Here is a 57671-nt window from a genome sequence, read left to right as displayed (position 1 = left end):
GCCCCCGGCGCCGGTGGCGGGGCGGCGGCCCCGGACGGTGTCGGGCCGCCCCCCGTGTTCCGCCGCGACCGGCGGCACAAGGTGCTCGCCGGGGTGTGTGCCGGGCTGGGGCGGCAGTGGGACATGGACCCGGTGATCTTCCGGATCACGCTGGCCGTGCTCTCCGCGACCGGCGGCCTCGGCCTGATCTTCTACGGTTTCGCCTGGCTGTTCGTCGCGGCCGACGACGAGGACGAGAACGAGGTGCGCAAGCTGCTCACCGGCCGCGTCGACGGGCAGGCGCTGGCGGCCGTGCTCTTCGCCCTGGTCGGCTGCGGGGTCTTCCTCACCCTGATGAACAACGGCGACGTGCTGACCTTCGCCGTCGTCCTCTCCCTGCTGCTCGCGGGCGCGGCGTACTGGTCGCGCCGGCGCGGCGCGGCCGATCCCGACCCCCTCGCCGCCCAGGCGGCGGCGGACGCGCCGCCGGAGGCGCAGGCACCGCCGGCGGCGCACGGCCACCCCTCCTGGTGGCGCGACCCGATCGTCAAGGACGGCTCCCACGTCGGCGGCACGGGATACCTGTGGGGACCGCGCGACTCCCCCGACCGGGGCCTCGCGGCGGGCGCCGCCGCCGACCGGGGCACCCGCACGAGCACGGGCGCGGGCGCGGGCCGCCGCCCCGGGACACCACCTCCGCGCGGCCCCCGCCGGATCGGCGGCCTGGTCTTCCTGCTCGCGCTCGTCGCCGGTGTCCTCGGCACCCGCCTGACCTGGGACCACCACCCGCTGGGCGGCAGCCTGCAGACCGGTCTGTCCTGCGCGCTCGCGGTCTTCGGACTCGGCATCGCGCTCAGCGCCTTCCACGGGCGTACGGGTGCCGGTTCGGTCTTCCTGGCGGTCCTCACGGCCGCGCTGCTGGCCGGCGCCGCGGCCCTGCCCGAGGACGTCGGCACCGACTGGGTACGCACCACCTGGCAGCCCGCCGCGGCGGACCGGGTGGCGAAGCGGTACGAGGTCGGCACCGGCGTCGGCACCCTGGACCTGTCCCGCGTGGCCGTGGGCGCGGGCCGTACGGTCACCACCGAGGCCGAGGCGGGCATCGGCCGGCTCAAGGTCGTCGTCCCGCGCGACGTCACCGTACGGCTGGACATCGAGGTCGGCGTGGGTGACATCCGGCTGCCCGGCGACGACGACAAGGACGTGGACGTGGCACCGGACAGGCACGAGCGGGTGACGCTGCCCCCGGCCGACCGCGGCGGCAGCGGCGGGGTGCTCGACCTCGGCCTGGAGGTCGGCGCGGGACAGGTGGAGGTGGCCCGTGCCACGTCATGAGTTCCAGCCGGGACGGCTCGTCGCCGGCGCCTTCCTGCTCGCGGCGGGCGTCGTCTACGCGGGTGACGCGGACGGCCGGTGGCAGGCCCCCTGGTTCGGGCTGATCCCGCTCGTGGTGGGCGGCCTGTGCCTGGCGGGCGCGGTCGCCACCGTCGCCGGGGCCGCCCGGCGCCGGCGCCGGGCGTCCTCCCCGGGGAACGGCGGCGGCTACCGGTAGCCGCCGGCCCCGCCGCCCCGCCGCCGTCGCCGGGCCCGCAGCCACGCGTCCGCCGACAGCAGTGGGGCCCCGGCCAGCACGAGCGGCAGCCAGGCCATCAGGTAGGGCAGGTCATTGCCGTAGTAGTACGGGTCGGAGGCCCAGCTCACCGTCAGCCACAGGCTGAGCGAGATCAGCGCGCCGCCGAGTGCCGCGAGCCGCGCCAGGAGGCCGATCAGGGTGCCGAGGCCCACGGCCAGTTCCCCGAGGGCGATGGCGTAACCGAAGCCGGTCGGGCTCTTCAGCGCCAGGTCGACCAGGGCGGGCAGGGCCGAGGAGTCCCGGACGGTCCGCATCATGTCCCCGACGGAACCGGCGCCCGAGTCCTTCAGGAAGGCGCTGTCGGTGAGCTTGTCCAGACCGGCGTAGACGAAGGTGACGCCGAGGAAGATCCGCAGCGGGAGGAGTGCGTACCGGGCGACGGCGTCCCGCCGGTCCCGGCCGCCGTCCGGATGGATGGTGTCCGATCGCATGCCATGAGTCATCGCTGTCGCCAGCCGCCTCTCGCCCGCGCGTGCCCAGACCCCCGACAGACCATACGTACGACGGGACGGGCCCGCTCAATCCTCGCCGGACCGTTTTTCTCCCGCCCGCGCGCCGCGCCGCCCGTCACCCCGTCGCCCGTCACCCGGTCGTCCCGTCACTCCGTCACTCCGTCACGTCACTCCGTCACTCCGTCACGTCGACCGCGTATCCGTTCGTCTCCACGCCCGCCGCCGTGACCACCTGGACCTGCACCCGGCCCGGCTCCACGTCCGCCGGCACGGGGACGGTCAGCAGGGAGTCGGTGGGGTTGCTGAAGCCGCCCGCGACCGGCACCAGCGGCACCTGGACGTTGACCGCGCCGATCCTGACCACCATCCGCGACAGCCGGTCCGCGCCCTGCGCGCCAGGCGGCACGAACCCGGCACCCCGGATCTCGATGTCGTCGCCGGTCCGGATCGGCCCGTCCAGGTCGCCGGCCTCCCGTGAGCGGACCACGGAAAGGATCACCGGACGGCCGCCCTCCGCGTACTTGCCGGCCACATAGGTGGCCGCCGACACCAGCACCACCACCGCCAGCCCCCACGGCAGGTCGGGGAGGTGCTCCGGGCGGCGGGCCAGCCGGACCGCCGCGAAGACCAGGGCGACCGCGCCGATCACGACGTACTGGATGTCGGCGAAGGTGCCCCGCCCGGCGTCGTCGGTCAGCAGGTCCGCCGCGCGCGGCCGGTCCGCCCGGACCTTCTGCAGCCGCTGCCCCAGCACCCGCACCCCGATCACCCGGCGTACCAGCACCGCGATCACGCAGACCACCGCGAGGACGGTCACCGTGCCGGCGCCCCGGCGCAGTGCGAGGCCGGAGATGAGGGCGTCGCGCTCGGCGTGGACGGAGGCCAGCGCCAGTTGCCCCACCAGCACCAGGACGGCGTACGCCACGAACAGCACCCAGGCCGCCGCCACCGCGCGGGAGGTGGAGAGCCGGTTGTCCTCGCCGATGACCGGCGCGAGCACCCCGCCGCGCGCCCGGTGGAACCAGGAGGCGGCCGTGAGCGCCCCGGCCACCACCAGTGCCGCCGCGAGACCGGCGGTGCGGGCGGGTGTCCAGGCGGCGCCCACCGCGGTGAGCGCCTGCCCGAGCAGCAGCAGGACGACCGCCGCCCAGACCGCGCCGGCCGTACGGCCCCACAGCCCGGCGAGCCACGCCCCGCCCTCGGCCCGGCCGCGCGCGGCGACCTGCCCGGCGGACTGGGTCAGTTCCTCGGAGACCCACTGCCGGGTGGCCGACGCCGAGCGGGCCACCGCGGCCGGCAGGCCCCGCCCCGCGGCGAACTCGTCCCTCCTGAGCAGGAATTCGGCGACCGCGCGCCGATGCCCCTCACGCGCGCCGTGCGGGCAGTCCCCGCACGTGCACCCGCCTCCGTGCGCACCCGCGCCACCGTGTCCCGCCCCCTGCACCGCCACGCCCGACCGTCCGCCTTCCCGCACCTCTGCGCCGACACCGCAACTCCCGTGCGATGACTGCGAATTGTGCCCTATACGACCGGGTCCGCGCCGGGCGCCCCCGGCCCTCGGTGGCCAGTGCGAGTGAGGTGCGGGCCGCCGCGTTGACCCGGCCGGCCGCGTGCACGGCCGCCGGCGGGTCGGACTCGGTCCGGCGGGTCGGGATCAGTCCAGCAGGTCGGGCTCAGTCCAGCAGGTCGGGCTCGGCGCGGCTGACCTCCCGCCACAGCGGCTGGTAGTTGATCCAGGCCATCAGGTCCCCGCCGAGCTGCTCGCGCGTCGCCACCGCCTGCCGGTGGGCGATCAGCACCGGTCGGCCCGCCGCCCGCGCGGTGAGCTGCACCTGACAGGACCGTTCCATCGACAGGAACCACCAGGCCGCCGCGTCCACCGAGTCGCCGACGGTCAGCAGTCCGTGGTTGCGCAGGACCAGCGCCTTGTGCGAGTCGAGGGTGTCCGCGATGCGCCGCCCCTCCTCGGCGTCCACGGCGACGCCGCTGTAGGAGTCGTAGAGGACGTGGTCCTCGTAGAAGGCGCAGCTCTCCTGGGTGAGGGGGTCCAGCAGCTCACCGAGGGCGGCGAGCGCCCGGCCGTGCACCGAGTGGCAGTGGGCGACGGCGACGACGTCCGGGCGGGCGGCGTGCACCTGGGAGTGGACGGTGAACGCGGCCTGGTTGACGTGGTAGCGGCCCTCGATGACCTGCCCGTCGGAGTTGGCCAGCACCAGATCGCCCACCGTGACGTGCCGGAACGGCAGGCCGAACGGGTTGACCCAGAAGCAGTCGGTGAACTCCGGGTCGCGGGCGGTGATGTGCCCGGAGACGCCGTCCTCCAGCCCGGCCCGCCCGAAGATCCGCAGGGCGCCCGCGAGGCGTTCCTTACGGTGCCGGCGCTCGTCCCCGACCGACTCGTGCATCGGCGGCATCGCGAACTGGAGTCGGTCGAGGGGCTGCGGCGGGGGCGGCGCGGTCCCGGGTGTCCCGTACGTGTGTTCTCCGGCACTGGGTTGATTCACGGGGCGGAAGTTACCGTCGGTGAGGCCGGGAAGACAGTTCTGTGCCGTAAAGATGCGGACGCGGTACGGCGGTGGCCGGCCGGTGGCCGCGGCACGGGAGGCGGGACGGGAGCGGCGGCGGAACGGGAGCGGGCGGCGGGACGGCGGCGGCGGTTTCGCCTCTCTCCGTCCCGCCGCTCCCTCAGGGGCGCGGCGGCCCTACTCCCACTCGATGGTGCCCGGGGGCTTCGAGGTCACGTCGAGGACCACGCGGTTGACGTCCTTGACCTCGTTGGTGATGCGGGTGGAGATCCGGGAGAGGACGTCGTACGGCAGGCGGGACCAGTCGGCCGTCATCGCGTCCTCGGAGGAGACGGGGCGCAGCACGATCGGGTGACCGTAGGTGCGGCCGTCGCCCTGGACGCCGACCGAGCGGACGTCGGCGAGCAGGACCACCGGGCACTGCCAGATCTCGCGGTCGAGGCCGGCCGCGGTCAGCTCCTCGCGGGCGATGGCGTCGGCCTGGCGCAGCAGGTCCAGGCGCTCCTTGGTGACGTCGCCGACGATGCGGATGCCGAGGCCGGGGCCGGGGAAGGGCTGGCGCTGGACGATCTCCTCCGGCAGGCCCAGCTCCTGGCCGACCATCCGGACCTCGTCCTTGAACAGCTTGCGCAGCGGCTCGACGAGCTGGAACTCCAGGTCCTCGGGGAGTCCGCCGACGTTGTGGTGGGACTTGATGTTGGCGGCGCCGGTGCCGCCGCCGGACTCGACCACGTCCGGGTAGAGGGTGCCCTGGACGAGGAACTCGACCGCGGGGCCCTCGTCGGCGATGATCTCGGCCTGCGCCTGCTCGAAGACCCGGATGAACTCGCGGCCGATGATCTTCCGCTTCTCCTCGGGGTCCGAGACCCCGGCGAGCGCCTTCAGGAACCGCTCCTCGGCGTCGACGACCTTGAGGTTGACCCCGGTCGAGGCGACGAAGTCCTTCTCGACCTGCTCGGTCTCGCCCTGGCGCATCAGGCCGTGGTCGACGTAGACACAGGTGAGCTGGGAGCCGATGGCCTTCTGGACCAGGGCCGCGGCGACCGCGGAGTCCACGCCGCCGGACAGGCCGCAGATGGCACGCTTGTCGCCGACCTGCGCGCGGATGGCGGCGACCTGCTCCTCGATCACGTTGCCGGTGGTCCAGTCCGGGGTGAGACCCGCGCCCCGGTACAGGAAGTGCTCCAGGACCTGCTGGCCGTGGGTGGTGTGCATCACCTCGGGGTGGTACTGCACGCCGTAGAGCTTCTTGTCGTCGTTCTCGAAGGCGGCGACCGGGACGACGTCCGTGGAGGCGGTGACGGTGAAGCCCTCGGGTGCGGCGGAGCAGGCGTCGCCGTGCGACATCCAGACCGCCTGCGTGTCCGGGGTGCCCTCGAAGAGCGTGGAGGAGGACCGGGAGACGGCGAGGTCGGTACGGCCGTACTCGCGGGCGCCGGTGTTGTCCACGGTGCCGCCGAGGGTCTGCGCCATGAGCTGGAAGCCGTAGCACATGCCGAAGACGGGGACACCGGCCTCGAACAGGGCGCGGTCGAGGGTCGGCGCGCCCTCCTCGTACACCGACGAGGGGCCGCCGGAGAGGATGATCGCCGAGGGGTTCTTGGCGAGCATCTCCGCCACCGGCGTGGAGCTGGGCACGATCTCGCTGTAGACCCGCGCCTCGCGGACACGGCGGGCGATGAGCTGGGCGTACTGCGCGCCGAAGTCGACGACCAGGACGGTGTCGGGGGCGGCGGCAGCGGGAGTCGCTGATGACACGGGGTGCCTTCCGGCGGTCGGGCGGGGGTCTTGTGCTCCCGATTCTACCGAGGCGGCCGGGTGACACGTCCCGCCGGGCCGCCGGGCGTCCCCCGGGACCGCGCCGCTCAGAGCCTTGCGGTCGCACTTCAGTTCGGGTCCTTCCTCACCCGTACGGCGCGTGACCGTCGCACCCGGGCGTCGTTGGTCCCGGTGTCCGCGCCAGCCAGGGGCGGCCCGAGAGAACCACGCGTGGCTCGGCTGGAGCGATGAGACGTACGGATCACGCCGTGCGTCGTGGGACCTCGCTCCAGGGAAGTGACCGGACGGCAGGGGACAGCAGCCCGGTCACCCAAGAGAACGGCCGGCTCCGGGGACGCCCGGGGCCGGCCGACGGACCCGTCCCCGGTCCCCGACCGGTGAAGAGCCCCGCGGCCGAAGCTCGCGGGGCTTTTCGCCGTGCGCGCGAAGTGTGACGCATGACACACAGGAATTCCCTGAGGTACGGGACAACCATTCGCCGGTGCCGTCGATCCAACGTGCAACCCCCCGGCAACACAAGACGGGAAGGACCTGCGCTCGGAGGGGGGCGCAGGTCCTTCTTCTGTGTGCGGCCCAGCGGGTCGGTGTGCGGCCCCGCGGGGTGGCGGCCGGTGCGGGTTACTTCTTCGGCGGCACCGCGGGTATGCCGAGCAGTGGCAGCCGCAGCGCGCCGAAGGCGTCCGCCGGGACCGCCGGCGCCTTGGGCTCGACCGCGCCGAGCCGCTCGTACGCCGCCCCCTGGGCGGGCCGCGGGTCGGCGTCCCCCTTGTTGGGCCAGTACGACATGGCCCGTTCGGCCTGGGCCGTGATGGTCAGGGACGGGTTGACGCCCAGGTTGGCGGAGACCGCGGCGCCGTCGACGACCGAGATGCCCGGATGGCCGTAGAGCCGGTGGTACGGGTCTATGACGCCGTCCTCGCGGGAGGCGCCGATCGGGCAGCCGCCGAGGAAGTGGGCGGTGAGCGGCGTCCCCATCAGCTCGCCGACGTTGGACCCGGCGAAGCCGTTGATCTCCGCGGCGAGGGCCGAGGCGCCCTCGGTCGCCGCCTTGATCTGCTTGGGGTTGGGCGCGCCGTGGCCCTGGCGGGCGGTGAGCAGGCCCTTGCCGACGCCGCCCGGCTTGAGGTGGGTGGTCAGGGAGTTGTCCACCGACTGCATGACCAGGCCGATGATGGTCCGCTCCGACCATTTGCGGTTGGACAGCGAGCGCAGGACCAGCATCGGGTGCCTGGCCGCGTGGGCCAGGAAGCCCAGCACGCGGGTGGTGCCGGAACCGGTCCGGCCCGCGTACGGCACCTGGAGGATCGACAGGCTGCCCATCGAGTTGGAGCCCTTGCCGTAGCGGACCGGTTCGATGTGGGTGCTGGCGTCGGGGTGGATCGAGGAGGTGATGGCGACGCCGCGGGTGAAGTCGGCCCGCGGTTCGCCGGTGGCCTTCGCGTAGCGCCGGTCGTCGGTCTGGGCGCCGACCAGCGCCTCGGAGTTGGTGCGGGTGAGCGCGCCGAGCCGGTCGGACAGGTGCGGGAGCCGGCCGCCCGCCTTCATGCGGTGCAGCAGGGTCTGGGTGCCGTAGGTGCCGGCGGCGAGGACCACCCGGCGGGCGGTGAAGGTGCGGCCCTTCCCCTTCTTCTGCCGGTCGGTGGGGAGCGTGGCCAGCGCGTAGCCGCCCCGGGAGTCGTCGGTGACCGAGACGACCGTGGTCATCGGGTGGACGACCGCGCCCGCCTTCTCGGCGAGGTACAGGTAGTTCTCGTTCAGGGTGTTCTTCGCGCCGTGGCGGCAGCCGGTCATGCACTCGCCGCACTCCGCGCAGGCGCGGCGTTCGGGGCCCGCGCCGCCGAAGTAGGGGTCCGGCACCCGCTGGCCCGGCCCGGCCTGCGCCGATCCGTCGGCGTCCGCGCCGTCGCCGAAGAAGACGCCGACCGGCGCCATGTGGAAGGTGTCGCCGCAGCCCATGCGCTCCGCGGCGGCCTTCAGGTGCACGTCGGAGGGGGTGGTGGTCGGGTTGAGGCGGACGCCGAGCATGCGCCGGGCCTGGTCGTAGTAGGGCGCCAGCTCCGCCTGCCAGTCGGTGATGCCGCTCCACTGGGGGTCGTCGAAGAACGGCTGGGGCGGCACGTAGAGGGTGTTGGCGTAGTTGAGGGAGCCGCCGCCGACCCCGGCGCCCGCCAGGACCATGACGTTCCCGAGCAGATGGATGCGCTGGAGCCCGTACATGCCGAGCCTGGGGGCCCAGAGGTAGTTCCTCAGGTCCCAGGAGTTCTTCGGCAGCGTCTCCCGGGTGAAGCGGCGGCCCGCCTCCAGGACGCCCACGCGGTAGCCCTTCTCGGTGAGGCGGAGCGCGGAGACCGAGCCGCCGAAACCGGACCCCACGACAAGGACGTCGTAGTCGTACCCGTGTTCGTCCCGGGTCTGGACAGACTTCTCCTGCGACACGTGCTCTCCTCGTCGAGAACGGATGGGGCCTGCGGGGGGGGGTGGCCGGGGGGCTAGCGGAAGCGGAACGCCTTCATCAGGCGCAGGCTGCGGCTCATGAACGCCGCGTACCTCTCGTCGTCCATGCCGAGCACCGGGGCCATCGGCAGCAGCCGCTGCTGGGCGACGGTCTGGGCCTCGGTGTACTTGAGGATGCCGTCGGCGCCGTGCCGGCGGCCGAGGCCGGACTCCTTCATGCCGCCCATCGGCGCCTGGACGCTGCCGTACGCCGAGGCGTACCCCTCGTTGACGTTGACGGTGCCGGTCCGCAGCCTGGCGGCGACCGCGCGGGCGCGGCGGGCGTCCTTGGTCCACACCGAGGAGTTGAGGCCGTACGGCGTGGCGTTGGCGCGTTCGACGGCCTCGTCGTCGGTCCGGAAGCGGTACACGGAGACGACCGGGCCGAAGGTCTCCTCGTCGCACACGCTCATGGCGTCCGTGACGCCGTCGAGGATGGTCGGCTCGTAGAAGTAGGGGCCGATGTCGGGGCGGGCGGTCCCGCCGGCGACGATCCGCGCGCCGTGCGCGACGGCGTCCTCGACGTGCCGCCGCACGGCCTCCAGTTGCTGCCGGCCGGCCAGCGAGCCCATGTCGGCGCCGTAGGCGAGGGCGCTGCCCAGCCGCATCGCCCGGGTGCGGGCCGCGAACCGCTCCAGGAAGGCGTCGGCGACCGACTCGTGCACGAGCAGCCGCTCGATGGAGACGCAGAGCTGGCCGGCCGAGGAGAAGCAGGCGCGGACCGCGCCGGCGGCGGCCTTCTCGACGTCCGCGTCCTCCAGCACCAGCATGGCGTTCTTGCCGCCGAGTTCGAGGGAGACGCCGACCAGGCGGCCGGCGGCGCTCCGGGCGACCTCGCGGCCGGTGCGGGTGGAGCCGGTGAAGGAGACGTAGTCGCCGTGCCCGACCACCTCGGGTCCGACGACGGGTCCGGGCCCGATCACGGCCTGGAGGACGTCGGCGGGCAGCCCGGCCTCGATCAGCAGGTCCCGGGCCCACAGCGCGGTCAGACAGGACTCGGTGTCGGGCTTCATCACCACCGCGTTGCCCGCGACCAGGGCGGGCAGCGCGTCGCCGGCCGACAGCTCCAGGGGATAGTTCCAGGGCACTATCTGGCCTATGACGCCCCTGGGGTGGCGCAGCTCGGTGACCTTCGTCAGCCCCGGTACGGCGCCGGCGTGCCGCCTCGGCCCGAGGTAGGCGGCGGCGCGGTGGCCGTAGTGGCGGGCGGCGACGGCGACGGCCTGGACCTCCTCGTGGGCGTGCAGGCGGGCCTTGCCGGTCTCCAGTTGGATGAGGTCGAGGACCTCGGCCTGGCGTTCGAGGAGCAGGTCGTGGAAGCGCAGCAGGACGGCCGCGCGCCGCCGGACCGGGGTCCGCGCCCACACCCGCTGGGCGGCGCGGGCCAGCGTGAACGCCTCGGCCACGTCCGCGGGCGTGGACTCGGGCAGGTCGGCCAGCTTCTCGCCGGTGAACGGCGTGTGGTTGACCGTCCGCCCGGAGCCGACGACACCCTTGGTGAGCTGGGCGATCAGCTCGGGGGTGACCACGTCGGCGGCGGTGCGGGCGCCCCCGGGCGCGGGGGCGAGGGGGTTGGTGCCGGTCTGGTCCGTGCCGGTGATTTCCGGTGCCTGCGCGTCCGTCATGGGCGGCAGCGTATGACGCGGGCGGCCGCTTTGTGTACCCGTCGGTAACGGGGTTTCACGGAGTGCTCACACAGTGCCAGTGATCGCTGGCAACGAATGCCCTGATCAGGGCGGTTGCGCACGGCCGGGCGGGCGGTGCGGTCCGCTCGGTTCTTTTCCGCTCACAGCGCGTCGAGGTCCAGGTTGTCGATGGCCGTCCTCGCCACCTCGCGGCCGCGGGCGGTGAAGTCCCCCTTGCCGGGATAGCCGGCGGTCAGCTCGTACAGGTCTCCGCCCGCGGTCCTGAAGTAGAAGATCCGCACCTCGCGCGGCAACGGGTTCTGCGTGTCGGTGGTGGTGTAGACGAGCGTGTTCTCGGCCGCCTTCCGCCCCCGGTACTCGGTCTGCTCCGGGTCGGTCCGTACCGTCTCGGGCATGGAGAGGTCGTAGTCGCCGCTCGTCTTGAACTCGCCGTCGTCGTCGTACATCTCGGCGGCGGCGGAGCCCGCGATGTGGTGCAGTTCGTCCTCGGCCTTCCTGGACAGGGCCAGGCGGAGCCAGACGGCGCCGCTGGGGTCGGCGTACCCGACCCAGTGCTCGTCGGCCTCGGTGGAGACGGTCCGCTGGTAACCCGGCGGTGCCGCGACGGTGGCGGCGAGGTTCTTCTCGCGGTGCTTCTCCCACCCCTGCGGCAGCGGCCCCGCGAACGGATCGGCGAGCACCAGGTACGCCGCCACCGCCGCGGCGGCGACCGCCGCGGCGAGGGCCGCCCGGGCCGCGCGGCCGAACCGGACCCGGCGGCCGGCCGGGCCCGCGTCCCCGACGGAGTCCCCGACGGCGGCCCAAGCGGGCGGCGTCGGCGCGGGCGGTTCGGCGGCGGCGTCCAGCAGGGCGCGTACCCGCGCGGCGTCCGGACGGTGTGCCGGGTCCTTGTGCAGCAGACCGGTGATGGCCTCGCCCAGCGGTCCCCCGGCGGCGGGCGGCGCGGGCGTGGAGTTGAGGACGGACTGGAGGGTGGCGGCGGTGTTGCCGCGGCGGAACGGCGAGACGCCCTCCGTCGCCGCGTACAGCACCACACCCAGCGACCACAGGTCGCTCTCCGGGCCGGGACGCCGGCCCAGCACCCGTTCCGGGGCGATGAACTCCGGCGAACCGACGAAGCCGCCGGTGTCGGTCAGATCGGTCTCGCCCTCGATCCGGGCGATGCCGAAGTCGGTGAGGACCACCCGGTCGTACCGGCCGAGCAGCACGTTGTCCGGTTTCACGTCCCGGTGCAGGACACCTGCGGCGTGCGCGGCCTCCAGCGCGCCGAGCACCTCCCGGCCGATCCGGGCCGCCTCGCGCACGCCCAGCGTGCCCTCCTGCAGCGCGTCGCCCAGCGAGCGGCCGCGCACCAGCTCCATCACGATCCACGGCCGGCCGTCCACCACCGCGACGTCGTACACGTCGACCACCGCCGGGTGGTCGAGGCGGGCCGCGGCGCGCGCCTCGCGGCGCATCCGCTCGAAGACGGTGTCCCGTTCACGTTCGGGCAGATGGTCCGGGAGCCGCGGTTCCTTGACCGCGACCTCGCGGTCCACCGTCTCGTCCCGGGCGCGCCACACCGTGCCCATGCCGCCGTGCCCCAGCTTGGCGATCAGCCGGTACCGGCCGGCCACCAGCCGTCCGGCGCCCTGCTCGACGGCCGGGGAGGGCTCCGGCACCACCTGGGCGGGTGTCGCGTACGGGTTGCCGGGATACGGCACGGCGGCGCGCGGGCTGGGCGGTCGCAGACCAAAACTCGTCGGCTCGTCGGCCCGCCGTGGGGCTCCCCCGTTGCTGCTCATGGGTCCATCCCTATCGCGCCCGGCACACCCGTATCCAGCGCCCGGGCGGCGCGGTCACAGACCCGTGACGCGCACCGCCGCCCATCTCCGCTCATCTGTGCTCATCTGTCCTCATATCCGCTTCGGATACGGGAGGCGGGGGTGAGCAGGACCGGCCCGGACGTGCGTTCACGGGAACGGCGTGGGCGAGGGCCGCACGGTCGGGGAGGCGGGCGGGGACGTGGGGGCGCGGGTCACGGTGACCGTCTCGACGGGGAGGCGGGGCGTGGTCGTCGCCGGCCCCGGGGCCGGGCTCGCGGGCGTACCGGACGCGCTGGACGTGCCGGACGTGCCGGACGTGCCGGACGCAGTCGGGGCAGGGGGCGCGGGGGGCGGGCTCGGCGTACTCGTGGGTGCCCCGCCCCCGTCGCCGCCGTGGTCGATGAGGAGCGCGACCGCGGAGACGCCCGCGCCCGCCGTCGCCGCGGCCAGCAGCGCCGCCGTCAGGACGCTCCGCTTGGCGCGGCGGCCACCGGCCGGGCCCGCGCCGCCCGGCGCCCCGGGGGTGCGGCCGGTGGCCAGAAAGGCGCGGAGCATCCGCTCCGCCTCGGCCGCGTCCAGCCGCCGCAGCGGATCGCGCTCCAGCAGGCCCGCCACGACCGGAAGGATCGGCCCGGCCTGTGCGGGCGGCCTGATCTCGGCGGAGACGACGGCGTGCAGGATGCCGCCCAGCGAGTCCCGGCGGAACGGGGACCTGCCGCTGAGCACGGCGCACAGCAGCGCGCCCAGCGACCACAGGTCGGACTCCGGCCCGGTCCCCTCACCGGACATCCGCTCCGGGGCGGTGTACTCCGGCGACCCGACGAAGGAATGGGAGTCGGTCAGCGTGGTGGCACCGGCGACCTGGGCGACGCCGAAGTCGGTGAGCACGACCCGGCCGTCCCCGGCGACCAGGACGTTGGACGGCTTCACGTCCCGGTGCAGGACCCCGGCCTCGTGGGCGGTGCGCAACGCGCCGAGCAGGGCGACGCCGATCCGGGCGGCCGCGGCGGCGTCGACGGGACCGTGCCGGGCGACGTGGTCGGCGAGCGAGCCGCCGTCCACCAGCTCCATGACCATGTAGGGCCGTTCGTCGTGCTCGACCACGTCGTGCACGACGATGATGTTCGGGTGGCTGAGCCCGGCCACCGCGCGGGCCTCGCGCAGGATGCGTTCGCGCCGACGCCGGGCCTCGGCGGCGGAGAGGCTGTAGTCCAGGGGGAGTTCCTTGACGGCGACCTCCCGGCCGAGCAGTTCGTCGGCGGCGCGCCACACGACGCCCATGCCCCCGCGCCCGAGCCGCGAGAGGAGCAGGTACCGGCCCGCGATGACACGCCCGCCCGCCCCCTCGGTCACCATGCGCCCCATCATGCCGCAACGGACGCGCTCACTCCGGGGGCGCGCGACCGCAGGTGGCCGACAACCGACGTGCGCCGGGCGCCCGAGGGGGCGCGGATCAGCCGGACTTCTCCTGCCAGCTCCGCAGCACCGCCTTGAACCGCTCGTCCGTGACGGCCCAGTCCTCGGCGGCGGCGGACATGTAGAGGGCGTACTCGGTGCCGTCCCGGGACATGTACGTCTCCTCGACGGCCCGGCGCGGCCCGGGGAAGGACGTGTCCTTCGCCAGGGCCGTCCAGGTGTACTCCCAACGAGCGCTGGGGCGGTCCCGGTAGACGTTGCGCTCCAGCTTCACGCGCTGGTAGGCGACCAGCCGCTGGAGCTGCGCCTCCAGGTCGAGCTGGTGCGCGTACGGGTCGCTGTAGTCGGGCGAGGTGTCGACGGCGATACGGATGAAGTGGTCGCCGTCGTCGGGTGAGTAGTCGACCTGCCTGAGGTCGCCGTCCACGCCGAACTCCTTGCGCTCCCAGTCCTCGGGCAGGTAGAGGCTGAAACCGAACGGGTCGTCCCGGCGCACCCAGTCGGCCGGGACGGAACCGCCGGGGTCCGCGTCCGCCGAACCCGACGGCGAACCGGAGGCGGAGGCCGAGGCCGAGGAGGTGGGGCCGGGGCTGGACAGGTCGGCGCTCTGCTCCGTCCGCCCGCCGTCGTCGGTCTGCTGGAGCAGTACGGCGGTGCCCGTCCCGACCACGGCGGCGACCACGACGACCAGCGCGAGGGTGAGCAGACGGCGGCGCCGGCGGGGGTCGGGAGCGGTGGCGGTGGCGGTGGCGGCGGCGAGGGTGTGACCGGTGGGGCCGTAGGAGTGGGTCTGACCGCTGGGGTAGCTGGGGCCGGAGGTATAGCTGGGGCCGGAGGGATAGCTGAGGCCGGAGGGATAGCTGAGGCCGGAGGGATGGGCGGGGCCGGAGGGGTGGGCGGGGCCAGAAGGGTGGGCGGGGCCGGAGGGCGTGCCCGTCGTCGTCGGTCCGGTCACCGGCGCGTATCCGCCCGCGCCCGGGTGGGCGCCCGGACCGCCGTCCGCCCCGGCACCCTCGGACCGCGTCGGCACGTACGCCTGCGCCGAGTCGGGCCGGCGGCCCTCCGCCGCCTCCGCGAGCATCTGCTCGGCCGCGGCGGCGGTGGGCCGGGCGGCCGGATCCTTGCGCAGCAGGGCGCTGATCACGGGGGCGAGCGGACCGGCGTACCGCGGCTCCGCGGCCTCCTCCTCGACGACCGCCTGCATCGTGGAGAGCGGCGAGGTGCGGCGGAACGGCGAGACGCCCTCGACCGCCGTGTACAGCGTCGCGCCGAGCGCCCACAGGTCGGAGGAGGCACCGGGGTCGTGCCCGCGCACCCGCTCGGGCGCCAGGTAGTCGACCGAGCCGACGACCTCACCGGTCCGCGTGATGGTGGAGTCGCCCTCGATCTGGGCGATGCCGAAGTCGGTGAGCAGGACCCGCCCGTCCCGGGCGAGGAGGACGTTGCCGGGTTTGACGTCGCGGTGCAGCACACCGGCGCCGTGCGCGGCACCCAGGGCGCGCAGCACCCACAGGCCGATCCGCGCCGCCTCCCGGGGCTCGACGCGTTCGTCCTCCTTGACCGCGTCGGCCAGCGAGCGGCCCTCGACCAGCTCCATCACGATCCAGGGCCGGCCGTCGTGCTCCAGCACGTCGTGCACGGTGACGACGGCGGAGTGGTTGATCCGCGCGGCCGCGCGCGCCTCGCCCCGGGTCCGCGCCAGCAGTACGGAACGGTCGGCCTCGGAGACGTAGAGCGCGGCGGTCAGTTCCTTGATGGCGACGGACCGGTGCAGCACCTCGTCATGGGCGCGCCACACCCGGCCCATGCCACCGCTGCCGATGGCGTCGCCGAGCCGGTAGCGGCCCGCGAGGAGCTGGCCCTGCATCTGATTCACGTTGCCCCGCAATGCTCTTGACAGGGTCAGCGTAGGGACCGGGACGCCTCCAGGGAACCGGTGGGGGGCCGACGAGACCGCTCTGTGAGGGTTGTCGCTTTCTCGTCCGCGGGACAACCAACGGGCCCCGCCGGGCGTCCCGTCGAGCACGCCGGGACCGTCGCCCCGGCGGGCCGTTCAGCCCGTGTACCGGTAGGTCGCCGACGCCTGCTCGTAGAGCCGCGTCACCTCGTCCCGCTCCGCCTCCGGGCCGCGGACCTGTACGACGTGATAGCGCCCGTCGAGCAGGATCGCGAGGTTGCGTACGTACAGCTCACCGCCGTCGTCGCCGGTCCAGGTGAACTGGCCCTCCGCCATCGAACGGCCGCCGACCTCTATGGACTTCAGCCCGGCCGAGGTGGCCCAACTGGAGTCGCGGTACGGCTGCAGCTCGGGTTCCTTGTCCCGCTGGTACGTCATCGGGTCGCCGCCGAAGTCGCCGGTGGCGTCCCGGCCGGGCACGACGAGCAGTTCGAAGTCGCCCTTGGCGTAGACGACCTGGCCGCGGCCGTTGAGGGCGGTGCGGTTCCAGCCCTCGGCGACCGCTATCCGGAAGCCCTCCGCGTCCTTGTGCAGGGTGAAGCCGTCGGCGGCGCCGGGCTCGGTGGTCTGCGGCTCGGTGGAGCCCGCCGACCGCGAGGGGCTCGCCCCCTGCTCCGGCGCGGACCCGTCGGGGCGGGGGTCGTCGCCGGAGTTCCCGGGGTCCTGCGAACGGGCCGGCGGCGCCTGGCTCGCGTCGCCGACCGCGCCCGTCCGGTCGGGGGTGTCGGCGCCGCTGGTCTCGTCGGCCTTGGGCATGAAGAACATGGCGTACGCGATCAGCCCGGCCATGCCCAGCAGTATCAGCAGGACCAGATTGCGCCCGAGCCGGCGCGGCGAACCCCCCTCGCGCTTGGCCCGCTTGTGCCGCCCGTGGTGCGCGGGCAGCCCGCGCCGCCTGCGCACCAGCTCGCCCCGGCGGCGCACCACCGGTAGCTGACCCGACTCGACGGGCGGTACGGCGATCACGTGCAGTCCCGCGTCCGGCTCGGGCGCCGAGCGCACCAGGGAGCGCAGCCAGCCGCGCAGGTCCTCGAAGTCGAGCCGATCGATGGGGTCCTGCCGCAGCAGCGACTCCACGACCGGCCGGAGCGGTCCGCACTCCTCGGCGAAGGCCGGCGGCTCCGCGCAGACCATCTGCACCAGCTCGGCGGTGGACTCCTCCGGATACGGCGCATGGCCCTGGACGGCACGGAAGAGCAGGGCGCCCAGTGCCCACAGGTCGGTGGCGGGCCCGATGGGCGGCGCGAGCTGCCAGTTCTCGTGCACCGGACCGGCCTGTTCCGGGGCCCAGCGCTCGGTCACCGGCCCGACCACCGCCATCCTCGCCTGCCGCGCCCGCTCGGCGGCCAGCGCGGTGGACGGCCCCCGGCGCACGGGGGCGCCGGCGACCAGGTCGTCCCAGCGACTCGCAGCCGGTACGCCGTTGCCGGCGGGCGCGGGCCCGCTGCGCGCGGGGGACAGCGCGGGGCCGCCGGACGGGCCGGCCGGTTCGCCTGTGGTGGGGCGGGGTGCCGCGGTGTGCCAGGAGGTCGTACGCACGCCGTAGGGGTCGGCGATCTGACCGGGCGGGGTGCCGCCGGGGGCCACCGGCGCGCCGGGCCCGCCCGGGTACGGCGGCTGCGTCGAACCGCCCGCGGGCGGCAGGGCGTTGTCGTCCGCGGCGGAACGGGCGCCGGGCAGCGCCGCCCGGCCGGTCTGCGCCTCCTGTATGCGGGCGGCGGCGCGGGCACCGGCCTGGTAGGCGGCGATCGCCCCGGCCCGGGCCGCCCGGATGTCACCGCCGCCCTCTATCGCGCGCGGGCCGGCTCCGGTGGACGGCTCGCCGCCCCTCTCGCCGCCCGGCACCGGCAGCGGCCCGGCCGCCCGCGCCTGGATGGCGGCCCGCCGGGCGGCCTCGGGATCGACCGGCCCGCCGAGTCCACCGGCACCGCCACCGCCACCGGCTCCGGCACCGGCAGTGCCACCGCCGCCGGGCCGCGCGGTCTTCTCCAGCGAGGCGGGACCGGAGGCGTGACCAGGAGCCTGCTCGGGGAGGTGACCACGGGTGTGACCAGGGTCGTGGCCGGGGGTGTGGTCCGGGGTGTCACCAGGGGTGTGGCCGGGCCCTATGGCGTGCCGGGTCCCGGAGCCGCCGCTCCGCCGGCCCGCGGCCCCGCCGTCCTCCTCGTCGGGCGGCGGCACGGGGTCGTACCCGCACAGCGCCTCCTCCGCCGCGCCGACCGCCAGCCCGGTCAGCATCACCCGGCCGTCGTCGCAGACGAGCACCGTGCGCGCGGTGATGTTCCGGTGCACCCAGCCGTGGGCGTGCAGCACCCGCAGGGCCATCAGGACGTCGGAGGCGATCTCGGCCGCCCGGTACGGGGAGAGCGGCTGTTCGGCCAGGAGCGCCGCCAGTGGCCGGGAGGGCACGAGTTCGCTGACGACCCAGAGCGAACCGTCCTCGGCGAACACGTCGAAGACCTGGTCCAGCCGGGGGTGGTCGGGGATGCTCGCCGCGGCCTGGGCCGCCTCGACGGCCCGCCGCACCGCCGGATCGGCCGGCCGCCGGGTGGTCGCGCGGGCCTGCGCGGACCGCTGGACGGGCCGGCGCGGGGCGCCGTCACGCGCCGTGAACCCGTCGGGCAGACCCTCCGCGTCGAGCACCTCCGCCTCGACGACCTCCGGCAACGGCACCTGCCGGACCAGTACTTCCTGCCCGCTGTAGGTGTCGAAGGCCCTGGTCTCGGTCAGTTCGTACTCGTCGGACGGCGGCAGCGGCAGGCGGTAGCGGTCGGCGAGTACCCGCCCCGCGTAGTCGTCCACGTCGCCACCCCCGGCCGCCCGGTCTGTCAATTCCGTTCGCCTCGCGTCCCGTTCCGCTCACGGTCCGCGAGCACTCACGATACGTGCCGGAGGCAACCCGCAAAGAGGTGTCGCCAGATATCGGCACCGCCAAACCCGCACGGGCCGGACGGCGACCGGATCTACGGCTCCGGCTCGAAGCTCTTCGTCAGCGTCTGCCAGGTCTCCCGGCGCTGGTCACTGCCCCAGTCCGCGGCCTTGGCGGTGTACATCAGGGCGTAACCCTGATCCTCGTCGACGACGAATCCTCGGTCGATCGTGCGGTATTTGGTACCGCCGTCCACGTAGGTGAATTCCCAGTCGGCCGCGTTCCAGCCCCGGTAGCCGACCTTCTCTATGCGGATCTTCTGGTACTGGGAGCGGACCATGTACCGCTCCTGGTTCTTCCAGTCCGCCACCGGGTCGCCCTTGGGCGTGGAGGTCCAGGCGATGAGCAGTTTCTGCCCGTCGGGACCGGTGAACCGGTCCCCCGCGGCGCCCGTGGACTGGTACTTCCAGCCCGCGGGCAGTCCTATGTCGTACCCCTGGTCGCCTTCGTGCGTCGAGGCCGCCCCGGCCTTCCCGGAACCCCCCTCGTCCTCCGACTCGTCCTCTTCCCCGGACCCCTCGGAGTCGTCGGCGGAACCGCCCGCGCCGGCCCCGGCGGAGGCGCTCGCGCCGGACGACGGCGTGCCACTGGCGGAGGCGGAGGCCGAGGCGGACCCGTCCGGACGGGTCCCGCTGCTCTCCTCCTGCTTCGCCGTGTCGCTCGCGGTGGCGGTGGCCGCGGCCCCGCCGCCGTTCGCGTCCTTCGTGCCGTCGTCGCCGCCGAGCACGAGGGCCAGCACGGTGCCGAGCACGGCGAGCACCACGACCACGGCGATGATCACCAGCGTGCGCCGCGGCACCACGTCGGTGAGCGAGGCGCGCGGCGCGGACCTGGCCGGCAGGTCCGGCGGCGGCACCACGGGCCAGCCGGAACGCCCGGCTCCCGAGGAGGCGTTGCCGCTCCCCGAGGCGTGCGCCGCCACCCCGGCACCGGCCTCGCGGGAACCGGCCCGGCCGGAACCGGAGGACGCCGACGCGGTCCGCGCGGACCCGGCCGCCGCCGTACCGTCGCCGGAGTCCGCCCGGGACCCGGCGGCGGCACCGGCCGCGGCGCCCGGGGCGGCGGCCTTGCGCACGGAGCGCAGCGCGCCGCGCAGCCGGTCCCCGGCGTCCTCGCCGCGTCTGCCCCCGGAGCCCGCCGCCCCGCCCCGGCCCGCTCGCTTCTCCGGCTGGGCGGGCAGCGGTACGACCTTGGTGGCGTCCATCGGCTCGGGCTGGGCCGCCGTGCCCTCGGGCGCGCGGACGATGCGGAGGAGCATCGCGCGGGCGGCCGCGTTGTCGAGCCTCTTGTCGGGGTCCTTGTCGAGCAGGCCGTGGATGACGTCCCGCAGCGGTCCGGCGTTCTTCGGCTCCTCCAGCGGCTCGGTCATCACCGCCGTGAGGGTGGCGATCGCCGAACCCCGGTCGTAGGGCGGGGTCCCCTCGACCGCCGCGTACAGCAGTCCGCCCAGCGACCAGAGGTCGGCCGCCGGTCCCGGCTTGTGGCCGCGGGCCCGCTCGGGGGAGATGTAGGAGGGCGCGCCGACCAGCATGCCGGTGGAGGTGACGGACGGGTCGCCCTCGATCTGGGCGATGCCGAAGTCCGTTAGCACGACCCGGCCGTCCTCGGAGATCAGTACGTTCGACGGCTTCACGTCACGGTGCAGGATGCCCTCGCGGTGCGCGGAGCGCAGCACGTCCAGCACGGCGAGACCGACCTCGGCCGCCCGCCGGGGCTTCAGCAGACCGTCCTCGCGGATCACCTCGGCGAGCGACTTGCCCTCGACGAGTTCCATCACGATCCACGGCCGGTCGTCCTCCTCGACGACGTCGTAGACCGTCACGGCGCTGTTGTCGCGGATCCGCGCGATGGCCTTGGCCTCACGCAGCGTGCGCGTGATCAGGCGCCGCTTCTCCTCCTCGTCGATGTTGGTGGGGAACCGCAGCTCCTTGACGGCGACCGTGCGTCCCAGGGTCTCGTCCTCGGCGCGCCACACCGTCCCCATGCCACCGCGGCCGAGCACATCTCCCAGCCGGTAACGCCCGGCGAGGAGACGTGCGCTCTTGTCCTGACGGGATGTCCCCGCCCGCTCCGCCTCCGACATGCGTCCCCTCATGCAACCCGCCCTGACAGAGCCTTCATTGTCCCTCACCCGACAAGTGCTCGACGCCCAGGGTGCGTCCGACGGCACCCCCCGGGGGTGTCCGCGCACCCGCGGGCCCGGTGAACCGGCCGCTGGGGAACCAGGGATGATGGGGCGACCGACGAGGAGCCGTGATTGCCGACGCTTCGGACCCCACCTGTCCTCGCCCTGATCCTGATCCTCCTCGCGCTGCCTCCGGCCGCCGCGGCCGTCCCGGCCCACCGCGCCCTGGACGCCGCCCTGTCGCGGCTGGTCACCGAGGGCGGGGCGCCCGCCGCGGCACTGCTCCTCCAGGAGGAGAGCGGCACCCGCTACGCCGCCGCCGGCGAGGGCATCGACCGCTCCGACCACTTCCGGGCCGGCAGCGTCACGAAGACCTTCGTCGCGACCGTGGTCCTGCAACTGGCGGCCGAACACCGTCTGTCGCCGGAGGACACCGTGGAGGAGCATCTGCCCGGCCTGGTGCGCGGGGCGGGCAACGACGGGCGGGCACTCACCCTGCGTTCCCTGCTCACCCACACCAGTGGCCTGTACGACTTCTCCGCCGACACCTCGGGCACCGTGCCCGTGACGCCTCTTCAAGCCCTGCGCATCGCGCTCACCCACCCTCCGGCCGACCGCGGCCGCTTCTCCTACTCCAGCACCAACTACGTACTGCTCGGCATGGTCGTCGAGCGGACGACCGGTCACTCCTACGCCACCGAGGCCGAGCGGCGGCTGATCGCCCCGCTCCACCTGTCCGGCACCTCCTTCCCGGGTGCCCGCAAAACGCTGCCCTCACCGCACGGCCGTGCCTACGGCGCCGACGGCACCGATGTCACCGCGCTCGACCCGCGGGTGGCCGGCGCCGCGGGCGAGCTGGTGACCACGCTCGCCGACCTGAACCGCTTCTACGCGGCCCTGCTCGGCGGCGAACTGCTGCCCCCGCACTGGCTGCGCGAGATGCTGGACACCCGTGCCGCACACGGCGCGTACGGCATGGGCGTGTTCCCCCTGGTGCTGCCCTGCGGCGTCCCGGTGTGGGGACACAACGGACGCATCCCCGGCAGCAGGGTGCGCACCGCCGCCTCCGTGGACGGCCGACGGGTGCTCACTTTCCGGATGAACACGGACGCGATCGCTTCCCCCGGCGCCGAGTCGGCCCTGCTCGCCGCCGGGTTCTGTCCTCGCACCTCTTAGAACGCCCGGGCCTCGCACGGAGATCCCGCCCCGGCACACCCGTTCGAGTGACGGTGTCTTCGGGAACGTTGACCGACCGGAGCCGTCACCGAGACCGAGACACGAACCCGGCGCCCTCGCGGGAACCCGCACCGCGACATGATGTCCGGCGCCCTCACAGCGGCACGATGTCCGGTGCTCCCAGCCGAGCCGCGTCCGCCGTCAGGTCGTCGGGCTGGCGCTGCGACTCCCGCTCGGCCTCGACCCGCTTCTGGTAGTGCTCGACCTCGCGGGCGATCTGGTCCTCGTCCCAGCCCAGCACCGGCGCCATCAGCTCGGCGGCCTCGCGGGCGGCCCGGGTGCCCCGGTCGAAGGTCTCGATCGAGATGCGGGTGCGCCGGGTCAGCACGTCGTCCAGGTGCCGCGCCCCTTCGTGCGAGGCGGCGTACACGATCTCGGCGCGCAGGTAGTCGTCGGCGGTGGGCAGCGGGTCGCCCAGCGAGGGGTCGGCGGCGATCAGGTCGAGGACCTCCTCGGCCATGGCGCCGTAACGGTTCAGCAGGTGCTCCACGCGGACCACGTGCAGGCCGGTGCGGGCGGCGATCCGGCCCCGCCCGTTCCACAGCGCGCGGAAGCCCTCGGCGCCGATCAGCGGCACGTCCTCGGTGACGCATTCGGCGACCCGCAGGTCCAGCCCGTGCACGGCCTCGTCCACCGCGTCCTTGGCCATCACCCGGTACGTCGTGTACTTCCCGCCCGCCACCACGACCAGCCCCGGTACCGGATGGGCGACGGTGTGCTCGCGCGACAGCTTGCTGGTGGCGTCCGACTCCCCGGCCAGCAGCGGCCGCAGCCCCGCGTACACCCCCTCGACGTCGTCCCTGGTCAGCGGCGTCGCGAGGACGGAGTTCACATGTTCGAGCAGGTAGTCGATGTCCGCGCTGGACGCGGCCGGGTGCGCCTTGTCCAGGTCCCAGTCGGTGTCGGTGGTGCCGACGATCCAGTGCCGGCCCCAGGGGATGACGAAGAGCACGGACTTCTCGGTGCGCAGGATGAGCCCGGTGGTGGACTTGATGCGGTCCTTGGGGACGACGAGGTGGATGCCCTTGGAGGCGCGGACGTGGAACTGGCCCCGCTCCCCCACCATGGACTGCGTGTCGTCGGTCCACACCCCGGTGGCGTTGACGATCTGTTTGGCGCGGATCTCGTACTCCCCGCCGCCCTCGACGTCCCGCACCCGGGCGCCGACCACCCGCTCGCCCTCGCGGAGGAAGCCGGTCACCCGCGCGCGGTTGGCGACCGGCGCGCCGTACGCCGCCGCCGTGCGGACGAGGGTGGCCACGAAGCGGGCGTCGTCCATCTGGGCGTCGTAGTACTGCAACGCCCCGACCAGGGCGTCCTTCTTCAGTGCGGGGGCGACCCGCAGGGCGTGACGGCGGGTGAGGTGCCGGTGGGTCGGCAGGCCCCGGCCGTGGCCGCGGGCCATCGACATGGCGTCGTAGAGCGCGACGCCCGAACCGGCGTACAGCCGCTCCCAGCCCTTGTGCCGCAGCGGGTAGAGGAACGGCACCGGCTTCACCAGGTGCGGGGCGAGCCGCTCCAGCAGCAGACCGCGTTCCTTCAGCGCCTCCCGCACCAGCGCGAAGTCGAGCATCTCCAGATAGCGCAGGCCGCCGTGGATGAGTTTGCTGGAGCGGCTGGAGGTACCGGACGCCCAGTCGCGCGCCTCGACCAGGCCGGTGGACAGGCCGCGGGTCACGGCGTCCAGGACGGTGCCCGCGCCCACCACGCCCGCGCCGACGACCAGTACGTCCAGTTCTCGCTCGGCCATGGCCGCGAGCGACTCGGCACGCTGCGCCGGGTCCAGTGTCGCTGTCTTCACCGCTGCCTCCCGCTGATCCGTTCACCGGACCGTCCCTCGGACGGTCGCGTCGGTCGCGTCGGCCACACCCGTCGGGCGAAGCCAGGTCGTTCCTGGTACCCCCCATGACCAGATTGTGACCGCCTTGCCCGGATTCAGCCACCACGAGCCCCAGCCTGTGGACAACCCACCACGCGCCCCAGGCTGTGGACAACCGCCTCCGCCCCACCGACGCCCCACCCGGCCCACACGGCCACCAACACTTACGGAAACGCGGCCGACCAATCCCGCATATCGGTCATATTTACTCCTAGTCTGACGTTGTGCTCGCCCGTCGTGTCCACCGGGTTCGCGCACCTGTCCCGTCGCGGCTACTGGGAAGGACGGCCCACGCCATGCCCGCAGATCTCGCCGTCATCGGACTCGGTCCCTACGGCCTGCCCCTGGCCCAGGCCGCCATCGAGGCCGGCATCTCCACGCTCGGCTACCGGACCGGGCCGGAGCCCGGCTCGCTCACCCCCGCCGAACTGCGCCGGATGCTCGCCGGGGGCTTCCGCACGGCGGCCGGCCCGGCCGAGCTGGGCCGGGTCCGCACCGCGGTCATCTGCGCGCCGACCCCGCCGGCCGGCCACGGCGGCCCGGACCTCGGCCAGGTCGAGGCCGCCGCCCGCACCCTCGCCGCGCACCTGCGCCCGCACACCACGGTGATCCTGGAGTCACCGGTGCGGCCCGGGACGACGGAGGAATTCCTCCGCCCGCTCCTGGAGGAGGGCTCGGGGCTGCGCGCCGGGCGCGACTTCCACCTCGCGTACTCCCCGAGCCGCGTCGACCCCGGCAACCGCGACTTCACCCCCGCCAACACCCCGAAGGTCATCGGAGGTCTCACCTCCGCCTGCACCGAGTCGGCCGCCGCGTTCTACGGCCGCCTCACCGACAAGGTGGTCCGCGCGCGCGGACCCCGCGAGGCGGAGACGGTACAACTCCTGGAGACCAACTTCCGGCACGTCAACATCGCCCTGGTCAACGAGATGTCGGTGCTCTGCCACGACCTCGGTGTCGACCTGTGGGACGTCATCCGCTGCGCGGAGACCAAGCCGTTCGGCTTCCAGACCTTCCGCCCCGGCCCCGGCGTCGGCGGCCACTCCGTCCCCCAGGACCTGACCGGCCACGCCCCCCGCAGCCTGCGCTTGGTCGAACTGGCCCAGCAGGTCAACGACCAGATGCCGCGTTACGTCGTCCAGCGCGCCGCCGCCCTCCTCAACGAGCACGGCAAGTCCGCCCGCGGCGCCCGCGTCCTCCTCCTCGGCGTCACCTACAAGGCCGACCTCGCCGACCAGCGGGCCACCCCGGCCGAGGAGGTGGCGACCCGGCTGATCTCACTGGGCGCCGCCGTCAGCTACCACGACCCGCACATCCCGTCCTGGAACATCCTGGACCGCCCGATCCCCCGCGCCGACTCCCTCTACGAGGCCGCCGCCGACGCCGACCTGACGATCCTCCTCCAGCAACACCGCACCTACGACCTCCAGGGCCTCTCGGTGAAGGCCCAACTCCTCCTGGACACCCGCGGCGCCACCCCCACAGGGGCGGCGCACCGGTTGTGAACGGGGGCGCGCGGGGACGTCCGTGCCGCGGAGTCGGTGGTGGGCGGAGCGCTTAGTGGGTACCGTAGGACGCAGGCGGAGCCCACCGCAGCGGGTACTGCGGCGGGCTCCTGATGGATCTCGGAGTGTCCACCCCTAGTCCTTGTGGGGGTGGCCGCTCACCATCCGAAGATCCGCAGAACCCACCTCCTCCGGCACTGCACCGTCCACAGACGGATACGGTCCCAGCGGGTGGGCTTGCGGTGACGTCCCAGCCAGTGTCACGCGGGGCACGCCCCCCTGCACGCACCTGCACGCGCTACGCGCCCCCGCCGCACCGCTCCAAAGCCGCCGGACATGCAAAAGGGCCGGTCGCCCCCAGGGCGACCGGCCCCTCGTACAGGTCAGGCGGCTGCGGCTACCGGCTGTGCTGGGAGTCCGCGACCGTCACCTCGACGCGCTGGAACTCCTTCAGTTCGCTGTAGCCGGTGGTGGCCATGGCGCGGCGCAGGGCGCCGAAGAGGTTCATCGAGCCGTCGGGGGTGTGGGACGGGCCGGTGAGGATCTCCTCCAGCGTGCCCACCGTGCCGAGGTCGACCTTCTTGCCGCGCGGCAGTTCCTCGTTGACGGCCTCCATGCCCCAGTGGTGGCCCTTGCCCGGCCCGTCGGTCGCGCGGGCCAGCGGCGAACCCATCATCACCGAGTCGGCGCCGCAGGCGACCGCCTTGGCCAGGTCGCCGGACCAGCCGACGCCACCGTCCGCGATCACGTGCACGTACCGGCCGCCGGACTCGTCCATGTAGTCGCGGCGGGCGGCGGCCACGTCGGCGACGGCGGTCGCCATCGGGACCTGGATGCCCAGCACGTTGCGCGTGGTGTGCGCGGCGCCGCCGCCGAAGCCGACGAGCACACCCGCGGCGCCGGTGCGCATCAGGTGCAAGGCGGCGGTGTACGTGGCGCAGCCGCCGACGATCACCGGGACGTCCAGTTCGTAGATGAACTGCTTGAGGTTCAGCGGCTCGTGCGAGCCGGAGACGTGCTCCGCCGAGACGGTCGTACCCCGGATCACGAAGATGTCCACGCCCGCGTCCACGACGGCCTTGGAGAACTGGGCCGTGCGCTGCGGGGAGAGCGCGGCGGCGGTGACGACGCCCGAGTCGCGCACCTCCTTGATGCGCTGCCCGATCAGCTCCTCCCGGATGGGAGCGGCGTAGACCTCCTGGAGACGGCGGGTCGCGGTCTCCGAGTCCAGCCCGACGATCTCGTCGAGCAGCGGCTGCGGGTCCTCGTGGCGCGTCCAGAGCCCTTCCAGGTTCAGTACGCCCAGGCCGCCCAGTTCGCCGATCCGGATGGCGGTGGCCGGGGAGACGACCGAGTCCATGGGGGCGGCCAGGAAGGGCAGCTCGAAGCGGTAGGCGTCGATCTGCCAGGCGATCGAGACCTCCTTCGGGTCCCGCGTACGGCGGCTGGGGACGACGGCGATGTCGTCGAAGGCGTATGCCCGCCGGCCGCGCTTGCCGCGCCCGATCTCGATCTCAGTCACGTCTGTGGCCTTTCCCTGATGCGTTGCAGCGCCTCCCAGTATCCCCGACGGACCGGGCCGGGCACGGCGCGGGCGGCCCCGGATCTCCGGGGCCGCCCGCGGCAGCGCGCTGCCTACTTGCTGCGGCTGTAGTTCGGTGCCTCGACCGTCATCTGGATGTCGTGCGGGTGGCTCTCCTTGAGGCCCGCGGACGTGATCCGCACGAAGCGGCCCTTGGACTCCATCTCCTCGATGGCGGCGGCGCCCACGTACCCCATGGTCTGGCGCAGACCGCCGACGAGCTGGTGCAGCACGTTGGCGAGCGGGCCCCGGTAGGGCACCTGGCCCTCGATGCCCTCGGGCACGAGCTTGTCGTCGGAGGCGACCTCGGCCTGGAAGTAGCGGTCCTTCGAGTACGAGCGCCCCTGGCCGCGGGACTGCATGGCCCCGAGCGAACCCATGCCGCGGTACGACTTGAACTGCTTGCCGTTGATGAACTGCAGCTCGCCCGGCGACTCCTCGCAGCCCGCGAGGAGGCTGCCCAGCATCACCGTGTCGGCGCCGGCGGCGAGCGCCTTGCCGATGTCGCCGGAGTACTGCAGGCCGCCGTCGCCGATCAGCGGGACACCGGCGGCGCGGGCCGCGAGGGACGCCTCGTAGATGGCCGTGACCTGCGGGACGCCGATGCCGGCGACGACACGCGTGGTACAGATCGAACCGGGGCCCACGCCCACCTTGATGCCGTCGACACCGGCGTCGACCAGCGCCTGGGCGCCGTCGCGGGTGGCGACGTTGCCGCCGATCACGTCGACGGGGACGCTCGACTTGATCTTCGCCATCCAGTTGAGGGCGTTGCTGTTGTGGCCGTGCGAGGTGTCGACGACCAGGAAGTCCACGCCGGCTCCGGCGAGCGCCTGGGCGCGCTCCAGCGCCTCGGGGCTGGCGCCCACGGCGGCACCGACGAGCAGCCGGCCCTCGGAGTCCTTCGCGGCGTTCGGGTACTGCTCGGCCTTGACGAAGTCCTTGACCGTGATGAGGCCCTTGAGGACACCCGTCTCGTCGACCAGGGGAAGCTTCTCGATCTTGTGGCGGCGCAGCAGTCCCATCGCGTCCGCGCCGGAGATGCCGACCTGGCCGGTGACCAGCGGCATCGGCGTCATGACCTCGCGCACCTGGCGGGAGCGGTCGGTTTCGAAGGCCATGTCCCGGTTGGTGACGATGCCCAGCAGCTTCTTGTTGCCGTCGGTGACGGGGACGCCGCTGATGCGGAACTTGGCGCACAGCGCGTCGGCCTCGGCGAGCGTGGCGTCGGGATGCACCGTGATCGGGTCGGTGACCATGCCGGACTCGGAGCGCTTCACGAGGTCGACCTGGTTGACCTGGTCCTCGATGGAGAGGTTGCGGTGCAGCACGCCGACGCCGCCCTGGCGGGCCATCGCGATCGCCATGCGGGACTCGGTGACCTTGTCCATCGCCGCGGAGAGCAGCGGGATGTTCACCCGGACGTTGCGCGAGATGCGGGACGAGGTGTCGACCGCGTTGGGGAGCACCTCGGATGCGCCCGGCAGCAGCAGCACGTCGTCGTAGGTCAGCCCGAGTGTCGCGAATTTTCCGGGCACTCCGTCGACGTTCGCAGTCATGACACCTTCCCCAAATGGCCTTGATCGGTGCGGATGTCCATGCTAACGGGAAGCGGAGGTGGCTCATTCCACGATCATGGAAGCCCGCCGCCCTCGTGTTTTCGTACGAAGCGGGCGGCGGCCGGTGGTCTACTGCTCCGCGAGCGCGCGCAGCCGGCTCAGCGCGCGGTGCTGCGCCACCCGCACCGCACCGGGTGACATTCCCAACATCTGTCCGGTCTCCTCGGCCGTGAGCCCCACGGCGATGCGCAGCAGGAGCAGCTCGCGCTGGTTGTCGGGGAGGTTGGCCAGCAGTTTCTTGGCCCACTCGGCGTCGCTGCTGAGCAGCGCGCGCTCCTCCGGACCGAGGGAGTCGTCGGGCCGTTCGGGCATCTCGTCGGACGGGACGGCCGTGGAGCCGGGGTGGCGCATCGCGGCCCGCTGGAGGTCGGCGACCTTGTGGGCGGCGATGGCGAAGACGAACGCCTCGAACGGGCGCCCGGTGTCCTTGTAGCGGGGCAGCGCGAGGAGCACCGCCACGCAGACCTCCTGGGCGAGGTCCTCGACGAAGTGGCGCGCGTCGCCGGGCAGCCGGGAGAGCCGCGTACGGCAGTACCGCAGCGCCAGGGGGTGGACATGGGCGAGCAGGTCGTGCGTGGCCTGCTCGTCCCCGTCGACCGCGCGGTGGACGAGCGCACCGACTGTCCCTTGGCCAGGGGCCGCCTCGTCGTCACGCATCGGTCCATGGTGCCTTGCGGCCGTCCGGTCCGTTGCACCGCGTCCGTTGTTGTGCACCGAAGCGTTATGAGCAGGTGCGCCGGAACTCATCCCCTGCGCCCTCCCCTCCCGCTCGACCGACTCGTCCCCGAGGAACTCCACACCTCAAGGATGCGGCATCCGCGCCGAAACGAGCAGCGGGCCTCCGGCGGGTCGCCTTGTCACCCCCGCTCACCTGCCGGTAAGCGGGGATTTCCGCGCGCCCGTCGGGCCCCGTGGGTCTCCACCTCACGGGGGATGCCTACCTGACCAGGCCCCACCGGAAACCGAGCGCCACCGCGTGTGCCCGGTCCGAGGCGCCGAGCTTCTTGAAGAGCCGCCGGGCGTGCGTCTTGACGGTGTCCTCGGAGAGGAACAGCTCCCGGCCGATCTCCGCGTTGGAGCGGCCGTGGCTCATGCCCTCCAGGACCTGGATCTCACGCGCGGTGAGCGTGGGCGCGGCGCCCATCTCGGCCGAGCGCAGCCGACGCGGGGCCAGCCGCCAGGTCGGGTCGGCGAGCGCCTGCGTGACCGTGGCGCGCAGTTCGGCGCGCGAGGCGTCCTTGTGCAGGTAGCCGCGGGCGCCGGCGGCGACCGCGAGGGCCACGCCGTCGAGGTCCTCGGCGACCGTGAGCATGATGATGCGCGCGCCGGGGTCGGCGGACAGCAGCCGCCGGACGGTCTCGACACCGCCCAGACCGGGCATGCGCACGTCCATCAGAATCAGGTCCGAACGGTCGGCACCCCAGCGGCGGAGGACTTCCTCGCCGTTGGCGGCCGTCGTCACACGCTCCACGCCGGGCACGGTCGCGACCGCGCGGCGGAGCGCCTCTCGGGCAAGCGGGGAGTCGTCGCAGACAAGGACGGAAGTCATGACCGTCCTCCGCAGCTAAAGCGCGTCACCTTGAGCCTCCAGGCTGGTACGGAATCGTCACCCTGTGCGGTCGACCGTTCGGACGCTCCCGAGCGCCTGTTCCTTCAACCGCCTCCGCCTTCTCAACGATGGTCACTCGAAAGAGTTACGGGGCCGAGTGTCGCCTTCGGCACTCTACGTGAGGGGGCGGACACGGTGCAGTCACGCGCTGGGGACCCACCGCCTTTCCTCGAAACTCGTGCCCCATTTAGCCCTTTTTCTTCCACTTTGCTGGTGTCTGAGGCTAGATTCGCAATGAGTCATATTTTCATCTCCTTAGATCGTAGTTGTACGGTCGTGGATACTCGATCCACCCATAGCGGTTGCAAGGGGTCACGCAATGGCAGATTTCTCCCGCCTTCCCGGTCCGAACGCGGACCTGTGGGACTGGCAGCTCCTGGCCGCGTGCCGCGGGGTGGACAGCTCGCTCTTCTTCCATCCGGAGGGCGAGCGCGGTGCGGCCCGCAGCGCGCGCGAGACCTCGGCCAAGGAGGTCTGCATGAGGTGCCCGGTCCGCGCGGAGTGCGCGGCGCACGCGCTGGCGGTGCGCGAGCCGTACGGCGTGTGGGGCGGACTGACCGAGGACGAACGCGAAGAACTGATGGGGCGGGCGCGCAACCGGCTGGTGTCGGCATCGGCGCCGGCGCCGGGACCGCCGTCGGCGTCGGCGTCCGGCGGGGATGCCGCCTCGAACACCTGAAGGAACGTTTCTCCCGATCCGGGGTGCCGGAGAGGCCCCGAGTCCGGGGCGCGGCCGTCAGCGGCCCGCGGCCCGCTCCAGTTCGTCCAGGGTGGCCGCCACGGCCGGCACCTGGGCCAGGTCGGGCAGGGTGAGCGCGACGATCTCCCGCCGCACCGCCGGTTCCAGCCGTACCGTACGGGCGCCCCGCGGGCGTACCGACTCGACCGCGAGCTGCGGGAGCACGGCGACGCCGAGACCCGCGCCGACCAGGCCGACCACCGCCGGGTAGTCGTCGGTGGCGAAGTCGATGCGGGGAGAGAAACCGGCCGCCTGGCAGACCTCGACCAGTTGACCGCGACAGCGCGGGCAGCCCGCGATCCAGGGTTCCCCGGCCAGTTCGCCGATGGCGACGGACGCCGCGCCCGCGAGGGGGTGCCGCTCCGGGACCAGCGCCACCAGCCGGTCGTCCAGCAGCGGGCGGACGACCAGGTCGTCCCACTCGGCAGCGCCCACCGCGCCCTCGTAGCGGAAGCTGAGCGCCACGTCGCAGTCGCCCTCGCGCAGCAGGTCGACGGAGTTCGGCGGTTCGGCCTCCTCCAGGGAGACCCGGGTGCCGGGGTGGGCGGCGCGCAGCGCGGCCAGAGCGGTCGGGACCAGCGTGGAGCTGCCGCTGGGGAAGGAGACCAGGCGGACCCGCCCGGCGCGCAGCCCGGCGATGGCGGCGACCTCCTCCTCGGCGGCGGTGAGCCCGGCGATGATCCCGGCGGCGTGCCGGGTCAGCGCCTCGCCGGCCTGGGTCAGCCGCATCTCCCGCCCGGTACGCACGAGCAGGGGGGTGCCGACGGAGGTTTCCAGCGCCTTCATCTGCTGGCTGACGGCCGGCTGGGTGCAGCCCAGTTCGCGCCCCGCCGCGGAGAAGGAACCGGTGGCGGCGACGGCGCGCAGCACACGGAGATGACGAGCCTCGATCACACCACCGAGGATAAGCGCCGCTTTGACCGGACCGCGAATCCCACGTCACCGCTTTGACCGGACGGGCACATGCGGTGCGTTTGCGCGCGAGATCGCGCCCGGTGAGGTGCGGGCGGGGGGACGACCGGGTCGGCGACCCGGACCAACCCGGTCCGGGTCACTAACCTTGCGTCATGACAACGGCATTGATTACGGGATCGACGGCGGGCATCGGCGCCGCGTTCGCCCGGCGGCTGGCGGCCGACGGGCACGACCTGGTCCTGGTCGCCCGCGACACCAAGCGACTGCGCGAACAGGCGACCGAACTGCACGACCGGCACGGCATCGAGGCCAAGGTACTGACGGCCGACCTCGCCGAGGACGACGGCATCGAGGCGGTGGCCGCCCGGCTGGGCGATCCCAAGAACCCCGTCGACCTGCTGATCAACAACGCCGGCTTCGGCAACAAGGGACGCTTCCTCGACGTGCCGATGGCCGACGAGCTGCGGATGCTCAAGGTGCACTGCGAGGCGGTGCTGCGGCTGACGTCGGCGGCGACGCACGTGATGCGGGAGCGGGGCCGCGGCGGCGTGGTCAACGTGGCCTCGGTCGCGGCCTTCGTCCCGCGCGGCACGTACGGCGCCTCCAAGGCGTGGGTCGTGCAGTTCACCCAGGGCGTGGCGAAGGACCTGGCCGGCAGCGGGGTACGCCTGATGGCGCTGGCCCCGGGTTTCGTGCGCACCGAGTTCCACGAGCGCGCCGGGATGGGCACGGACAACATCCCGAACTGGATGTGGCTGGACGCCGACAAGCTGGTCGCGGCCGCCCTGGACGACCTGGCCCGCGGCAAGTCCCTGTCGATCCCCGACCCCCGCTACAAGGCCCTGATGGGCGCGGCGAAACTGGTGCCTCGCGGCATGCTGGGCGGCATCAGCTCCCGCACGGGGCGCAAGTACGGGCCGAGGTAGCGAGCGGGGCACCTGCGAGGCGGCCGGGCCGCACCCCTGCGCGCCGCCGCGTCTCCTCGGCCCGGGTGCGGCCATGGCCACCGCCGGCGCCCACGGACCCGTACCGCCGGACCGACGGGGCCGGGAGCGCCCGGTGGGGCAGCGCCCGCCGGTGCCTGCCGCAGATCACTCCGCAGCTCACCGGCCGTGGACCTGCCCCCTACGACGACGGTGCCCGGCACCCCCAAGGGGGTACCGGGCACCGGCCGGAGGCGGGGAGGTGCGGAGCCTCAGTGCGAGTGGCCGTGGCTGTGGCCGCCGGCCGCCGGCTCTTCCTCTTCCTTCTTCTCGACGACCAGGGTCTCGGTCGTCAGGAGGAGGGAGGCGATGGAGGCGGCGTTCTCTAGGGCGGAGCGGGTGACCTTCACCGGGTCGATGACGCCGGCCTTGACCAGGTCGCCGTACTCGCCGGTGGCGGCGTTGAAGCCCTGGCCCTTGTCCAGCTCGGCGACCTTGGAGGTGATGACGTAACCCTCCAGGCCGGCGTTCTCGGCGATCCAGCGCAGCGGCTCGACGGCGGCCTTGCGGACGACCGCGACACCGGTGGCCTCGTCGCCGGTCTTGCCGAGGTTGCCCTCCAGCACCTTGACGGCGTGGACCAGCGCGGAGCCGCCACCGGAGACGATGCCCTCCTCGACCGCGGCGCGGGTCGCGGAGATGGCGTCCTCCAGACGGTGCTTGCGCTCCTTCAGCTCCACCTCGGTGGCGGCGCCGACCTTGATCACGCACACGCCGCCGGCCAGCTTCGCGAGGCGCTCCTGGAGCTTCTCGCGGTCCCAGTCGGAGTCGGTGGACTCGATCTCGGCCTTGATCTGGTTGATGCGGCCCTCGACGTCCGCCTTCTCACCGGCACCGTCGACGATCGTGGTGTCGTCCTTGGTGACGGTGACGCGGCGGGCGGAGCCGAGCACGTCCAGACCGACCTGGTCGAGCTTGAGGCCGACCTCCTCGGAGATGACCGTGGCGCCGGTGAGCGCGGCCATGTCCTGGAGCATCGACTTGCGGCGGTCGCCGAAGCCCGGGGCCTTCACCGCGACGGCGTTGAAGGTGCCGCGGATCTTGTTCACGACGAGGGTGGAGAGCGCCTCGCCCTCCAGGTCCTCGGCGATGATCAGCAGCGGCTTGGAGGCGTTGGCCTGGATGACCTTCTCCAGCAGCGGCAGCAGCTCGCCGATGGAGGAGATCTTGCCCTGGTTGATGAGGATGTAGGGGTCCTCGAGGACGGCCTCCATGCGCTCCTGGTCCGTCACGAAGTACGGCGACAGGTAGCCCTTGTCGAAGGCCATGCCCTCGGTGAAGTCCAGCTCAAGACCGAAGGTGTTGGACTCCTCGACGGTGATGACACCGTCCTTGCCGACCTTGTCCATCGCCTCGGCGATCAGCTCGCCGACCTGGCTGTCCTGGGCGGACAGACCGGCGACGGCGGCGATGTCGGACTTCTCGTCGATCGGGCGCGCGGTCGCGAGGAGTTCCTCGGACACAGCGGCGACGGCCGCGTCGATGCCCTTCTTCAGCAGCGCCGGGGAGGCACCCGCGGCGACGTTCTTCAGGCCCTCGCGGACCAGCGCCTGGGCCAGCACGGTGGCGGTGGTCGTACCGTCACCCGCGATGTCGTTGGTCTTGGTCGCCACCTCCTTCACGAGCTGGGCGCCGAGGTTCTCGTACGGGTCCTCGATCTCGACCTCGCGGGCGATCGTGACACCGTCGTTGGTGATGGTGGGGGCGCCGAACTTCTTGTCGATGACGACGTTGCGGCCCTTGGGGCCGATCGTCACCTTCACCGTGTCAGCGAGCTTGTTGACGCCGCGCTCAAGGGCGCGACGGGCGTCCTCGTCGAACTTCAGGATCTTCGCCATGGGAGCGTGAGCCCTCTTCCAGGTTCTGGGTTAACGACAGCTACGCCCCTGGCGCCCGGCTTCATGGTGGTGGCGGGGGCCAGGGGCGCAGCTCAAAGCAGTGTGCTTCGGGTGAATTACTTCTCGATGATCGCGAGCACGTCGCGAGCCGAGAGGACGAGGTACTCCTCGCCGTTGTACTTCACCTCGGTGCCGCCGTACTTGCTGTACAGCACGACGTCGCCGACGGAGACGTCGAGCGGAAGACGGTTACCGTCCTCGAAGCGGCCCGGACCCACGGCCAGGACGACGCCTTCCTGGGGCTTCTCCTTCGCGGTGTCCGGGATGACCAGGCCTGAGGCCGTGGTCTGCTCGGCGTCGAGCGGCTGGACCACAATGCGGTCCTCAAGCGGCTTGATGGCAACCTTGGAGCTGGCGGTCGTCACGTTCCGACCTCCCCCTTCGGTGTTCTCACGGGGTTGACTGTCTGAGGTGGCGACCAGGTGGATCCGTCGTCGCGGGTGCCGGACCTGCCCGTCGCTGTGTTGGCACTCTCCAGTGGTGAGTGCCAGAACTGAGACTATGACTGCGATTAGCACTCGGTCAAGCGGAGTGCCAATGCCAACGGCGCGTCGGAGTCATTTCGTCCGTGCCGCCGAGGTGGACACCTGGGTGCGCACCGGGTTCAGAGGTAGTCCTCCAGGCGTCCCACCCGCAGTCCCCGCTCCTCGATCTCGCGCAGCAGGCGCTCCGTGCGGGCGGTCAGGGAGCGGTCCGCCGGGCGGTCCGGGTCCACGGCGATGATGTCGCCGGGGCGGAGGCGGCGCTCGCCCCGGGTGTAGGTCAGGACCCCGGCGGCGTCCGGGGCGGCGCGCCACAGGACGACCGCCCCGATGCCGCACGCCGCGGCGGCCCGCAGGGTCGTCGTGTCGTACCTGCCGTAGGGCGGGCGCAGGAGGCGGGGGCGGACGCCGAAGCGGGAGCGGAGCTTGCGCTGCTGGCCGCAGATCTCGGCGCGCTGGCCGGCGGGCGGCAGGCCGCGCAGGGCGGGGTGGTCGAGGGTGTGGTTCTGCAGGCTCGCGCCGACCGCGCGGAGCCGGGCGAAGTGCCCGTACGCCGGGCCCGCGACCTGGTCGGTGAGGAACATGGTGACCGGCAGCCGCCGGGCGCGGACCAGTTCGACGAAGCCGGGATCGCGTTCGACGCCGTCGTCGTAGGTGAGGAAGACGACCGGGTCGCGGGTGCGGACGTGGTCCACGACGGGCGGCAGCGGGCCCGGCGGCGCCCCGGCCCCCGCCGGTGCGGCGGGAGGGGCCGGCGCGGCGCAGCCGGTGAGCAGCGCGGCCGCCAGGGCGGCGGCCCCGGCCCACCGGACCCGGCCGCTCCTGCTCCCGTCCCCGCTCCCGCTCTTCACAGGTGGTCCTCCTTCACAGGTAGTCCTCCAGGCGGGCCACCGCGTAGCCCTCCGCGGTGACCTTGTCGAGGAAGCTGCGGACCATGTCGGGCATGGTGCCCGGCCAGTCTTCCCGGCCGCGGAAATGAGTGAGGACGATGTCGCCGCGGTGGATCTCGCGGTCCCACTCGCGGTAGTCCCAGCGGTCGGCGAATACCTCCTCGTTCCAGATCGGGACGTGGGTGATCCCGCAGCTCCGGGCGGCGAGCAGGGTGTCCTCGTTGTAATTGCCGAAGGGCGGGCGGAAGAGGACGGGGCGGGTGCCGTAGCGCTCGCGGATCACCTGCTGCATGCCGCAGATCTCGCGTTTCTGGGCGGCGTACGACAGTCCGGGCAGGTACGGGTGGTTCAGGGTGTGGTTGTTGAGGGTGACCCCGCGGGCCTGCATCTTCTTGAAGTAGGCGTAGTCGTCCTTCACCAGGTAGTCGCTGAGGAAGGCGGTGTAGGGGACCTTCAGGTCGCTCATCATCCGCAGGAAGGCGGGGTCCTTCTCGTCGCCGTCGTCGATGGTGAGGAAGACGATCTTCTCCTCGGTGGGGACGGTGGTGAAGACCGGCGGGAGGCCGCGTTCGGCGTGGTCGTCGACCTCGAAGCCGTCGCGCGTGGTGATCTCGGGCTTCTTCGCGGGCGGCGGCGGGGCCGTCAGCGGAACCCGTCTCAGGCCCCAGCGCTTCGCGGCGGCGACGCGCGCCGTGTGGGCCGCGCGCAGCCCGGCGGCGTAGGCGTCCAGCGCGCGGGCCGCGGGCACCTGGAGCTGCTGGCCGCCCGCGGGCTCCACCTCGGAGGAGGCCCGCGCGCAGCCCGGCCCGAGGGCGGCGACGGCGAGCAGGGCCAGACCGCCCCGCACGCGCGCCCTGCGGGATCGAAACACCCGACTTTTGTCATTTTGTACTACTACTCGCATGGGGCCGGATCTTCGCAGCCCCCGGCCCGGGAACCCGGCCCGACACCACGCCGGGGGCACACCGTCCACCGACTGGCCGACAATGATCCGGTGAACGACCTCGACGCCCTCCTCACCCCCGAAGGCCGCGCCCTCCTCGACGAGGTGCGTGCCACCGACCCGGCGCACGAGCTGGCGGTCGCCACCCGACTGCGCCGTACGCACCCCGCCGCGCTGGTGTCGGCGGCGCTCGGCCAGGCGCACCTGCGGCAGCGGGCGGTGGCGAAGTTCGGCGCCGAGGACGCCGGCCGGATGTTCTTCACGCCCGCCGGGGTCGAGCAGTCGACGCGGGCGAGCGTGGCGGCGTACCGGGCGGGGCGGCTGCGGGAACTGGGCGTGGGCTCGGTCGCCGACCTGTGCGGCGGGATCGGCGGGGACGCCATCGCGCTGGCGCGGGCCGGCATCCGGGTGCTGGCCGTGGACCGGGACCCGGCGGCGGTCACGGCGGCCCGCGCCAACGCCGACGCGCTCGGGCTGGCCGGCCTGATCGAGGTGCGGGAGGCCGATGTGACGGAGGTGGACACGGCCGGGTACGACGCCGTGTTCGTCGATCCCGCGCGGCGCGGCGGACGCGGGCGGATCTTCGACCCGGAGGCGTACTCGCCGCCGCTGTCGTGGGCCGTCGGCGCGGCCCGTACGGCCGCGCTGGCCGCCGCGCTGAAGGTGGCGCCCGGCATCCCGCACGAGGCGGTGCCCGCCGACGCCGAGGCCGAGTGGATCTCCGACGGCGGGGACGTCAAGGAGGCGGTGCTGTGGTTCGGCACCACGCCGGGGGCGGTGCGGGCGACGCTGCTGCCGGGGCCGCGCACGCTGCTCTCCCGGTCGCTGCCCGACCCGGAGGTCCGCCCGCCCGGCCGCTTCCTCTACGAACCGGACGGCGCCGTCGTCCGCGCCCATCTGGTCTCCGAGGTCGCCGACCAGGTCGGCGGCGGGCTCCTGGACGCCACCATCGCCTACGTCACGGCGGACGCGCTGCGGCCGACGCCGTACGCCACCGCGTACGAGATCACCGACGTGCTGCCCTTCAACGTCAAGAAGCTGAAGGCGCTGCTGCGCGAGCGCGGGGTCGGGGTGCTGACCGTGAAGAAGCGGGGGTCGGCGGTCGAGCCGGAGGAGCTGCGGAAGAAGGTCAAGCCGCGGGGGCCGCACTCGGCCACCGTCTTCATGACCCGGGTCGCGGGGGCGCCGACCATGCTCGTCGGCGCCCCCGCGGCCCCGGCTACCGGCGGTGGACCGTCCTGACGGAGTCCAGGTGCGGGTCGGCGCCGAGGGGACAGGACCGGGGGGCCGTGGCCTCTTGGCCGTCCCCGGCCGACAGCGCGGAGCGGGCACCGGCCCTCGCGCCACCGGCGGGGGCCGGCTGCGCGCCGTCGTGGTACGGGTAGTACGTGAACTGCGTGCCGCTGGCGCTGATCGACGCGCCGGCCGTGTTCAGCGCCGTCACCGTCACCGCGCCGGTGTCGCCGAACGCGATCGCCGCGTGGGTGCCGGCGGACTCGCGCAGCAGGTAGCTCTTGGTCTCACTGGACAGGGCCGGGCGCGAGGTCCACAGCACGGGGCCGTAGGCGAGGCCGACCTGGCTCGGCACCGTCCACCAGAACCTGGCCAGGGACACCGACAGGGCGGCGTCGGTGCTGCCCTTGATCGCGTAGTACGCGTACCGCGCCGGCCACCTGGAGAGCCGGTCCGCCGTGTTGATCCGTCTGGGGACGTGGCCGAGGGTGCGGAGCTGGGCGGCGAGCGCCGCGGCGCGGCGGCGTGAACAGTCTCATATTGTCGACCCGCCACGGATCGGAGGACATCGATGTCGGTGTCGATGTCATGAGGAAGTGCCGCCGCGCGGTCCGGGTCGGTGCCGTTCCCCCCGTCGACCGACCGCACAGCCGTACCGACCGCACAGCCGTTCCGCAGCGGCCGGGTCACTGTAGGGGCCGGTGGGGCACGAGGGACACGGGACCGGTCCGGTCCGATCATCGGGTGAACAGTGCGCCACCGGCGGGTTACGCGCCGCACTCCCGCGCCCGCGCGAGGAGCAGTTCCCGCTCGCGGGTGTTCCGGGCCAGCTCCGCCGCGCGCCCGAACTCCGCGCGGGCCTCCGGTGTACGCCCGAGGCGGGCCAGCAGGTCGCCGCGGACACTGGGCAGCAGGTGGTAGCCGCGCAGGGCGGGACCGGCGGCCAGGGCGTCCACGATCTCCAGCGCGGCCCCGGGACCCTCGGCCATGGAGACGGCGACCGCGCGGTTCAGCTCCACCACCGGGGAGGGGGCGCGGGCCGCGAGCAGCCCGTAGAGGGTGGCGATCCGCGGCCAGTCGGTCTCCTCGTAGGCGTACGCGTGCGCGTGGCAGGCGGCGATCGCGGCCTGGAGGAGGTACCGGCCCGGGGCGCCGGCCGCCGCGGTGCCGGCGCGGTCGAGGGCGGTGAAACCGCGGCCGACGAGCATGCGGTTCCAGCGGCGGCGGTCCTGGTCCTTCAGGAGGACCGGCGCGCCGTCCGGGCCGGTGCGGGCGGCGGTCCGGGACGCCTGGAACTCCAGCAGGGCGGTCAGGCCGTGCACCTCAGGTTCCCTCGGCATCAGGGCGGACAGCACCCGGGCCAGGCGCAGGGCGTCCTCGCACAGGCCCGGGCGCAGCAGGTCGTCGCCCGCGGTGGCGGCGTAACCCTCGTTGAAGATCAGGTAGATGACGTCGAGGACGGAACCGAGGCGGGCCTCGCGGTCCGGGCCGTACGGCACCTCGAAGGGGATGTTCCGGGCGGCGAGGGTCCGTTTGGCCCGTACCAGGCGCTGCGCGACGGTCGGCTCGGGCACCAGGAAGGCGCGGGCGATCTCGGCCGTGGTGAGGCCGCCGAGCAGGCGCAGGGTGAGGGCGACGCGGGCCGCCGCGGAGAGCACGGGGTGGCAGGCGGTGAAGACGAGCCGGAGCAGGTCGTCGTCGATGTCGTCGGGGCCGGCCGGCTCCACCGGCTCCACCGCCTCCGGCAGGGCCCGGCCGATCTCCGCCAGCTTGCGGGCGTAGTTCTCCCGGCGGCGGACCAGGTCGACGGCGCGGTGCCGGGCGGTGGCCGTGAGCCAGGCGCCCGGGTTGTCGGGCACTCCGTCCCCGGGCCACTGCTCCAGGGCCGCGACCAGGGCGTCCTGCGCGAGTTCCTCCGCGATGCCGACGTCCCGGACGATCCGGGCTACGGCGGCGATGACCCGCGGCGCCTCCAGACGGAAGACGGTCTCGATGGCGCGGGCCGCGCTGGTGGGGGACTGTGGTTCCACAGTCCCCCATGCAACACCCTGGGGCGCCCGGGGCCAATCCGTACCGGAAGGGCGGGCCGGGATCAGCCCTCCATCAGCTCGCGCACCTCACAGGTGACCGTCCAGTGGGCCTCGTGGACCTTCAGGAAGCGCTTGGTCCACTCGACCGCCTCGGCCCGGTCCTTGGTCTGGAGCATCGAGTAGCCGCCGATGACCTCCTTGGTCTCGGTGAAGGGTCCGTCGGTGACGGAGAGCCGCCCGCCCTCGTAGTGGACGCGGGTGCCCTGGGCGGTCGGGGTCAGCCCGGAGGTGTCGAGCAGGACGCCGGCCTTGGTCATCTCCTCCATCAGCTCCCCCATCCGCCGCATCAGTTCGGGGCTGGGACCCTCGGCGGGGGCGTCGTTCTCGTCGATCCGGATGAGCGCCAGGAAGCGGGGCACGGTGTCTCCTCGGGACGGTGACCGGGTTCTTCCTCCCGGTCTCTCACCCGTACGTCGATCAGGGGGCGGGCGGATCGACACGCGCGCCGGAATTTCCCCGACGACTTTTCCGGGCTGCCGGAACCGCAGGAGCCCCAGGAGCCCCAGGAGCCCCAGGAGCCGTGGGGGGCCGCCGTCAGCGCAGCGACTCCCACAGCTTCCGGGCGTCCGGTTCCTCGGGCACGACCCGGTTGGCGTCGGACGGCGCCGGCACCACCGGCATCGTCACCGTGCGCGTGTCGTCCGCCGCCAGCCCGTCGAGGCTCTGGCCCAGGCCGATCAGCTCGCCCAGGGAGTCCAGGCCGGTGTCGGTGGTCAGGCTGCCGGTGACCGCGTCGGCGACCCGGTAGAGCTGGGCGGGGTCGGTGAGCAGGTCGGTGGTGGAGACCTGTTTCAGCAACGCCTTGACCAGCTTCTGCTGCAGCTCTATCCGGGCGAGGTCGCTGCCGCCGGCTATCCCGTACCGGGTACGGGCCAGCCCGAGGGCCTGCTCGCCGTCGAGGTGGTGGGTGCCGGCGTCCAGGTGCAGGTGGCTCTTGTCGTCGTCGATGTCCTGGTCGGTGGTGACGGTGACACCGCCGAGCGCGTCCACCAGCCTGGCGAAGCCGGAGAAGTCGATCTCGATGTAGTGGTCCATGCGGACCTCGGTGAGCGCCTCGGCCGTCTTCACCGCGCAGACCGGCCCGCCGAGGGCGTACGCGGTGTTGAACATCGCCTGGTACGCGTGGGCGGACGAACCCCCGGACGCGAGCGGACAGGACGGGCGCTCCACCAGCGTGTCGCGGGGGATGCTGACCACGGTGGCGCTGGTCCGGCCGGCGTCGAGGTGGACGACCATCGCCGTGTCGGAGCGGGCGCCCTCGCTGTCGCCGCCGCCCAGCGCCTGGTTCTCCGCGCCGCCGCGCGAGTCGGAGCCGAGGACCAGGATGTTCAGGGCGCCGGTGTCCCGGGGCGCGGCGGCGGCCGACGCGGACGGTGCCGGGGTGGCGCGGGCGGGGCGGTCGTCACCGAGCGCGCTGTTGATGTCGACGCTCGTGATGTTGTCGTTGAGGTGCCAGTACGCCCAGCCCGCCGCCGCGATCCCCAGCAGCAGCGCACCGGCCACGGCGAGGCCGGTGACCCGCAGCACCTTCGCGCGCCCGCCCATGTCCGCCCCCGTCCTGTCGCGTCTTCAACAACTGCCCGGCAGGGGAGAACGTAAGTCCGAATTATTGCGGGCGGCGCACCTGGACGGCCTTTCTGCGGAAATTCTCAGACTTCACCGGGCGCCGCCGGGTCCGAAAGTTTCGGGTGTCCGTGTCCTGTCCGTGTCCTGTCCGTGTCAGTGTCAGTGTCCGTGTCCGTGTCCGATGTGGTCGGGCGGTGTCGGCGGGGCCGTGCTGCTGCGCACCACGAGGGTGGTGGCCAGTTCCACCCGGGTCGCCGCCGCGGAGCCCTCGGCGCGCCCGAGGTCGAGCACGAGGCGGGCCGCGGCCTCGGCCATCTCGGTCAGCGGCTGGCGCACGGTGGTCAGCGGCGGGCCCACCCAGCGGGCCACCGGCAGGTCGTCGAAACCGACCACGCTCAGGTCCTCCGGGACCCGCAGCCCCAGTTCGCGCGCGGCCTCGTACAGGCCGAGCGCCTGGAGGTCGTTGCCGGCGAAGACCGCGGTGGGCCGGTCGGGACGGCGCAGCAGCTCCAGGCCCTGGCGGTAGCCGGTCTCGTGGTGGAAGTCGCCGGTGCGGATCAGGCCCGGGTCGACCGGCAGCCCCGCGGTCTCCAGCGCGGCCCGGTAACCGTCCACCCGGGCGCGGCTGCACATCATGCGGGTGGGGCCGCTGATCGCGCCGATCCGGGTGTGCCCCAGTTCGAGCAGGTGGCGGGTGGCGGCGAGGCCGCCCTGCCAGTTGGTGGCGCCGATGGAGGGCACGTCGGCGCCCGGGTCGCCCGCCGGGTCCATCACCACGAACGGGATGGACCGGCTGGTCAGCAGGGCGCGCTGGGACTCGTCGAGCCCCGAGAGCACGAGGATGACGCCGTGCGGGCGGCGGGCGGCGACCTGGTCGGCCCAGGTCCGCCCGGGGGTCAGCCGGCCGGCGCTCTCGGAGAGCACGACGCTGAGCCCGGCGTCCCGCGCCACGTTCTCCACGCCCCGGATGACCTCCATCGCCCAGGCGCTCTCCAATTCGTGGAAGACCAGGTCGATCAGGGGCGAGCGGGTCGCTTCCGCGCGGCGGCGCCGGTAGCCGTGGTCGCGCAGCAGTGCCTCGACCCGGGTCCGGGTCGCCGGGGCGACATCGGCGCGGCCGTTGAGCACCTTCGAAACAGTCGGTGCCGACACACCGGCCTCGCGGGCGATCTCGGCAAGGGTCGCGGTCTGTGTCGACCGCCCTCGCGTCCCGGTTTCAGCGGGCTGGTGCGATGTCATGGCGGCGATCGTATCCCCGCGGACCCTCGGGGCGTATCCCTGCGGACCCTCTTGACGTAGCCCTCGGGCCGCCATAGGTTCCCGGAACATTCGATAAGGGTATCGAAACATTCGGAGCGGTAGCCGGGACAGCGTCCGTCGCCGCCGAGAGCGACGCCTTGGAGCCGAGCCGACAGGAGTTCCATGACCACCGCGCCCTGGCGTGACCCCGCCCTGCCCGCCGCCGCCCGCGTCGGTGACCTCCTGGCCCGGATGACCCTGGAGGAGAAGACCGCCCAGCTCTACGGCGTGTGGGTGGGCGCCGCGACGGACGGCGACGGGGTCGCCCCGCTCCAGCACGAGATGACGGCCGGGTACGACTGGGACGAGCTGATCACCCGGGGGCTCGGCCAGCTCACCCGGCCCTTCGGGACGGCCCCCGTGGAACCCGCGACCGGTGCCCGGGCGCTCGCGGGGGCGCAGCGGCGGATCGCCGGGGCCGGCCGCTTCGGCATTCCGGCGCTGGCCCACGAGGAGTGCCTGGCCGGTTTCACCGCCTGGCGGGCCACCGCCTACCCGGTGCCGCTGGCCTGGGGCGCCACCTTCGACCCGGACCTGGTCGAGGAGATGGCCCGGCGGATCGGCCACGACCTGCGCGCGGTCGGCGTCCACCAGGGCCTCGCCCCGGTCCTGGACGTCGTACGCGATCCGCGCTGGGGCCGGGTGGAGGAGACGATCGGCGAGGACCCGTACCTGGTCGGCACGGTGGGCGCCGCCTATGTGCGGGGGCTGGAGTCGGCCGGGATCGTCGCCACGCTGAAGCACTTCGCCGGGTACGCCTCGTCGGCCGGGGCCCGCAACCTCGCGCCCGTGCGGGCGGGCGTGCGCGAGTTCGCCGACGTCACGCTCCCCCCGTTCGAGATGGCGCTGCGCGAGGGCGGGGCGCGTTCGGTGATGGCGGCCTACACCGAGACCGACGGCGTCCCCGCCTCCGCCGACCCGGCGCTGCTGACCGGGCTGCTGCGCGAGGAGTGGGGGTTCGAGGGCACGGTGGTCGCCGACTACTTCGGCGTCGGCTTCCTGCAGACCCTGCACCGCGTCGCCGAGGACCCCGCCGGGGCGGCCCACCTGGCGCTCGCGGCCGGCGTCGACGTCGAACTGCCGACGCTCAAGTGCTACGGCACGCCCCTGCTGGAGGCGGTCCGGGCGGGCCGGGTGCCCGAGGAGCTGATCGACCGGGCGGCCCGGCGGGTCCTGCTGCAGAAGTGCGAGCTGGGCCTGCTGGACGAGGACTGGGACCCCGAGCCGCCCGGCGACGGCGCCCCCGTCGACCTGGACTCCCCCGCCAACCGGGCGCTCGCCCGCCGGCTCGCCGAGGAGTCGGTGGTACTGCTGGACAACCCGGACGGGCTGCTGCCGCTGGCCCCCGACGCCCGGATCGCGGTGGTCGGGCCCCGCGCCGCCGACGCGCTGGCGATGCTCGGCTGCTACTCCTTCCCCTCGCACGTCCTGCCCCGCCACCCCGAAGTGGCCACGGGCATCGACATCCCGACCCTCCTGGAGGCCCTGCGCGCCGAACTGCCCGACGCCAAGTTCACTGCCGCCGAGGGCTGCGACACCGCCGGCCCGGACACCTCGGGCTTCGAGGAGGCGGTGGCGCGGGCCACCGAGGCGGACGTGTGCGTGGCCGTGCTCGGCGACCGGGCGGGCCTCTTCGGCCGGGGCACCTCGGGCGAGGGCTGCGACGCCGCCGACCTGCGGCTGCCCGGCGTCCAGGGCGCCCTGCTCGACGCGCTGGTCGCGACGGGCGTCCCCGTCGTCCTGGTCCTGCTCACCGGCCGGCCGTACGCGCTGGGCCGCTGGCACGGCCGGCTGGGCGCGGTGGTGCAGGCGTTCTTCCCCGGCGAGGAGGGCGGCCCGGCGGTGGCGGGCGCACTGTCCGGCCGCGTCAATCCCTCCGGCCGCCTCCCGGTGAGCGTCCCGCACCTGCCCGGCGGCCAGCCCTGGACCTACCTCCAGCCGCCGCTGGGCCTCGCGGGCGAGGTCAGCAACCTGGACCCGACCCCGCTGTACGCCTTCGGCCACGGCCGCTCGTACACGACGTTCGCGTGGGAGGACGTCACCGGCGGCGGCCCGGCGGAGATCGGCACGGACGGCTCGTACGACGTCTCCGTGACCGTCCGCAACACCGGTGAGCGGGCGGGCGCCGAGGTGGTCCAGCTCTACCTGCACGACCCGGTGGCCAGCGTCACCCGCCCCGACCTGCGCCTGATCGGCTACCGCCGGCTGGAACTGGCCCCCGGCGAGGCCCGGCGCGTGACCTTCGCCTTCCACACCGACCTCTCGGCGTTCACCGACCGCACCGGCCGCCGCGTGGTCGAACCGGGCGCCCTGGAACTACGCCTCGCGGCCTCCAGCGCCGACCTCCGCCACACCACCCGGCTGACCCTCACCGGCCCCCCGCGCACGCCGGGACGGGAACGGCGGCTGCGGTGCGAGACGGAAGTGACGGGGTGACGGGGGTGTGCGGTCTTATTCCTCCCGCATGGCCAGCTCGGCCAGCCGCAGGAACGCCTCCGTCGTGGCCGGACGGAGCCGGTGCAGTTCCCAGCGCGGGGACTGCAGGGCTCCGTCGAAAGGCACCCGCACCACCTGTTCCGGAGGCACACCCAGCCGTCGGGCGAAGGTCTCGGGCAGCTCGCGCCGGGAAGGCCCGTCGACGTCCGTGGCCACCACCAGCGCCCGCCTGGCCAGCGCCTCCCGGCCCGACCCCCGCAGCATGGCCAGGGTGCGGACCGCGGCCGAGAGGAACCACTGGGCGGTGCCGCAGCACAGGATCAACCGGTCGGTGTGATCCAGTACGGCGTCGGCCGAGCCGTCCAGGCGCAGCGGGGTCCAGTCCGTGAGGACGAACGGGTAGTAGGGCGCCGTCTGCGTCAGGACGTGCACGTACTCCTGCTGGTGAGCCGGGATGGGGCTGAAGTGCCCGCTGCGGTGGGCGACGACTTCGAGACCGGACGGCATACGGGTGGTGCGGGCCCGAATCTCCTCGTACGAGGCAGTGGCCGTCAGCCCCGCCAGGTCCCTCACCACGGCGGGGTTGCGGGCGCTGAGGAAGGCGTCCAGCGAACCCTCGGACGCGGATCCGTCCAGCGCCAGTACCGGTTCGCCGCGCACCGCGGCGAGGACGGAGCCGAGGACCATCGTGGTCGTGGCACGTCCGCTGTAGTAGTAGGCCCCGATCAGGGTCACACGCCTGCTGTGCGGCAGCGCGACGCGTAGCCGCGCCATCCGGGCCTCGGCCGTCCGGCGTGCGGCGCCGAGACGTGGCAGCCGCAGTGCCGCGCGCGGCACCTGCGGAGTCCGAGGCGGGGTGAGCGGCGCCCGGCCGCCCCGCGTCGGCTGTACGGGGGCGGCCCCCAGTTGGAGCCGGGTGCGTGCGACGTACCGGGCCAGGACCTCGGCGACCTCGCTCGCCGCGGGCCGCTCGGCCGGGTTCTGGGCGATGCAGCGCAGGACGAGCCGCCGGAGCTGCTCCCAGGTGTCGCCCTGCCACAGGTGCATGCCCTCCGGCAGGCCGGGCAGCTCCCAGCCGGCCTTGCTGCTGATGACCTGGAGCAGTTCGCCCAGGGACCGGACGTTGTCCTCGCGCGTGGGCGCGACGCCCGATCCCAGGTACTCCCCGTCGACGGCGCAGTCCGACAGGTCGCCCAGCGCCACGGTCCGGCGCAGCACGTACACGCTGTCGGCGTCCAGGGTCGCGGGCACCAACCCGTTGACGTGGCACAGGGCGACGGCGTTGGCGAGATAGCAGGAGACCAGCAGGCCCTGGAGCACGTCGAAGGGGGCGGTTCCGTCGGTCAGGGCCCGGGTGAAGATGTCCGCGAGCCGCGGCGGCCGGGCGTCGGCGTCCGCGATCGGAGTCATCGCGAGCCAGGGCGGGGAGTCATGGAGTCCGCTGGCGAGCAGAACCGGCGCGTACTGCCCCTGGAGGCGGCCCAGCGCCTCGGCCTCCACCGCGATCAGCCCGGCGTTGACGGCGGGCAGGTCGGGGCGCGGCCGCCGCAGCACGGCCTCCCGGCCGCCGCTGTCGACACCGCGGTAGATGATCGTGCGCCGGCCTCGCCGCCGGCCTCGCAGCTCGTATCCGCCGATCCGCCGTGGATCGTCACCGGTGAGCGGCTCCCAGTCGTCCGGAGCGGCCCCGGGCCCCGGCAGGCTTCGGCCGGGAGTCGCCGGTCGGGCACGGTCTAGCGACACCCCGAAGCGGGCGAGCAGCCTGCGCTCGACACTCGTGAAGGGCTGCTGCGAGCCGGGCAGGGTGTCGGAACCGTCGGGGTGGAGCAGCCAGGCCGGGAAGTCGGGCGAGTTGCCGGCCAGTTCTTCCAGCCGACGGCCGATCCGGCGGCCGGTGCTCAGGAGTTCGGCCTGCGGCACCGCGTCGAGCAGTACGGCTTTGGCGTCGTCGGCGAAGTCGAAGACCCGGTGCTTGGCCGGCAGCGGGCCGGGCACGGGTGCGGGATGCGGCCGGATCAGCCCGCCCAGAAACACCTCGGCCAGATGGGAGGTGGTGGCCGGCCAGGGAACCGCGGTCTGGACCAGGCGCATCACCGGCACGGACAGCGGTGCGACCGCAGCGAGATGGGCGGCCAGCCGGTACGCCCCCGGCGTGGCCGCGTCCCGGAAGTGCTGGGCGCTGCTCAGGTCCCGGGCGGGAGCCACCGCGGCATACCGGTCGGGGCGGGTGAGCAGCGGCAGCTCGACCGTGGTGCCGGGAGAGGCGAGCAGCCGCGCCCAGACACCGAGCGAGCCGGCGGCGGGTTCGAGGACGGGGACCGGAATGTCCTCGAAGCGGCTCAGCTCCGGTGGCAGCAACGGGTCGACGATCTTCCAGGAGGTGTTGGCCCCGCCGATGCGCCGGGTGGTGGCCTGCCAGCGTTCGGCCGAGATGCCGGATGCCTCCCACATGTCCGGCGGCAGGGTGTGCAGGACCGCGACCGGCCCGCGGGCCGCCCGCTCGGTCAGCAGCCGGTGCATCGCGCCGGACCGCCAGGCCGCGCCCATGCCGTCGCTGACGACCAGCAGCAGGGTGCGCCCGGAGGGATCGTTGACCGTGGTCAGCGGGGACTGCGTACTGCCGGGGTGGAACGCCCGGGCATGCAGACGCGGACCGGCCGCGCCGCGGGTGTCGAGGCCGAGCACCCGGGTGACGGCGAACGCGCCGAGGCGCTCCAGCAAGGTGCGCAGTTCGGTGCCGAGCCGGTGCCACAGCAGCATGGACAGACCGTCGTCGACGAGCAGGGTGAGGTTGAGCCAGCGTTCCCGCACCGGTCGTTCCACGACGTCGGGCAGGTTGGTCTCGGCGAGTTCGGCCGCGGTGCGGTCCTCGTCGATCTCCATGCGGTGCCGACTGTCGTGGCGACGGCGCAGCGGTCTGAGCGACCGGCCGAGTTCCAGCTCGGCGGCGAGGGCCTTCTCCTCCGGGACCCGGACCGGCAGGGCCCGGCGGGGCTGCTGGCCCCCGGTGGCGGGGCCGGCGGGCGGACCCGGGGTGTGGCGCGCGGCCGCGTGCAGGGCGGGGGCGGTGAGGTCCGGCAGCTCCGGGTCGCCCGGCTCCGGCACCGGCTGCCGTGGCGCGGCCCGGTCCCGCGTCCCCTGGTCGTCGTCCGGCACGGGCTGCTCCTCCGGTGCGGGCGCCGGACGGTACAGGGGGGCGTCGACGCCCGGGGGCAGCCGCCGGGCGAGCCACAGGACGTCGAGCACCTGGTCGGCGTCCAGATCCACCCGGCAGGCACCGAGTATCTTGAGAACCTCGCCGAGCCGCTCTCCGTCGGCCGACCCGGTCACATCGCCCCGGTGAGCTGGTGCAGGACGGCGTCCAGCAGCCCCTCCGCGTCCAGGTCGACGCCGCCGGCGCGCAGGAAGACCGCGTTGAGCAGTTGGTCGGTGGCGAGTTCGCCCAGGGCGCGGCGCCGCAGGAACGCCGCCATCAGGTCGTCGGCCTCCCGCATGGCATCCGCGCCGAGATGCGCGGTGACGATGGTGCGCAGCCGCTCCTCGTCGGGCAGGGGCAGGTCGAGCCGGAGGCAGCGGCGCAGGAACGCGGGCGGGAAGTCGCGTTCACCGTTGCTGGTGATGACGACGACCGGGAACTCGGCGCACTGCACCAGTCCTTGGTGGACCCGCACGGTGCCCTGGTGATCGTGGGTCTGCACCTCGATGTCCGCCATCTCCTCCGGCAGCCGGGTCAGCTCCGGGACGTCGAAGAAGCCCTCCTCGAACACGGTCAGCAAATCGTTCGCAGGTCGACGTCGCCCTTGTCCATCTCGTCGATCAGCAGACAGCGCGGGCCTGCGGAGGGCACCAGCGCGGTGCCGAGCGGGCCGAGGCGGATGAAGGTCCCGATGGACGGCTCGCGTTCGCCGCGGTCCCGGCTGAGCGTAGTCTCGCGCAGCCGGCCGATCGCGTCGTACTGGTAGAGCGCGTCCTTGACCGTGGAGCGGCTGTTGACGGGCCAGCGCAGCAGCTCACCCAGGCTCATCTCGTGGGCGACGGCCTGGGCGAGGGAGGACTTGCCGGTCCCGGCCGGTCCGGTCACCAGTAGCGGACGGCGCAGATGCAACGCCGCGTTGACCACATCGGCGTGGCTCGGGGCGATCACATAGGGCAGCTCCGGCCGCATGGTCCGCGCCGGGGTGAAACGGCGCCATGGCGGGGCTGAGGGGAGGGCGACGGACCGGGGGACGCCGTCGCCGCGGAACAGGCGCCATTCGGCGTCGGTTGCGGAAGTCATGCGCTCTCCTGTGGCTCGGTCAGGTGCAGGCGGGGCACCGTGCGGTCGGCGTCCGCCCAGGCGAGGACCGGGCGGCCGGGAAAGTCGGGGGGACTGGCTTTGGCACCCGCGCGGTAGTCACGGACTCCGTCCGGCAGCTCCCGGATGGCGACCTGCGCCATGTGCCGGACGGTGTGCGAGGCACCGTCGCGGCTGCGGTCCCAGACCACCACGGGGATGCCCAGAGCGAGACAGGTCTGCACGATGCCGTCCCGCGGGCCGGGCGGCACATCCACACAGACGCGAACGGTGTCGAGCTGGTTGACCAGTCTGGAGTAGATGGTGTCCCGGTCCATCGAGTCGGAGACCACGAAGGTCTTCCCCGAGTCGAGACGGCTCCACCGGCTGCGCCACTGTGCCGTGAACCGCCCGTTGCGGCGCAGCAGTTCCGGACAGTGCACCACCAGCGGGAACTCCACACCGAGCACTCCGGGCACCAGCGCCTCGGGGTCTCGTGCCGCCCACTCGTCGACGGGCAGGTTGAGACCCGCGCGGTCGACCAGCACCTCGACGAGAGGCGGCCGTTCGTCCTCGGGGGGCGGGGTGAGCGAGTCCAGCACCCGTAGTACTTCGCGCGCGACCTCCGACGCGGTGTACGACCGCGAGCTGTCCGTGGAGACCTGGCGCGGTCCGGCCCCCTCGTCGCACCAGATCCGCAGCCGGTGCCGTCCTCGCCCGGCCCGGGTCACCTGCACCAGCACACGCACCCGGTCACTGCGGGCCCGCAGTGACCGCCCCCACTTGGGGCTCCATCGCCCGCAGGTGCTTGCGCAGGGCGGTGTGTTCCTGCGGGGACAGCAGGCGCGGGACATGCGACAGACCGCCTGCCGCCAGTACCCGGTCGGCGTCCCGCGGGGTGTCCCGCCGCAGGTTCCCGGCGAGGGCGGCGAGCGCTCGGGGATGGGTGAGAAGGAACGCCGCAAACTCCTCGGGCGTCGGCGGGGTGACGTCGCTGCCGGAGGCGACGCCGCAGGCCCGGGCCAGCCGCTGGGCGCCCGTGACGCGTTCGCTCGCCGTGGGAAAGATGTCCTCGATCGCCTCTGTCAGCAACAGGAAGGCGTGGTCATCGGGGTCCGGTGCTCCGGGCACCACGCCGTGCAGTGCGCCCAGCGGACGCAGCTCGGACTCGACGCGCTGCCAGGGCACGGCCCAACTGCGTCGTACGAGGTGCTGGGGGCTGAACGCGAGGGGGGCGCCGGTGGCGTGGTCCCGGGGTGGCATGAAGTGGGCGACGACCAGCCCGACGACGGCCTTCTCCGTCGGGCACCACAGGGGCCCGCCGCTGTAGCCGGGGCCCACCGCCATTCCGGTCGGGGCACCGTCCAGGTAGGCCCGGGAGTCACTCAGCCCGCGGACCGTGAGGGACGCGTAGGTGGCTGCCTCGCCCGTGCAGTGCCAAGCGTCCAACTCCTGGCCGACCGCCATGCTCACCAGCCGCGGCCCGGCGGGCAGTCCGCCGAGCGGACCGTCGACCCGCAATACGGCGAGGTCGCCGAGCCACTCGTCGTCGGCGGGCGGCACCGGGCCGCCTCCAGATGCGTGCGGAGCGACCCAGTGGACCACACGGGCGGGGTGGCTCCGGACTCCGGGTCCGTCGGTGTGGACCTCGACCACGACCTCGTCGAGTCCCGGAGCGCGCGGCTCCAGCATGACGCGTCCCAGGGCGGCGTTGACGACATGGGCGCAGGTCAGCACCGTGTCGGGACTGAGGACGAAGCCCGCGCCGACAGCTTTCGCATCCTTCGCCCGGCGTACGGTCACCACATGCAGGGAGGGATCGACGGCACCGCCCCCCGCGGTTCCGAACCATCCCACGTGTCACTCCCCGGCGGGCGTCGCGCCGGGATCGGCGGCCGGCTTCCAAACCGCCGTGACGGTCAGATGGGCCTGGCCCGTACCTCCCACGATGCCGAGCTTGAGGTCCTGGCCGACCTGGACACCGAAGGTCACGCTGAGTTCCGTGGGCGGGTCGGCCACGGCCGTGGCCGCGTCGTGGACCTGCTGGATCAGCGGACCCAGCGGGCTGAGCGCGCCGCGCAGGGCACCGGCCGCGAAGCGGGCGACCGACCCGGACCCCTGGGCCACGGGTACCGCGCGGCCCATCCCCTCCGGCAGGTCGTCGGAGGCCGCGGCGGGCGTCTCCACCGCGACGGCGGGCGCGAGCAGGAACCGGACCGGGGTGCCGTCGTCGAGCGCGACGTCAGAGGAAGTGGCCACGCCGACATTGTCGTCGCCGGGGAGCGTCTTTGCGACGGAACCGCCTGACTCGTGGTTACCGGATCGACGTATTGCGCACCGGATCAGCCGCCGACCGACTCGAACCGCCATCGGTGCACGGCCCGGGTGACGAGGTCCTCGGCGGGTTCGGGCAGTTGGGGGAGGTCGGCGTCGAAGGCCGCGTCCCACCAGGTGATCACGAGGACGCGGTCCTGCGGGGCGCGCAGGAGTTCGCGGCGCAGGGGGGTGCCGGGCAGTTGCTGGGCCCGGACCCAGGCGAGGAGGTCCTCGCCGCGCCCGGCGACGGCGCGGGCCTCCCACATCACGGCGACGGTCATCGGTACAGGTTCCCCTTGCTGACCTCGTGCACGTGGTCGTGCGAGTGAGCGGGCGCATGGTCGTGCGCGTGATCGTGGGGGTGACCGTGGCCCGGTACGTGCGGTTCGGTCACCGGGAGCGAGGAGTCCGCCGAGAGGTCCCAGTCGGAGGCGGAGCGGCCCCGGGCGACCATCTCGGCGCCGAGCGCCGCCACCATCGCGCCGTTGTCCGTGCAGAGCTTGGGGCGCGGTACCCGCAGCCGGATGCCGGCCGCCTCGCAGCGCTCCTGGGCCAGCGCCCGCAGCCGGGAGTTGGCCGCCACGCCGCCGCCGATCATCAGGTGGTCGACGCCCTCGTCCTTGCAGGCCCGCACGGCCTTGCGGGTGAGCACGTCCACCACCGCCTCCTGGAAGGAGGCCGACACGTCCCGGACCGGCACCTCCTCGCCCGCCGCCCGCTTCGCCTCGATCCAGCGGGCCACGGCCGTCTTCAGCCCGGAGAAGGAGAAGTCGTACGCCGGGTCGCGCGGGCCGGTGAGGCCGCGCGGGAAGGCGATCGCCTTCGGGTCGCCCTCGCGGGCGTAGCGGTCGATGACGGGGCCGCCGGGGAAGCCGAGGTTCAGCACCCGGGCGATCTTGTCGAACGCCTCGCCGGCCGCGTCGTCGATGGTGGCGCCCAGCGGCCGGACGTCGGAGGTGATGTCGCGGGAGAGCAGCAGCGAGGAGTGGCCGCCGGAGACCAGCAGCGCCATCGTCGGCTCGGGCAGCGGGCCGTGTTCGAGCTGGTCGACGCAGATGTGCGAGGCGAGGTGGTTGACGCCGTAGAGGGGTTTGCCCAGCGCGTAGGCGTACGCCTTGGCCGCCGAGACGCCGACCAGCAGGGCGCCGGCCAGTCCGGGACCGGCGGTGACGGCGATGCCGTCGAGGTCGCGGGCGGCGACCCCGGCGTCCTTCAGGGCACGCTCGACGGTGGGGACCATCGCCTCCAGATGGGCGCGGCTCGCGACCTCGGGCACGACCCCGCCGAAGCGGGCGTGCTCGTCGACGCTGGAGGCGACGGCGTCGGCCAGCAGGGTGGTGCCGCGGACGATGCCGACACCGGTCTCGTCGCAGGAGGTCTCGATCCCCAGGACCAGAGGCTCGTCGGGTCGCTCAGCCATTGATCTCAGTTTCTCGTACGGGGCCGGGGCCCGCGGCGGGGCCGCCGTCGGGCGTGGTGGTCAGGCGCATCACCAGGGCGTCGATGTTGCCCGGCTGGTAGTAGCCGCGCCGGAAGCCGATGGGCGCGAAGCCGAAGCGTTCGTAGAGGCGCTGGGCGCGGGTGTTGTCGACCCGGCACTCCAGCATCACCTCGGGGCACTCGAAGGCGGTCGCCGCGCGCAGCAGTTCGGTCAGCAGCCGCGCGCCGAGGCCGGTGCCCCACTGGTCCCGGGCGGCGGCGATGGTCTGCACGTCGGCCACCCCGTGGCCGTCCTCCGACACCGCGCCGGTGGCGACCAGACCGGCGTAACCGACGATCCGGCCGTCCTGCTCGGCGACCAGGTAGCGCCGGTTGGCGCCGGCGCCCCGGGCGTGGGCCAGCTCGGACCAGAACATCCCCCGGGACCAGGCGTCCTCCGGGAACAGGTCCCGCTCCAGCTCCAGCACCGGGTCGATGTCCCACCAGCGCATCTCGCGCAGCTCGGCTGTGGCTGACCCGCTCACCTGGGGGTGACCACCTTGTAGTTCTTGGGGACCTGCGCGTCGGGGCGGCGCAGGTACAGCGGCCGGGGCGCGGGCGGTTCCTCGCCGGCCGCGAGGCGCTCGGCGGCGAGCCGGGCCAGGGCGGCGGCGGAGACGTGCTCGGGCTCGTGCGCCCGCGGGAAGGTGTCCGGGTAGAGGAGCGCGCCCGCGCCGACCGCGGGCAGGCCCGCGACCTCGTCGGCGATATCGGCGGGGCGGTCCACGGCCGGGTCGGTGAGGCGGGTGCGGGAGTCGGCGTAGCGGGCCCAGTAGACCTCCTTGCGGCGGGCGTCGGTCGCCACGACGAAGGGGCCCGCCAGGTCGGCGGCCAGGGCCAGGCCGTCCAGCGTGCACACGCCGTACACGGGGACGCCGAGCGCCAGCCCGAAGGCGTCGGCGGTCATCAGGCCGACCCGCAGCCCGGTGTACGGGCCCGGTCCGGTGCCGGCGACGATCCCGGTGACGGCGTCGATCGTGCGCCCGGCCTCGGCGAGCACGCGGTCGACGGCGGGCAGCAGCAGCTCACCGTGGCGGCGCGCGTCCACCTGGCTGGAGGAGGCGATGACGTCCGTGCCGTCGTGCAGCGCGACGGTGACGGCGGGGGTGGCGGTATCCAGAGCGAGCAAGAGCACGCAAACAGCCTACGGCGCCCGGGCGGCCGTGTCGGCCGCCGAGTCCGCGCGGTCACCGGCTGCTACCGTCGCCGCAGAACGATACGGACCGACGCGGACCAGCCCGGACCGGCATCGAAGCACGCAGAACGCCGTAGAGACATACAGGCCGGACGATGTACGACGCCGAGGTGGTCGCCAGTGCCAAGCAGCAGCTCCGTGACGGTCGCCGGGCTCGCCGCGGCGGCGCTGGTGACGGTGGGGGTCCTCGCCTATCAGGCGGCGGCGACCGCCCCGGCCGGGCCGGGAGGGCCGCGCGCCAGTGCCGGGCCCGCCCTCGGCGCCTCCAAGGCCCCCCGCGACCGGCGTCACCCGCACGCCCTGCCCGCCGGGTCCGGAAAGGGTGAGCGGGTGGTGTACTCCGTGGACGACGACCGGGTGTGGCTGGTCGGTGACGGGAACCGGGTCCGGCGCACCTTCGCGGTCACGCCCAGCACGGTCGATCCGAAGCCGGGCGAGTACGCCGTCACCTCCCGCTCCAACAAGATCACCGGCTCCGACGGCATCCCGATCGAGCACGTCGTGCGCTTCGCGAGCGTGGACGGCGTGGTCATCGGGTTCAGCGCGGCCGAGGACGGCTCGGTGGCGAAGCCCGCGCCGGGGGTGCGCACGGGCGGCATCCGCGCGTCCCGCGCGGACGGCGACGTGATGTGGGACTTCGCGACGATCGGACAGCCGGTCGTGGTGGTGCGCTGAGCCGCCGGCGCCGGACCGAGGACGCGCGGTCCGGCTGAGGCGGCCCCGTTCAGGCGGCCTCGCGATGCTCGCGTACGGGCTCGCGGAGCCCCGGGTCGGGCAGGCGCGGCGGCGTGGAGACGGCGACCGCGGCGGCACCCGCCGCCAGCAGGTCGCTCATGGACACCGCGGACACCGCGGACACCGCGGACACCGCGGAGGGGCTGGGCGGGGTGGGGGTGGGCGGTGCGGACACCGGCGTGCCCGCCGCCCGTTGCGGCCGGCCCTGGATCTGTGAAGCCGACATGGTCGCCTCCTGAAGCTCGGGGGCGGACGTGGTTAGGCATGCCTAACCACGCACTGGATACCATGTGACCACGGGCCGGAGGCGAAACGCAATATCTTGCCGACATCCTGTCGGAACGCGGTGCGGCCGACGGCGGGCTCGACAGGGGGAAGGACAGGTACCGGGAGCGGCTCAGGCCGTGAGGGCGCTCAGGTCGGCCGTCGCCCAGCGCGCGCCGACGCCGGTCAGCGTCAGGTGCCGTACCTCGTCGGTGGTGTCGCCCACGGCCCGGTGGATGACGAGCTGGAGCCGGTCGTCGGTGAGTTCCTCGACCTTCCCCTCGCCCCACTCCACGACGATCACGGAGTCCGGCAGGGAGACGTCCAGGTCGAGGTCCTCCATGTCGTCCAGGCCGCCGGACAGGCGGTAGGCGTCGACGTGGACGAGCGGCGGTCCGTCGCCGAGGGAGGGGTGCACGCGGGCGATCACGAAGGTCGGGGAGGTGACGGCGCCGCGCACGCCCAGTCCCTCGCCGAGCCCGCGGGTGAACGTCGTCTTGCCGGCGCCCAGTTCCCCGGTGAGCATCACCAGGTCGCCCGCGCGCAGCAGTTCCGCGAGCCTGCGGCCCAGGTCGCGCATCTGTTCGGGGGAGGTGACGGTGAGCTCGACGCGGGGGGCGCCGGGGGCGGGCTCAGCGGGGCCGTACGGTGCTGCCGGTGCTTCCATAGCCGTCCACGGTAGCCCCTGCGGGCACCGCTCCCACGCGCACCAGCAGGTCGGCGAGCCGGTCGGTGACGACCTCCGGGTGCTCCAGCATCACCAGGTGCCCGGCGTCCGGCACCATGACCAGCTCCGCGTCGGGCAGCAGGCCGGCGATGGCCTCGCTGTGCTCGCTGGGCGTGACCAGGTCCCGCAGACCGGCCAGCACCAGGACCGGGAGGTCCGCGAAGAGGGCCAGCGCCTCGGTCTTGTCGTGGTCGTTGAAGGCCGGGTAGTACTCGGCGACCACGTCGATCGGCGTCGACTCGATCATGCGCTCGGCGAACCGGGCGACGGCCGGATCGACGTCCCGGGAGGCGAAGGAGTACCGCTTGATGATCCCGGCGAACAGTTCCGCAGTCGCCCGGCGCCCCTTCTCCACCAGTTCGGCCCGCTGCCCCAGCGCCCTCAGCACCCCGGGCAGCACCCGGCGCACCGCGTTGACCCCGGCGACCGGAAGCCCGAAGTTGACCTCGCCGAGCCGCCCCGAGGAGGTGCCGACCAGGGCGACGCCGACGACCCGTTCGCGGATCAGTTCCGGGAACCGGTCGGCGAGGGCCATCACGGTCATCCCGCCCATCGAGTGCCCGACCAGCACGATCGGGCCCTCGGGGACGGTGGCGTCGAGGACCGCCTTGAGGTCCCGGCCCAGCTCGTCGATGGTGACCGGCGCGCCGTCCCGCACCTGGGAGACGCCCCGCCCGGACCGGCCGTGGCTGCGCTGGTCCCAGTGGACGGTGCGGACCAGGCCCCGCAGGGCCTGCCGCTGGAAGTGCCAGGAGTCCTGGTTCAGGCAGTAGCCGTGGCAGAAGACGACGGTCGCGGGGGTGGGGGCCTTGCGGCCGAAGAGCCGCCTGCGGCGGGGCGCCGGTCCGCCCTCCGGCTCGACGTCGTCGATCTCGTAGTACAGCTCGGTGCCGTCCTCGGCGTACGCCTGTCCGGGCGTGCCGCGCAGCGCGCCGTACGGTCCCGCCGAGTCCAGGGCGAGCCGGGCCTTGGCCCGCATGCCGCGGCCGACCGTGAGCCGCTCCAGCGCGACGCCGGCCGCCGCGCCCGCCGCGACGAC

General features: G+C 73.6%; 46 protein-coding genes and 1 pseudogene (1 of these 47 running past the window's edge). 9 read left to right on the top strand and 38 right to left on the bottom strand.

All coding sequences use genetic code 11. The features are described from left to right. Together ABEB00_RS22630 and ABEB00_RS22625 are read left to right on the top strand one after the other, a co-directional pair. Nucleotides 1–1314 carry the 3' portion of a PspC domain-containing protein gene (locus tag ABEB00_RS22630; RefSeq protein WP_345621867.1) on the top strand. Its footprint begins 33 nt before the window's first position, so 1314 of the gene's 1347 nt are visible here — the last part of the coding sequence; its start codon lies off the left edge, out of view; its stop codon occupies nucleotides 1312–1314. Beyond that, nucleotides 1301–1531 carry a hypothetical protein gene (locus ABEB00_RS22625; protein WP_345621866.1) on the top strand — a complete coding sequence of 77 codons (231 nt, stop codon included), beginning with the start codon at nucleotides 1301–1303 and terminating at the stop codon, nucleotides 1529–1531. The genes ABEB00_RS22630 and ABEB00_RS22625 overlap by 14 nt, the downstream gene beginning before the upstream one ends. Here the strand turns inward: ABEB00_RS22625 and ABEB00_RS22620 are convergent. The 11 genes from ABEB00_RS22620 to ABEB00_RS22570 all read right to left on the bottom strand — a co-directional run bounded on the left by ABEB00_RS22620 (nucleotide 1522) and on the right by ABEB00_RS22570 (nucleotide 20697). Beyond that, a complete protein-coding gene (locus tag ABEB00_RS22620; RefSeq protein ID WP_345621865.1) occupies nucleotides 1522–2055 on the bottom strand; it encodes a DoxX family protein in 534 nt (177 codons plus the stop codon). The two genes, ABEB00_RS22625 and ABEB00_RS22620, sit on opposite strands and share 10 nt — an antisense overlap. Before the next feature lie 184 nt (nucleotides 2056–2239). Beyond that, entirely contained in the window at nucleotides 2240–3514 is a 1275-nt protein-coding gene (locus tag ABEB00_RS22615) for a hypothetical protein (RefSeq protein ID WP_345621863.1), read from the bottom strand. Nucleotides 3515–3737: 223 nt separating this feature from the next. Continuing rightward, nucleotides 3738–4568, bottom strand: a complete 831-nt coding sequence (locus tag ABEB00_RS22610; RefSeq protein WP_345621862.1) for a class II aldolase/adducin family protein — start codon at nucleotides 4566–4568, stop codon at nucleotides 3738–3740. A 198-nt stretch (nucleotides 4569–4766) separates the two neighbouring features. Next, the gene (gene guaA, locus ABEB00_RS22605) at nucleotides 4767–6347 is read right to left on the bottom strand and encodes a glutamine-hydrolyzing GMP synthase (RefSeq protein WP_345621861.1); all 1581 of its coding nucleotides are present in this window, start codon (nucleotides 6345–6347) and stop codon (nucleotides 4767–4769) included. A gap of 639 nt (nucleotides 6348–6986) precedes the next feature. Next, on the bottom strand, nucleotides 6987–8804 hold the full coding sequence (locus ABEB00_RS22600; RefSeq protein WP_345621860.1) for a GMC oxidoreductase: 1818 nt from the start codon (nucleotides 8802–8804) through the stop codon (nucleotides 6987–6989). Nucleotides 8805–8857: 53 nt separating this feature from the next. Then, nucleotides 8858–10486: a succinic semialdehyde dehydrogenase gene (locus ABEB00_RS22595; RefSeq protein WP_345621858.1), complete on the bottom strand. Its 1629-nt coding sequence runs from the start codon at nucleotides 10484–10486 to the stop codon at nucleotides 8858–8860. Nucleotides 10487–10647: 161 nt separating this feature from the next. Continuing rightward, nucleotides 10648–12291 carry a serine/threonine-protein kinase gene (locus ABEB00_RS22590; RefSeq protein ID WP_345621857.1) on the bottom strand — a complete coding sequence of 548 codons (1644 nt, stop codon included), beginning with the start codon at nucleotides 12289–12291 and terminating at the stop codon, nucleotides 10648–10650. Between the two features lie 168 nt (nucleotides 12292–12459). After that, entirely contained in the window at nucleotides 12460–13668 is a 1209-nt protein-coding gene (locus tag ABEB00_RS22585; RefSeq protein WP_425586551.1) for a serine/threonine-protein kinase, read from the bottom strand. 97 nt (nucleotides 13669–13765) lie between these two features. Beyond that, nucleotides 13766–15595, bottom strand: coding sequence for a serine/threonine-protein kinase (locus ABEB00_RS22580; protein ID WP_345621856.1), 1830 nt, complete (start codon nucleotides 15593–15595; stop codon nucleotides 13766–13768). Nucleotides 15596–15781: 186 nt separating this feature from the next. Further along, entirely contained in the window at nucleotides 15782–18487 is a 2706-nt protein-coding gene (locus ABEB00_RS22575) for a protein kinase (protein WP_345621855.1), read from the bottom strand. 161 nt (nucleotides 18488–18648) lie between these two features. Then, on the bottom strand, nucleotides 18649–20697 hold the full coding sequence (locus ABEB00_RS22570; RefSeq protein ID WP_345621854.1) for a serine/threonine-protein kinase: 2049 nt from the start codon (nucleotides 20695–20697) through the stop codon (nucleotides 18649–18651). Nucleotides 20698–20871: 174 nt separating this feature from the next. On the opposite strand from ABEB00_RS22570, the gene ABEB00_RS22565 reads away from it, so the two are divergent. Then, entirely contained in the window at nucleotides 20872–21915 is a 1044-nt protein-coding gene (locus tag ABEB00_RS22565) for a serine hydrolase domain-containing protein (protein ID WP_345621853.1), read from the top strand. A gap of 154 nt (nucleotides 21916–22069) precedes the next feature. Here the strand turns inward: ABEB00_RS22565 and ABEB00_RS22560 are convergent, their stop codons facing one another. Then, complete coding sequence (locus ABEB00_RS22560) at nucleotides 22070–23776, bottom strand: glycerol-3-phosphate dehydrogenase/oxidase (protein WP_345621852.1); 1707 nt, start codon at nucleotides 23774–23776, stop codon at nucleotides 22070–22072. Between the two features lie 374 nt (nucleotides 23777–24150). Between ABEB00_RS22560 and ABEB00_RS22555 the strand changes: the two genes are divergently transcribed. Continuing rightward, nucleotides 24151–25359 carry a nucleotide sugar dehydrogenase gene (locus ABEB00_RS22555; RefSeq protein WP_345621851.1) on the top strand — a complete coding sequence of 403 codons (1209 nt, stop codon included), beginning with the start codon at nucleotides 24151–24153 and terminating at the stop codon, nucleotides 25357–25359. 397 nt (nucleotides 25360–25756) lie between these two features. Here the strand turns inward: ABEB00_RS22555 and ABEB00_RS22550 are convergent, their stop codons facing one another. The 4 genes from ABEB00_RS22550 to ABEB00_RS22535 form a co-directional block, all read right to left on the bottom strand. Beyond that, entirely contained in the window at nucleotides 25757–26881 is a 1125-nt protein-coding gene (locus tag ABEB00_RS22550; RefSeq protein ID WP_345621850.1) for a GuaB3 family IMP dehydrogenase-related protein, read from the bottom strand. A gap of 113 nt (nucleotides 26882–26994) precedes the next feature. Beyond that, nucleotides 26995–28500, bottom strand: coding sequence for an IMP dehydrogenase (guaB, locus tag ABEB00_RS22545; protein ID WP_345621849.1), 1506 nt, complete (start codon nucleotides 28498–28500; stop codon nucleotides 26995–26997). A 129-nt stretch (nucleotides 28501–28629) separates the two neighbouring features. Next, a complete protein-coding gene (locus tag ABEB00_RS22540; protein ID WP_345621847.1) occupies nucleotides 28630–29217 on the bottom strand; it encodes a sigma-70 family RNA polymerase sigma factor in 588 nt (195 codons plus the stop codon). A 280-nt stretch (nucleotides 29218–29497) separates the two neighbouring features. Continuing rightward, nucleotides 29498–30109 carry a response regulator transcription factor gene (locus ABEB00_RS22535; protein WP_003948568.1) on the bottom strand — a complete coding sequence of 204 codons (612 nt, stop codon included), beginning with the start codon at nucleotides 30107–30109 and terminating at the stop codon, nucleotides 29498–29500. 379 nt (nucleotides 30110–30488) lie between these two features. Between ABEB00_RS22535 and ABEB00_RS22530 the strand changes: the two genes are divergently transcribed. Further along, nucleotides 30489–30848: a WhiB family transcriptional regulator gene (locus tag ABEB00_RS22530; protein ID WP_345621846.1), complete on the top strand. Its 360-nt coding sequence runs from the start codon at nucleotides 30489–30491 to the stop codon at nucleotides 30846–30848. A 57-nt stretch (nucleotides 30849–30905) separates the two neighbouring features. Here the strand turns inward: ABEB00_RS22530 and ABEB00_RS22525 are convergent, their stop codons facing one another. Further along, on the bottom strand, nucleotides 30906–31802 hold the full coding sequence (locus ABEB00_RS22525) for a LysR family transcriptional regulator (protein WP_345621845.1): 897 nt from the start codon (nucleotides 31800–31802) through the stop codon (nucleotides 30906–30908). 173 nt (nucleotides 31803–31975) lie between these two features. Between ABEB00_RS22525 and ABEB00_RS22520 the strand changes: the two genes are divergently transcribed. Continuing rightward, nucleotides 31976–32749 (top strand): SDR family NAD(P)-dependent oxidoreductase, encoded by a 774-nt coding sequence (locus ABEB00_RS22520; protein WP_345621844.1) that lies wholly within the window; start codon nucleotides 31976–31978, stop codon nucleotides 32747–32749. Nucleotides 32750–33018: 269 nt separating this feature from the next. Here the strand turns inward: ABEB00_RS22520 and groL are convergent, their stop codons facing one another. From groL to ABEB00_RS22500, 4 genes are all read right to left on the bottom strand, one after another. After that, the gene (groL, locus tag ABEB00_RS22515; protein WP_345621843.1) at nucleotides 33019–34644 is read right to left on the bottom strand and encodes a chaperonin GroEL; all 1626 of its coding nucleotides are present in this window, start codon (nucleotides 34642–34644) and stop codon (nucleotides 33019–33021) included. 116 nt (nucleotides 34645–34760) lie between these two features. Continuing rightward, nucleotides 34761–35069, bottom strand: a complete 309-nt coding sequence (gene groES, locus ABEB00_RS22510) for a co-chaperone GroES (RefSeq protein ID WP_014178834.1) — start codon at nucleotides 35067–35069, stop codon at nucleotides 34761–34763. Between the two features lie 239 nt (nucleotides 35070–35308). Then, nucleotides 35309–36037 carry a polysaccharide deacetylase family protein gene (locus ABEB00_RS22505; RefSeq protein WP_425586550.1) on the bottom strand — a complete coding sequence of 243 codons (729 nt, stop codon included), beginning with the start codon at nucleotides 36035–36037 and terminating at the stop codon, nucleotides 35309–35311. A 13-nt stretch (nucleotides 36038–36050) separates the two neighbouring features. Continuing rightward, nucleotides 36051–36980 (bottom strand): polysaccharide deacetylase family protein, encoded by a 930-nt coding sequence (locus ABEB00_RS22500; RefSeq protein ID WP_345621842.1) that lies wholly within the window; start codon nucleotides 36978–36980, stop codon nucleotides 36051–36053. Between the two features lie 90 nt (nucleotides 36981–37070). Here ABEB00_RS22500 and ABEB00_RS22495 point away from each other — a divergent pair, with 90 nt between their 5' ends. Further along, nucleotides 37071–38261 (top strand): class I SAM-dependent methyltransferase, encoded by a 1191-nt coding sequence (locus ABEB00_RS22495; protein WP_345621841.1) that lies wholly within the window; start codon nucleotides 37071–37073, stop codon nucleotides 38259–38261. On the opposite strand, the gene ABEB00_RS22490 is transcribed toward ABEB00_RS22495, so the two are convergent. From ABEB00_RS22490 to ABEB00_RS22470, 5 genes are all read right to left on the bottom strand, one after another. Further along, nucleotides 38239–38634 carry a hypothetical protein gene (locus tag ABEB00_RS22490; protein WP_345621840.1) on the bottom strand — a complete coding sequence of 132 codons (396 nt, stop codon included), beginning with the start codon at nucleotides 38632–38634 and terminating at the stop codon, nucleotides 38239–38241. The two genes, ABEB00_RS22495 and ABEB00_RS22490, sit on opposite strands and share 23 nt — an antisense overlap. A 385-nt stretch (nucleotides 38635–39019) precedes the next feature. After that, a complete protein-coding gene (locus ABEB00_RS22485) occupies nucleotides 39020–40282 on the bottom strand; it encodes an RNA polymerase sigma factor (RefSeq protein WP_345621839.1) in 1263 nt (420 codons plus the stop codon). Nucleotides 40283–40344: 62 nt separating this feature from the next. Next, on the bottom strand, nucleotides 40345–40701 hold the full coding sequence (locus ABEB00_RS22480; protein ID WP_345621837.1) for a YciI family protein: 357 nt from the start codon (nucleotides 40699–40701) through the stop codon (nucleotides 40345–40347). A gap of 175 nt (nucleotides 40702–40876) precedes the next feature. Then, the gene (locus ABEB00_RS22475; protein WP_345621836.1) at nucleotides 40877–41887 is read right to left on the bottom strand and encodes an LCP family protein; all 1011 of its coding nucleotides are present in this window, start codon (nucleotides 41885–41887) and stop codon (nucleotides 40877–40879) included. Between the two features lie 180 nt (nucleotides 41888–42067). Next, nucleotides 42068–43147, bottom strand: a complete 1080-nt coding sequence (locus tag ABEB00_RS22470) for a LacI family DNA-binding transcriptional regulator (protein ID WP_345621835.1) — start codon at nucleotides 43145–43147, stop codon at nucleotides 42068–42070. Between the two features lie 183 nt (nucleotides 43148–43330). On the opposite strand from ABEB00_RS22470, the gene ABEB00_RS22465 reads away from it, so the two are divergent. Further along, entirely contained in the window at nucleotides 43331–45643 is a 2313-nt protein-coding gene (locus ABEB00_RS22465) for a beta-xylosidase/alpha-l-arabinosidase (protein ID WP_345621834.1), read from the top strand. Nucleotides 45644–45658: 15 nt separating this feature from the next. On the opposite strand, the gene ABEB00_RS22460 is transcribed toward ABEB00_RS22465, so the two are convergent. The 9 genes and pseudogenes from ABEB00_RS22460 to tsaB form a co-directional block, all read right to left on the bottom strand. Further along, nucleotides 45659–48973, bottom strand: coding sequence for an SAV_2336 N-terminal domain-related protein (locus ABEB00_RS22460; protein ID WP_345621833.1), 3315 nt, complete (start codon nucleotides 48971–48973; stop codon nucleotides 45659–45661). Then, nucleotides 48970–49919, bottom strand: a pseudogene (locus ABEB00_RS22455) (AAA family ATPase). The gene ABEB00_RS22460 and the pseudogene ABEB00_RS22455 overlap by 4 nt, the downstream one beginning before the upstream one ends. Then, nucleotides 49916–50665 (bottom strand): VMAP-C domain-containing protein, encoded by a 750-nt coding sequence (locus ABEB00_RS22450; protein ID WP_345621832.1) that lies wholly within the window; start codon nucleotides 50663–50665, stop codon nucleotides 49916–49918. Before ABEB00_RS22450 ends, ABEB00_RS22455 begins: the two are co-directional and overlap by 4 nt. Nucleotides 50666–50669: 4 nt before the next feature. Then, the gene (locus ABEB00_RS22445) at nucleotides 50670–51773 is read right to left on the bottom strand and encodes a S1 family peptidase (RefSeq protein WP_345621830.1); all 1104 of its coding nucleotides are present in this window, start codon (nucleotides 51771–51773) and stop codon (nucleotides 50670–50672) included. 3 nt (nucleotides 51774–51776) lie between these two features. Next, nucleotides 51777–52175, bottom strand: coding sequence for a CU044_2847 family protein (locus ABEB00_RS22440; RefSeq protein ID WP_345621828.1), 399 nt, complete (start codon nucleotides 52173–52175; stop codon nucleotides 51777–51779). A gap of 83 nt (nucleotides 52176–52258) precedes the next feature. Further along, nucleotides 52259–52513, bottom strand: coding sequence for a hypothetical protein (locus ABEB00_RS22435; protein WP_345621826.1), 255 nt, complete (start codon nucleotides 52511–52513; stop codon nucleotides 52259–52261). Beyond that, nucleotides 52510–53652, bottom strand: coding sequence for a tRNA (adenosine(37)-N6)-threonylcarbamoyltransferase complex transferase subunit TsaD (gene tsaD / locus ABEB00_RS22430; RefSeq protein WP_345621825.1), 1143 nt, complete (start codon nucleotides 53650–53652; stop codon nucleotides 52510–52512). Before tsaD ends, ABEB00_RS22435 begins: the two co-directional genes overlap by 4 nt. Next, complete coding sequence (rimI, locus tag ABEB00_RS22425) at nucleotides 53645–54163, bottom strand: ribosomal protein S18-alanine N-acetyltransferase (RefSeq protein WP_425586552.1); 519 nt, start codon at nucleotides 54161–54163, stop codon at nucleotides 53645–53647. The genes tsaD and rimI overlap by 8 nt, the downstream gene beginning before the upstream one ends. 29 nt (nucleotides 54164–54192) lie before the next feature. Further along, entirely contained in the window at nucleotides 54193–54846 is a 654-nt protein-coding gene (gene tsaB / locus ABEB00_RS22420; RefSeq protein ID WP_345621822.1) for a tRNA (adenosine(37)-N6)-threonylcarbamoyltransferase complex dimerization subunit type 1 TsaB, read from the bottom strand. Between the two features lie 180 nt (nucleotides 54847–55026). On the opposite strand from tsaB, the gene ABEB00_RS22415 reads away from it, so the two are divergent. After that, nucleotides 55027–55581 (top strand): hypothetical protein, encoded by a 555-nt coding sequence (locus tag ABEB00_RS22415; protein ID WP_345621821.1) that lies wholly within the window; start codon nucleotides 55027–55029, stop codon nucleotides 55579–55581. Between the two features lie 49 nt (nucleotides 55582–55630). Here ABEB00_RS22415 and ABEB00_RS22410 read toward each other — a convergent pair whose 3' ends face one another. The 3 genes from ABEB00_RS22410 to ABEB00_RS22400 form a co-directional block, all read right to left on the bottom strand. Beyond that, the gene (locus tag ABEB00_RS22410; protein ID WP_345621819.1) at nucleotides 55631–55867 is read right to left on the bottom strand and encodes a hypothetical protein; all 237 of its coding nucleotides are present in this window, start codon (nucleotides 55865–55867) and stop codon (nucleotides 55631–55633) included. Nucleotides 55868–56038: 171 nt separating this feature from the next. After that, complete coding sequence (tsaE, locus tag ABEB00_RS22405; RefSeq protein ID WP_345621818.1) at nucleotides 56039–56572, bottom strand: tRNA (adenosine(37)-N6)-threonylcarbamoyltransferase complex ATPase subunit type 1 TsaE; 534 nt, start codon at nucleotides 56570–56572, stop codon at nucleotides 56039–56041. Next, nucleotides 56538–57671 (bottom strand): alpha/beta fold hydrolase (locus ABEB00_RS22400; RefSeq protein WP_345621817.1); only part of this gene is annotated, 1134 nt, incomplete at its 5' end. The genes ABEB00_RS22400 and tsaE, both read right to left, overlap by 35 nt.

The sequence above is a fragment of the Streptomyces ziwulingensis genome (assembly GCF_039542605.1).
GTDB lineage: Bacteria > Actinomycetota > Actinomycetes > Streptomycetales > Streptomycetaceae > Streptomyces > Streptomyces ziwulingensis.
This window is presented reverse-complemented; position numbering and strand designations above follow the sequence as displayed.

What these genes read in the sequence shown, in the direction of transcription:
- ABEB00_RS22465 (WP_345621834.1), top strand. Translation starts at nt 43,331, where the DNA reads ATGACCACCGCGCCCTGGCGTGACCCCGCCCTGCCCGCCGCCGCCCGC.
- ABEB00_RS22620 (WP_345621865.1), bottom strand. Translation starts at nt 2,055, where the DNA reads ATGACTCATGGCATGCGATCGGACACCATCCATCCGGACGGCGGCCGG.
- ABEB00_RS22470 (WP_345621835.1), bottom strand. Translation starts at nt 43,147, where the DNA reads ATGACATCGCACCAGCCCGCTGAAACCGGGACGCGAGGGCGGTCGACA.
- ABEB00_RS22570 (WP_345621854.1), bottom strand. Translation starts at nt 20,697, where the DNA reads ATGTCGGAGGCGGAGCGGGCGGGGACATCCCGTCAGGACAAGAGCGCA.
- ABEB00_RS22475 (WP_345621836.1), bottom strand. Translation starts at nt 41,887, where the DNA reads ATGGGCGGGCGCGCGAAGGTGCTGCGGGTCACCGGCCTCGCCGTGGCC.
- ABEB00_RS22540 (WP_345621847.1), bottom strand. Translation starts at nt 29,217, where the DNA reads ATGCGTGACGACGAGGCGGCCCCTGGCCAAGGGACAGTCGGTGCGCTC.
- ABEB00_RS22435 (WP_345621826.1), bottom strand. Translation starts at nt 52,513, where the DNA reads ATGACCGTCGCCGTGATGTGGGAGGCCCGCGCCGTCGCCGGGCGCGGC.
- ABEB00_RS22555 (WP_345621851.1), top strand. Translation starts at nt 24,151, where the DNA reads ATGCCCGCAGATCTCGCCGTCATCGGACTCGGTCCCTACGGCCTGCCC.
- ABEB00_RS22500 (WP_345621842.1), bottom strand. Translation starts at nt 36,980, where the DNA reads ATGCGAGTAGTAGTACAAAATGACAAAAGTCGGGTGTTTCGATCCCGC.
- ABEB00_RS22590 (WP_345621857.1), bottom strand. Translation starts at nt 12,291, where the DNA reads ATGAGCAGCAACGGGGGAGCCCCACGGCGGGCCGACGAGCCGACGAGT.
- ABEB00_RS22530 (WP_345621846.1), top strand. Translation starts at nt 30,489, where the DNA reads ATGGCAGATTTCTCCCGCCTTCCCGGTCCGAACGCGGACCTGTGGGAC.
- ABEB00_RS22595 (WP_345621858.1), bottom strand. Translation starts at nt 10,486, where the DNA reads ATGACGGACGCGCAGGCACCGGAAATCACCGGCACGGACCAGACCGGC.
- ABEB00_RS22520 (WP_345621844.1), top strand. Translation starts at nt 31,976, where the DNA reads ATGACAACGGCATTGATTACGGGATCGACGGCGGGCATCGGCGCCGCG.
- ABEB00_RS22410 (WP_345621819.1), bottom strand. Translation starts at nt 55,867, where the DNA reads ATGTCGGCTTCACAGATCCAGGGCCGGCCGCAACGGGCGGCGGGCACG.
- rimI (WP_425586552.1), bottom strand. Translation starts at nt 54,163, where the DNA reads ATGCGCTGGTGGGACATCGACCCGGTGCTGGAGCTGGAGCGGGACCTG.
- ABEB00_RS22580 (WP_345621856.1), bottom strand. Translation starts at nt 15,595, where the DNA reads ATGCAGGGCCAGCTCCTCGCGGGCCGCTACCGGCTCGGCGACGCCATC.
- tsaD (WP_345621825.1), bottom strand. Translation starts at nt 53,652, where the DNA reads ATGGCTGAGCGACCCGACGAGCCTCTGGTCCTGGGGATCGAGACCTCC.
- ABEB00_RS22535 (WP_003948568.1), bottom strand. Translation starts at nt 30,109, where the DNA reads ATGACTTCCGTCCTTGTCTGCGACGACTCCCCGCTTGCCCGAGAGGCG.
- tsaE (WP_345621818.1), bottom strand. Translation starts at nt 56,572, where the DNA reads ATGGAAGCACCGGCAGCACCGTACGGCCCCGCTGAGCCCGCCCCCGGC.
- ABEB00_RS22585 (WP_425586551.1), bottom strand. Translation starts at nt 13,668, where the DNA reads ATGGTGACCGAGGGGGCGGGCGGGCGTGTCATCGCGGGCCGGTACCTG.
- guaB (WP_345621849.1), bottom strand. Translation starts at nt 28,500, where the DNA reads ATGACTGCGAACGTCGACGGAGTGCCCGGAAAATTCGCGACACTCGGG.
- groL (WP_345621843.1), bottom strand. Translation starts at nt 34,644, where the DNA reads ATGGCGAAGATCCTGAAGTTCGACGAGGACGCCCGTCGCGCCCTTGAG.